Here is a 56,438-nt window from a genome sequence, read left to right on the forward strand (position 1 = left end):
CCTGGCCTCCTATAACGCGGGCAGCGGCAACGTGCGCAAGTACGGCGGAATACCGCCGTTCAGCCAAACGCAAAACTACATCCGCAAGGTCACGGATTTGTACTATGGGTTTATGGGTCTGAAGTAGCGGAAGCGAAGAGCGCGAGGCGAGAGGCGAGGGGCGAAAAGCGATGGATGACCGGGGGGCATCGGGGCGTCTTGACCCTGCAACCCGACAACCTGAGCACCTGAGCACGTGAGCACCTGAAAACCTTCGCCTCTCGCTTCTCGCCTCTCGCCCTTCGCCCTTCGCCCCCCCTCCCCGCTGAACCTCTCCCACCCCAATTCCGTCTCTCTCCATACGCGCACTTTCCACGGCGCGGGTTCAGGAATTCTGTGGAACGCCGATCATATGCATCACGGAGCCGAATTCGCGCTTTGACTGCCGCTATGCCACAATTGGGAAGCTTGATGTCTTTGAGGAAACTGTTGCCCGCCCTAATCTTGGCGCTCGTCTGCCCGGCCTTCGGCCAAGACGGCGCGAAGGTGAAAGTGCTGGGCAAGCTGGGCCAATCGGTGAAAACGACGTCGATCTATGCGACGACGAACACCCGGTCGCGCGTCTATTACCGGCTCAAGCCCTACCAGTATCTGGTCCTGCAGTCCACTTCGTCGGCAAACTGGTTCAAAGTGCTCCTGCAAAACGGGCGGTTTGGCTACGTCCACTCGGCGGCCGTCGCGAGGCTCCCCTATGAGGTGACCTGCGACGTGAGCGCGGCCCCACGCGCGGGCAACGATCTGGCTTCACGGGGCGGCACCTTGCGCGCCACGGGCACGACTGGAGCTCAGGTGGCGGGCCTGAGCCAGGCCTACATCGGCGTGCCCTACAAGTGGGGTGGAAACAGCACCAGCAGCGGCATCGATTGTTCGGCGTTTGTGAAGATGCTCTATGGGCAGGTGGGCGTCGGCCTGCCGCGGACGGCGGCGGAGCAGGCGCTGGTCGGCAAACCGATCACGCGGCTCGAAGACCTTCAGGCCGGCGACCGGCTGTATTTTTGGAGCGCGAGCCGGGGCAAGATCGGCCATACCGGCGTGTACATGGGCAACGGCTATTTCACGCACTCCTCATCGAGCAGCGGCGGCGTGACCACCAGCTACCTCGGCGCCCCCGAATGGCGCAACAAGCTGGTCGCAGCGAGAAGGTAGTTCTCTCGCTTGTCATTCGTTTTTGTTTGCGCATAGGGATTTTCGTCAAGGCGCAAAGACGCCACGCCACACGATGATAGGTGCAGCCCGTCGCAGCCCGTAGCCGCAGGCTTTAGCCTGCGGCCGCGTGGCGCCAGATCAGAGCCTAACCGGAACCCCGTCCTGCGCTGCAGACCGCCACATCGCTTCCGTGATCGTGATGACGCGTTGGCCGTTCTCGAACGTCGCCTCCACGGGCTCGCCCTTCAGGATCGCGTACACAAAATTCCGGTCCGGGTGGCTGCCGCCGGGCATCGACTCCGCGACCCAGCGCGAGCCGTCGTCCTCAATGACCGTCAGTTTGCCATCGCGAATCAGGAAGCCCGCCTTCTCGCAGTAGATCGTCCAATCCTCGTGCCAGGCCGGAAAATCGCCAAGCACCGAGATCGAACCGAACGCCCCGCCCTTGAACCGAATCGCAACCGTCGAATCGATGTCCACAGGCGCCCCGCGATTATCGCAAAAGGCTGAAACCGACTCGGGCTCCAATCCTGTAGCCCACATCAAGACGTCGACGACGTGGCTGCCGGAGTCGTTGAGCTGGCCTCCGCCAGAGAGCTCAGGAACCTGTCGCCAGGTGCCCTTGGTCAGCCGCTTCCACTGCTGGCCGAGCACGGCGTTGACGAACAAGAGCTTGCCGTATTTGCCGCCCTGAAGCGAATCGCGCAGGCGGCGGAAGACCGGGCTGTAGTGCCGCTGGTAGGCCAGAAGGCCGACCTTGCCGGATTTGTTCCGGGCGGCGATCACTTCGGCGGCTTCGGCGGCGACCGTCACGAGCGGCTTGTCGCAAAGCACGTGGAGTCCCGCGGCGAAGGAGTCCAGCATCTGCTGCTTGTGCTGGGTGTGGGGGGTGTTGATTTCGACGGCATCCAGGCCGCCGGCCGCGATCATGTCGCGATAGTCCTTGAAGACGGGAACGTTGGCAAGGTGTGGAAAGCGCGCCCGGCAGGCTGCGATTTGGCCTTCGTCCGGATCGTTGAGCGCCACGATCTCGGCCTCGGGGACTTCGGAAAGCTGGTTCATATGGGCGCGGGCCATGCCGCCGCACCCGATCATGCCGATTCGAACGTTGCTCATCGGATTCTAGTTCGCCGCAAAGCGGCTAAATCCTGCACCCGACTACACCGTCTCACCGACTCACATTTTCACCGTCTCATCCGTCAACAGCCCGACCCCCTCATCCCCGTTCACTGCGTTCACGGACCCTCTCCCACGAGGGGAGAGGGGGTTCGACATTCCTCTTCACCGACTCACCGAATCATCCGGCAGCCCTCTCATTCCTAGGGGCCAGGCATGGATGCCTGCGCTCCGTTCCTCTGTCCCTTTGTCCCCCTCGTCCCTCCTTCCCTCTGTCCCTCGGATCAGGTCACAGGTATAAACCTCCCGTGCGCTTGATCGAAGCTCTGCAATCCCCCTACCTGCTCGGAGACGGAGCGTGCGGCACGGCTCTGGCGGCGCGGGGCTACACGCACTATCCCTGCGACTTCGCCAACCTTGAGGCGCCAGACCTTGTGCTCGATGTTCACAAGCAGTATCTGGAGGCCGGTTCCCAGGTCATCGAGACCAATACTTTCTCTGCCAATCCGTTCCGGTTTATGGGGCAATCGGTGGACTTTCGCCAGGTCAACCTGGAAGGCGCACGCATCGCACGGAAGGCTGCCGGAGAGGAGAGCCTTGTACTCGGCGCGGTGGGCCCCGCCGGTAAGCCGATCGAGCCGATTGGGGGAATCCCCAGAACCGAGTTCTATGAGGCCATCCGGGAGCAGGCTGAAGCCCTGGCCGAGGGCGGCGTCGACGGGTTCCTGCTCGAGACCTTCCTCGACATCGAGGAGCTCAAACTGGCTTTCGCCGCTGTGCGCGCGGTCTGCGACTTGCCCATTTTGGTCAGCAAGGCCTACATCGAGGACGGAGAAGCGCTCTCCGCGGGACTTCCTACTCGCTGCGCCGAAGACCTGGCCAAGCTGGGACCCGTCGCCATCGGCGCGAACTGCATCGTCGGGCCACAGCGCATGCTCGACCTGGTGCGGATGATCGCCGACGGCAGCGACCTTCCCGTCATCGCCTATCCCACGCCTGGCATGCCGCAGCTCATCCGCGGCAAGGTGGCCTATGACGCCTCGCCGGAGTACTTCGCCAAGGCATCGGTCAGGCTGATCGAAGAAGGCGCAAAGCTTGTGGGCGGCTGCTGCGGCACCACGCCGGACCACATCGCGGAGTTGGGAAGGCAATTGGGAAGGGCTTCATTCAAGGTGAAAGCGCGCCGCCCAGGGCAGATCAAGTCCGAAGATCGCGCCCCGGTGCCCACAACCGACAGAACGCCCCTTCATCAGAAGCTCAAAGCAAACCAGTTCGTGACGACCGTCGAAATGGACGTGCCTCGAGGCCTGAACTACGACAAATTCCTCGCCAACATCCGCGCCGCCAAAGAGATCGGCGTCGACCTGATCAACATCTCGGACGGCGCCAGGGCGCGCCTTCGCATGAACCCAATGGCGGTCTGCCACCGCATTCAGAATGAGGTCGGCATGGAAGCGGTGATGCACTTTGCCTGCCGCGACCGGAACCTCCTCGCCATCCAAGCCGACCTGCTCGGCTGTCACGCGCTTGGGGTGCGAAACATCCTCTGCGTGACCGGCGACCCCGCCAACATCGGCGACTATCCCAGCGCGACCAGCGTGTTCGACGTGGACTCGATCGGACTCGTGCGGATTCTGTCGCGCCTGAACGAAGGGCTCGACCTCGCAGGCTACACCGTAGGGCTCAAGACCGGGTTTACGATTGCCGTCGCCTACAATCCCGTCTCGCTCGAACCGGAACTGGAGTCCGACCGGCTCAAAGGCAAGGCCGACGCCGGGGCGGAACTGATCTACACGCAACCGATCTTCGACGTCGAGCATGCCGAGATTGCGGTCGAGGCTGGGAGGCGGTACGGGCTGCCGGTCTTTCTGGGCGTGATGCCTCTGCGGAGTTCCAAGCATGCGGAATTCATGCACAACGAGGTGCCCGGCGTCGAAGTGCCCGATTGGCTTCGCCAAAAGCTGGCCGACGCCCAGGATGAGCATTCGGCGCTGGAGACTGGGATTGCCGAAGCCCAGAAGCTGGCGGCGTATGCGAAGAAACATGCGGCGGGCCTTTATGTCATGCCTCCGGCGAACAACATGGAGGCCGTTCGACGTCTGATGGAAGCATTGGACTGAGCACCATGCCACCTCGCAACCCCCGCAAGGACGCCCGAGCCATCTCCCGCCGCAGGTTGATTCGCACCGTGGTTCTAGGAGGCATCGGTGTGACGGCCCTGGCGCAGGGGACCGAGGTGGGCCGCCTAAAGGTGGAGCGCCAGGCCCTGCGCCTGCCCAAATGGAAAGCCGACGGCCTGAAGGTGGCGCTGCTCACCGATCTGCACGTGAACGACAAGCAGGAGACCGAGCGGGCGATTGAGGCGGTGGGGATTGCGGGCGTCGAGAAGCCCGATGTGATACTGTTCGGCGGCGACTTCCTGAACACACCCGGCGAAGAGGCGTTGCGCAATGTTCGGCGCGTCCTCGATGCGGCGGACGATACCGGCTGCCGCGCTTTCGCGGTGTTGGGGAACCACGATTATTGGGTCCCCACCACTCCAGAGCTCATCGAGCAGTTTCGGGGTCGACGGACGCGCCTGCTCAGGAATGAGCTGGTGGGTTTCGGCGATGCAACCATCTGGGGGATCGATGACGGCATTGCGGGGAGAGACCGCCACATGCTCGATCATCGGCATCGCGACGATCCTTCGATTTTGGCGCTGTTTCATGAGCCAGACTTCGTCAGCCGGGTTCACTCGAACGTCGGTATCATGTTGGCTGGACACTCGCATGGGGGTCAGATGTGCCTGCCGTTCGGCGTTCCGCTCCACACACCGCGAGGCGCGAGAACCTATATCGCGGGCTTCTACGCCGATGCACCGGTACCGCTCTATGTGAGCCGCGGGATCGGAACCGTAGGTCCGAAATTGCGGCTCTTCTGCCCTCCAGAGGTTTCGATCTTGACTTTGAACAGCGAGGACCGAGCGTGAAACTGGGCAAGCTGCTCCTCGGCGCGGCCGCCGCGAGCGCGGGCATCTTGGTGTATGGCGCTCTTGTGGAGTCCTGGAGGCTCAAGGCCGAACGGCGTCGCTTGCGGTTGAGGGGGTGGCCGGCCTCGCTGGATGGGTTTCGGATTGCGGTGTTGGCGGACCTGCATCTGCGCGACCAATACTCGGTCGAGCTTGCGCGACAAGCCGTGCGGATGGCGCTGGATGAGAATCCCGATATGGTTGTGCTGCCCGGCGACATTGTGGGCTATTGGAAAGTGCAGAGCCCGGAGCTTGTCGGCGCAGCGCTGGAGGACCTTCTGCTGATGGAAGGCAACGTGGTGGCATGCCCGGGCAACCATGAGTATTGGCTCGGCGAGCCGGACTTGCTCACTCCAATTCTGGAAACATTGAATATTAAGCTTCTTCGGAATGAAGCCTGGCATCACGCGGGCATCACGTGGGTTGGCGTCGACTCGGCGAACATGGCGTGCGACGATGCCCCTTTGGCGATGGCGCGCGCCGAAGACCTTGGTGAACATCCGAAGGTCGTGCTCTGGCACGAGCCGGACGTCGTCACCCGGCTGCCGGAGGGCGCTGCGGTGATGATCAGCGGGCACAGTCACGGCGGGCAGTTTCGCGCGCCCTGGGGCTGGCCACCGATGACAACTCTGAACGGCAAGGAGTATCTGGAGGGGTATTTCCCAGACGCTCCGACGCCACTGTACGTAAGCCGGGGTGTGGGCACGACGGGGCCGCCCTCAAGGCTCTTCTGCCCACCCGAGGTGTCGCTTCTCACGATTCTGAGCGCGGACTCCTAAGAGACTGCCGAAGGAGTGTCTTCGCAGCTCGGGGATGGCCCTGCCTCAAGGTCCGGCCTAGGGCACACGACGTTTTCAGAAGCACTATTCGGTGCCCTTTTGGCGTAACAAGACTTGCACGCACGCTCAACGGAGAGCGACCCTTTCGCCTCGAACCATGAAGCCCTTACAGATTGATCCGGCCTTCCTGCATGAACTGGTAGATGCACGACGCCGTTGCCAGATTTCTTGCAGGATCCGCACCGACGGCGAAGAGCTTGTACGCGAGCTGCTCGCCCTGCTTTTTCCGCCTTTTGCCGATCACGTTGAGGGTGACCTGTTCGATCCTGCGGCTCAGTTGCAATCTCTGCACAAGCGCCTGACCGGGCTGATCGTCGCCGCGCTTCCGCAAATCGATGATCCAGCCGTTCTGTCGGCCGGAGTCTTCGAAGACTTGCCAGGTGTCCGCGCCAGCTTGATGGAAGACGCTCAATACATCTTCGAATCCGATCCTGCGGCGGAGTCGATCGAAGAAGTCGTGATGGCCTATCCAGGATTTTTCGCGCTGGCCATCTACCGGATCGCTCATCTCATTGCTCTTCGCGGCGTGCCGCTCATTCCGAGGCTGCTGACCGAGTTTGCTCACGCCAAGACCGGCATCGACATTCATCCCGAAGCTGAGATCGGCGTGCCTTGCATGATCGACCACGGCACGGGAATCGTCATCGGCCAAACGGCCGAGATCGGCCGCCACGTCAAGATCTATCAAGGTGTGACACTCGGCGCGATGTCGGTTAGCAAGCGCCTCGCAAACACCAAGCGTCACCCAACCATCGAGGATGATGTCGTCCTCTATGCCGGCGCAACGATCCTCGGCGGTGACACGGTGGTCGGGTGCGGCTCGGTGATCGGCGGCAACAGTTGGCTCACCGAAAGCGTTCCTCCCGACAGCGTCGTAACACACCTGTCCCAGAGAACGCAGCCTCCCGCATCCCAGCTTTCCACAGGCTCGAGCCTGCAGTCCCAAGGTTCTCTATGAAAGCCCAATCCATTCTTGACACCATCGGCAACACGCCACACCTTCGCATTCAGCGCCTGTTTGGTCCCGACTATGAGGTTTGGGCCAAGCTGGAACGCGCCAACCCGGGCGGCAGCATCAAAGACCGCATCGCGCTCGCCATGGTCGAAGACGCGGAGAAAAGCGGCGCGCTGAAGCCTGGCGGCGTGATCGTCGAGCCCACATCCGGAAACACGGGCATCGGCCTTGCCATGGTCGCGGCGGTCAAGGGCTATCGCCTGTTCCTCGTTATGCCTGAGTCGATGTCGGTCGAAAGGCGAGGGATCATGGCCGCGTATGGCGCGGAGTTGGTGCTCACACCCAAAGAGCTGGGCATGAAGGGCTCGATCGCCAAGGCCACCGAGATCCTCGAAGCTACGCCGTGCTCTTGGATGCCGCAGCAGTTCGAGAACCCGGCCAACGTGGAGGTTCACCGCCGGACCACCGCGCAGGAGATCGTGAGCGACTTTCCTGATGGACTGGACGTGCTGATCACCGGGGTTGGCACGGGGGGCCATATCACCGGTGTGGGCCAAGTGTTGAAGGCGAGGTGGCCGAATTTCAAGGTGTTTGCGGTCGAGCCCGAGAAGTCGCAGGTGATCGCCGGTGGAACTCATTCGCCGCACAAGATTCAGGGGATTGGGGCGGGTTTCTTGCCCGGCGTCCTGGATACCGGCGTGCTCGACGGCACGATCCCGGTTACCGAGGAAGAGTCGTTCGCCATGGCCCAGCGCGCCGCCAAGGAAGAGGGCCTCTTGGTCGGGATCTCCTCTGGGGCTTCCTTCGCGGCGGTCGCCAAGAAGCTGCCGGAGCTGCCCGCGGGCTCGCGGGTGCTGGCGTTCACCTACGACACGGGAGAGCGGTATTTGTCGACCGAGGGGCTGTTCCGGGCGAAGACCGAGGAATAGGGCAGCGCGCAAGTTCCGAATCGCAGCTCACGGGCCGAGCGTTCATAATAGGGATCGCCGCGCCCCGGTAGCTCAGCGGATAGAGCAACTGCCTTCTAAGCAGTAGGTCACGCGTTCGAGTCGCGTCCGGGGTGCCAGAAGCTTCTGGTTCAAGCAACCGTCCGGCGCGTTTGCTTTTCGGATTGTTCGAATTGCCCTCTCTGATCGCCCTGAAGCTTCAGCTTCTATACTATTCGCAGCCATGACTTTGCTCGCTGCCATTCCGCTCCTCGTCGCGATCGCGACATCGCAAACCACGCAAGGAGGGCAGACCTCGGGTGGCAGCCTGAGGCTAGAGCAAGCCGCCTACGACGTCCAGTCGTACGACATCACGATCAAAGTTGATTCCGCAAACAAGACGATCAGAGGTGCCACCGTCATGCTCGCCAAGACCGTCATCCCGACGGCCAGCATATTGCTCGACCTGGATGAGCCCTACACCGTATCCAAGGTCACCGACGGCACGCGCCCCTTGCGCTTCGATCGGCTGAAGGGCATGATCCGAGTTCACTTTCCGCTCTCGAAGCAGCCGGGCGACCCCATTCGGGTGGAAACGACTTACGGCGGCGTGCCGCACGTGGCACGCAACGCGCCTTGGGATGGCGGCATCATGTGGGCGAAGACACCCGGCGGAGCGGATTGGATCTCGGTCGCGCTCCAGGGAGCGGGCGCCGACCTTCTCTTCCCCTGCAAGGACCATCCCTCCGACCGCGCGAACCACGCCACGATGCGGCTGACCGTCCCCGACCCGCTGATTGCGGTGGGGCCGGGCGTGCTTGAGAAGACCGCCCGGAACGCGGACAAGACCTCGACCTATACGTGGGTCATGCCGCTGCCGATCAACAACTACTCGCTGGTGTTCAACGCGGCGCCTTACGAACTGGTCAAGGACACCCAGAAGTCGGTTGCGGGGCAGATGATCCCGATCCACTTCTATGTGCTCCCGGAAGACAAGTCCAACGCCCCGAAGCTCATCGCCGAACAGAAGAAGTACCTCGCGTTCATGGAGAAGTACTGTGGCCCGTTCCCCTTCCGAACCGTGAAGTGCGGCATCGTCGAGACGCCGCATCTCGGCATGGAGCACTCGACCGCGACGGCTTACGGAAACAAGTTTCGACTCAATCCCGACGGGCTGGATTGGCTCCTGCTCCACGAATTCGGCCACGAGTGGTGGGCCAACCTGGTCTCGAACGCGGACTGGCGGGATATGTGGATTCACGAGGGTTTCCAAAGCTTCATGGACACCTTCTACATCGAACAGCTCCGTGGCAAGGAAGCCTACTTCCGGGCGATGAAGAACCGCAGACGCAACGTGCTGAACGCGGCGCCGGTCGCGCCTCGGGAAGAAACCAACAGCGAAGCGTATGGCGGTGACATCTACGACAAGGGCGCGCTCGTGCTCCACGCGCTGCGGTATCTCATCGGCGATCAGGCGTTCCTACGCTCGATTCGCCGTATGGCTTATCCCACGCCCGAGTCAGAAACTTGGGCCGATGGCCGCGCCCTCCGACTGGTGACGACCGACGACTTCGTGAACATCGCCTCGGCAGAGGCAAAGCAGGACTTGCGGTGGTTCTTCGAGGTGTATGTTCGCCGGGCCAAGTTGCCAACGCTAAAGTCTGAGGCCGCGAACGGCGTCCTGCGGCTCGAGTGGGTGACTCCGGACGGGCTGCCTTTCCCGATGCCGATCGACGTGTCCGCCAACGGGAAGACAACGCGGGTCCCGATGGCCGGTGGCAAGGGCTCGCTGAACTATTCGGGAGCCGACCCCATCATTGACCCGAACGGTTGGGTGCTCAAACAGTAGGGTCCTGAGCCTTACGCGAGCCGACGCTTCAGGATCGTCACCGTCCGGTCGATATCAGCCTCAGAATTGAGCAGGTGGCAGGAGACCCGTAGACCACCATGCTTTGGCAGAGCTTTGATCACGAGATTCTCCTTCTCCAGGAGTTCGCCAATCAGCTTTCTTGGGTCAAACTTGTTGTCAATCTTGAAGGCCAGCAGGGGCGACGCCATGGGCCCATTGCGTGGGCTGAGCAGCTTCACCGGCAGCGATTGCATGCGATCATAGGCGTAGGCATGGAGCGCGAGGTTGTGCCGCTCGATCTTCTGCACTCCGATGCGGTTCACGTAGTCAATGGCCGCACCCAAGCCCTGGAAGCCCATGTGGTTCATCAACCCCGTCGTGTCGTTTTGTGCCTTGGTGTCGGTCAGGCGGGTCAGGAGCTCAAGCCGGGGCGCGGCGGCCCGACTCACATACATGAAGCCGGTGCCCTTCGGCCCGAGAAGCCACTTGTGGCCGGGCGCTGCATAGGCGTCGCATCCGATTCTCGCGATATCCACCGCGATGCTGCCGACCGCTTGAGCGCCATCAATGATGGAAATCACGCCTCGGCGGCGGGCCAAATCGCACAGTTCTGCGGCGGGTAGGCGCAGGCCGTTCGTATACAGCACGTGTGAGAACGAGATCGCCCGGGTCTTCGGCTTGATCGCCCTCGCGAACCGGTCTACGATCGCCTGCGGGTCGCGCTCGTCGAGCCCGATCGGGATGTCCTGCACCTCGACGCCCCGGGAGCGCGCGTGGAACTTCCAGCAGTCGTGGCCGCCCTCGTGCTCCTGGTCGGTGCTGAGAATGTGGTCGCCAGGTTGCAGGTTCAGCGCGAACGACAGACGGTTCATCGCGTCCGACGTGCAACCCGTGAAGACGAGGTCCTCTTTGTCGCAGTTGAGAAGGCCTCCGATCTTCTGGCGGACCTCCTCGAGGTGTTCGGCGCCTCTTGCGTAGGATTCCACAACCGGCGAACGCTCGATCCGGTGCCAGGTCGCCACCATTCGATCGAGCACCGCCTTCGGGCTAGGTCCGACGGAGGCCGTGTTCAGGTAGGTCATGTTCGCCGGAAAGGCGAAGTCGCTGCGAGGCACCAGCCCAGCGCTGCGTTTGCCCAGACCCGCGCGATCTTCGTCTTGTTGTGCGTGATCCTCGGTTAGGAGGGCACGATCCTCGGATCGGGATACTCGACCCGCAGACGCAGGCGCGATCCCGGCGACTCCTGCCGCTGCGGCCGAGGCAAGCACATCCCGGCGCGAAGGATTGGATTCCGGCAACATCGCGCCATTCTACACAAACGCGGTGGGAGGGTCTTGGTGCCGTCTTGCTCCCACCGCTCCGATCGACCCGAACGCATCATAGAGTCTCGACATGCTCGATAACGTGATGGCATATACTTGATGCTGAGGTTCCGATGGCAGGCATTAGGGAAACTTGGGATCGAGCTACCGGCAAGAGGCTGGAAGATCAACTGAAGCAGTACACCGACGAGACAGATGAGCTGTTGTCGGCATTTGCAGGTAGGGTGCGCGCCATAGAAGCGGCCCTTGCCGGATTGGCAGAAACGCAGAAAAGGACGCGTCGAGAACTTGCGGCTCTCTCCAGCGCCGCCTCGAATGCATACCTAAACTCTGAACTGTCGTACAAGAATGCGCTGTTCTCAGGCCAAGCGCGGGACGAGGCGACTAGGGTCGCCGTGTCGTGTTTGAAGGCAGAACGAAGGTCTCGAATGGCAATCATTGTCGCCATCCTGAGTCTGGGCGCATGCACTCTGATGGCCGCCAACCTCCTCTCCAGATGAATACCTTCCTTCGGCAATTCGTACATGAATCAGGTGCGACTGGACCCAGGGGCGTTGGAGCCTCGCAGTTACGAGGCGAACTGAGCAAGCGGGTCCCTGCACATGTCTGGCTCGAAGGGGCAGTCCTGAGCAGCGACCTCGCCGTACACGACATCCTGGATGGCGCAATCGTCGAGCAAAGTGTGCCCCACGAAATCAAGGCGGCATTCGCACTTCAATATCCGCGTGTGGCTTCCCAGCACCACTTCGTCGATTGGGTCCGAACGCTCCATGATCCCGAGCAGTTGCAGGGCGCGATTTCGGGCGTGAAAGGCAAGCTGTTTGAGATGCGGTTTGTCGACTACTTGAACGATGGCCACCTTCCGGCAGGTCAAGTGGCCTCGCTCGCACGCGTCGCGACCCAGCCGGGCTACGACATCTTGGTGCACGACTCGCACGGCCACTTAGTAGACCTACTGAGCGCCAAGGCTTCCAAGACAAGCCATCTTGTGAACGTGGCGATTGATCACTACCCAGACATTGATGTCGTTGCCACGTCTGAGGCGGTTTCGCATGTTGCCCACCATAATGCCGACCTCGTGGAGTTTGGTTCAAACGCTGCACTCTCACACGAGGTGGGTGAAGCCGTTGCGCACGCCCAAGATCACATACTGCCGGACCTGCCGTATTTGACAGCGTTTTTGTTGCTGGGATTCGCCACCTGGGAACTCAGGAAGGGCAGTGACCCCTCGCAAGTTCTCGGCCGGTACAAGTCCCGTGCGATCGATTCAGGAATAACTTGGGGCATCGTTGAACTCGCATCCTGGGCTACGGACACGCACTTGGTTGGACTCTCGATTCCTATTCGTGCAATGGTGCATCGATTTCGCGCGTCGAAGAGAATCGACGAATGGATGGAGTTCGTTCACGAGCGTCGTTCGTCAATGAAAGCCATCGTTTGTCAGCGACAGCTTTCTCTACCTTGTTAGCCAGCGGCCATTCTGATCCCGGAGGCGCTCACGGCACTGCGATCTTGGTAGGTCCCCAATCCCTACACATGCTCTGTAAGTCATGTAGTCGCCAAGGTCAAAGGTGGCCCGGTAATAACGGCCCGACCCACGCCAAGAAACGTCCCATAGTCTGCGAGCGCGGTAACCTCGGAACCAGGCTGTGCCGTCCTCAAAACTAATGGCGCGCAAAAGATCTGTGTCCATCTGCACTGTTCTACGTTCCTGACCCAGCTCGCTCTACGACTGAGGCTATTACCTTAGCAAAACCCCGTTCCAAGCCCACCCGAGCAGCAAATGCACCCAACCCTCGTACTCAATCGGCAGTTCGCACGTGTCCTTTGGGCAGAAGCTGTGGAAGGACGCACATCATCCTCTCACCTCACCCCCTCACCACCTTCATCCCCAACCACTTCTCCAGCGCTGAATAGATCTGCTCCTGCTGGTCCGGGGAGGCCAGGCGCACGCTCGCGTTGTGCCAAGCGCCCTTGACCACGACCTTCACCGCGTTCGTGCGCCCGATCAGGTGCATCTGCGTCGCCGACCAAGCATCGGTTTCTCCATAGATAAAGATAATGTTGTGGGCCTCATATTGGAGCGTTCGATAGACAAAAGCCAACGGTTTGGGGTCGTAGACGATCTTGTCCTTGGTCCCCGGGGGGCATAGGTCCATGTTCGTCGGGTTCGGGTTCGCCTTCAGGTAGGGCTTGAAGTCGCTGATGTCGTAGTTGTAGTAGCCGACCTCGGTGAACGCCTGGTACTGAAACGCCTCGAACTGCTTGATGCCGGCGTCCGAGTAGTAGTACATCGCGTTGACCCGCCTGTAGGCGTCGACGAGGGCCTGGGCGGGGGCGTCGGGCAGTGGGATCGAGTCGGCGCGCACGTTCGAGCCGTACTGCCAGAAGGCGTAGGGAAACTCCAACACGCCGTACTCGTAGGCCTTCGCCACGCCCATCGAATACGCCTTGGGGTCGGCCTTGAGCAGCGCCAGCACCTCGTCCTCCCGCTTGAGCAGGGCGATCTGGAAGTCCTTGATCCGCTTGCGCGTCGCCTCGTCACCGACCTTGTCCATCCACTCGTTGATGCGCGGGTCCTCAGCGTTCAGGTTGATCGGCGCGACGTAAGCGACCACCGCGTCCACGTCGTTCGGGTAATAGCACTTGAAATAGAGCGCCGTTTGGCCGCTCTTGCTGGCGCCGGTGCTGACCCATTTGCCCGTATAGAGCTTCTTGAACGAGCGAACAATCTCGTGCAGGTCGTCCGAGGCGTTCTTGATGGTGAGGTGCTCCCAGACGCAGGGGCTCGGGATCGACCGCCCGAAGTAGCGGTGCTCGACCGTAATCAGGTTCGGCGTGCCGAGCATTCGGCGCAGCTCGCCGCCGACGGGCCGATTCGCGGAGTACCCCTCCGTGCCAAGTACGACGGGGTTCTCAAATCCCGTATGTTGGAGAAACACGTGCTGCTCAAACTTGGGTTTGCCTGGCGCCACCACTTCGGGCAGGCTATGGTTCACTGGCTGTTCGAAGGTGATGTCGAGCCATTGGTTGTTGGCTTGGCCGGCGATCTTGACCTCTTTCACATGGGGCAGGGCTTTGACCTTCGCCGCAAGCTCATCGATCGTTTGGGCCGACGAAAGCGCGGCCAAGAGCGTTAGTGCGGAGGCGAGGGCGAGTCGCAGACGACGGTACATGATGGGGTGAGTCTACTTGTGAATGGGTGACGAAGGGCGGGTTCGCACCACGGGATTACGGTGATCCGGCCCAGCCCTATACCAGTCCGCCGGTACACTCCGCGCATGATCACCGGACTGCTGCTCAGCCTTGCCCTGATGCCCCAAGAGACCTCGAACTTGACGTTGTCTCGGGGCTGCGGCGTGCCTGGGCTCAGCACGCGGTATTGGGCCGTGGAGGACACGGTGCTCTCTTCCAGAGCCCCCAATCGAAACCTGGGCGGAGCGCTCTTCTTGGAGCCGGATGACCGCGCAAACCTCCTGATCCGGTTTGGCGATCTGAACCGAGCCATCGGCCATCGGAAAGTGCGCTCGGCTTCACTTCGACTGACGTTGGGAGGCACGGGAATGCCGATCTTGCGGCGGGTCTCCAGGGTGCTGGCGTCTTGGGGAGAGGGCCCGATCGTGACCTCCGTGGCGATCTTTCAGCCTGCGGCGGCCGAGAAGTCGGAAGCGGAGGCTTTTGGCTCCGCGACTTGGTCCATGCGCCATCTTGGGGTGCCAGGGGCGAAATGGCAGATGGGTGGAGCTGCAGGAAGGTCGGACGCCTCTCCCATCGCCGACGCGAAGCTCTCGCCAGGCGGTAGCGGCCAGGTGCTCATCGAGGGGCTCGGCGAGGCAATCCAGTACCAACTCGATCGTCCCGCCGAGAACTTCGGGTTCCTTCTGGAATTCGACGGCCCGACGCAGTTCTTTTCCAGCCAGTCCAATTCCGATCGCCCGGCCCTCGAACTGGTTCTTGAGAATGCCCCGAGAAAGCTGGGGCCCGACCTGAGCGTTCAACTGATCACCCAGTCACCCTCGTATGAGCGGTTCGCCAAACCGGAGAGCGCCACCGCCCAACAGGACGGGGTCAGCGTGGATGTGCCGCGCTCCATCGCGAATTTGGCGGCGCAGCACTGGCCCAAAGATGATGAGCCAGTCACCTACACCGCCACGATCCGAAACATCGGCTCGGCGCCGGTCTCGCGGTTCTCGGTGCGCTGGTCAGCGCTCGGCGTCCCGGGCTCTGAATCGGAAACGCAGAAGAGCCTCGCGCCCGGAGAGGCAACGGCCGTCACGCTCACGAGGCCCTACCGAATGGCGCCGTTTGACCACCGTGTGAGGACGGTTGCCTGCCAAGTTTCCACCCCCGATGACGTCGACCTTGGCAACAATTGCCTGACGATCCCTGAGAACGGGCTCAGCCTGGGGTTCGTGGTGGCCGAGAGCTTTGCGAAGTCCTTTGGCGGTCCCGATGCGCCGATGGGTTTGGCTTGCGTGGAGGACTGGGTCCAGGCGCATGCGCAGTTCCTGAATGAGTCCGCGTTTCCCCAGAGCCGCTTTTCGTTTGCGCGTACGGGAATCAGGGAGGCTGTCCGTGTGCAGGAAATTGAGATCGTCTCCGACTCCCAGTTTGACTCGGCCCATTTGGCCATGCGGAACAACCTGAAGCTCGATGGCGCCATTGGAATCGGCCCTGCGGATCGGGTCGATGCCCGCGACGTGGACCGAGCAGTGCTCAAAAGGATCGGCGCTTCGGTGGGGCTGGTTCCCGATCTGACGGCGTTTCCCAACAGCGGCGTCACCCCTGGATGGCTTGCGGCGATGGGGCCGGACGGGCCGCTCGTTCGGGGAACGAAGGACCTTTATCCCGGGCTGATGGGCTACGGCGACACCCGCAACGAGGCGCTGCTCTCCGACAAGTTGGTGTTGCCCTACGACCCGGTCCAAGATCCCCTGATCGCCTTCGTGACGATGGAGGTAACGGACCTTTTTTGCGCCACTGACGCCGCAGCTTTGAATGCCATGCTTGGCCAGCGAAGGGGTGAGGGATCGACCTGGCTCCACAAGGCGCCCAGCCTGATGTTCATCTCATCGCGGAGCCTCTCCGATGAACCGGTGGCTCCGGCAAAGCTCGACTTCTTCCAGTTGGCCGGGGGCAAGGTGTCTGACCAGACTCCCGCTTTTTCAACTCAGGTGGATGCCAGCGGCCTCGCCCTCCTTCCCAAGCGCGCTACCGGCCTTGCGGAGGGCGCCAAGTCTCCGGGTGGGCAGTCGCTGAGCGCGTCTCCCTTTGGCAGGATTGCGCTCGACGGGGGCAATGCGATGTTTCTGGTGCGCGCCACCAAGGACGGCAGCGTCGGGTACGGGATTCTCAAGCTCTGGCAGGTGCTGGATTGCGTGTCCAGAAATCCCGTCGCGCCGGTGGTACTGCCGATCCGGTTCGACATGGGCACCCAGGCGGCCGACCTTGGGGTCGAGCTTGCTAAAGGAAAGATCATCACCGATTCCGGCGGATCGTTGCCTGCCAGACTTTCCGCGGCGCTCGATGGGGATCCCTCGACCTCCACGCAGCTTACGGGCAAGAAGGACGCCTGGATTGAGATCGACCTGGGGCGGGACCGCCTGATCGCGGAGATTGGCATCACGGCTAGGGGAGACTTCTGGAGGTCGTTCGAGATCTCCGGCTATGCCACTGGCCAGACGCCTTCGGAGGGCGAGGTCTTTGCACGAGAGCTGGACTTTCGCTGGAGCTCCGAGAATAGAGGGATGGGTGGGGGTTCAGGAGTTCAAACCGTCCCATATCGGTTCAAGACTCGTCGGGCCCGGTATCTTAGGATCAGGTGCCAGAAAGAAACGGAATTGTGTGCCCTCTATGAAGTCCGCGTCCATCCGCCGAAAGCTCCGTAGTTACTTATAGATGAGTCCGCGCGCAAAGGTCAAAGCAGTCGTGATGGCGGGGGGCGAGGGCTCCCGGCTTCGGCCCGTCACGGCGCAGCGCCCCAAACCCCTGGCGCCGGTCGGCAATCGGCCGATCATGGAGCACATTCTGGGGCTCCTGAGCCGGCATGGGATCACCGAAGTCGTCTCGACGCTGCACTACTTGGCCGACGAGGTTCAGAACTACTTCGGAGACGGGTCCGAGTTCGACGTGCGGATGACCTACGCCATCGAGGACACGCCCCTGGGCACGGCGGGCAGCGTGAATATGGCGCGCGAGCGGCTGAAAGACGGTTCGTTCGTGATCGTGTCCGGGGACTGTTTGACCGATTGCGATCTGACCAAAGCCATAGAATTCCACCGAACCAAGGGAAGCGTGGCGACGCTGGTACTGGCGCGCGTCCCGAATCCTCTGGAATTTGGCGTCGTGATCACCGACGACGAGGGCCGCGTGGTTCGGTTCCTTGAGAAGCCGGGCTGGTCGGAGGTGTTCAGCGACACGGTGAACACGGGCATGTACATCCTGGAGCCCGAGGTGTTCGAGCTCATGGAGCCTGGGAAGATCTACGACTGGAGCAGGGACATTTTCCCAGAGCTGCTTCAGGCGGGCAAGCCCATGTTCGGGTTCATCATGGAGGGTTACTGGGCGGACTTGGGGTCGCTCACACAGTATCGCGAGGCTCAGCGCCACCTTCTTGCGCGAGAGGTGGACCTTCCCGTGCCCGGCAACGAGGTGACGCCGGGCGTGTTCCTCGGGCCCGGATGCATGATCGATGAAACCGCACAGCTCATTCCGCCGCTGGCCCTGGGAGCGAACTGCAAAATCCGGGCGGGCGCGGTGATCGGGCCCCACACGGTGATCGGCGACAACGCCCTGGTGGAGGAGGGCGCGACCATCGAGCGCTCCGTGATCTGGGACAGCGCCTATGTGGGCCCAAACGTGGGAATCCACTCGGCGATCTGCTGTTCCCGGGTGACGATCAAGAAGGACGCGACCGTCGGCGAGGACGCGGTCGTTGGCGACCGCTGCCTGCTCGACGTCGGCGCCTCGATCCGGCCGAAGGTCAAGCTTTGGCCCGACAAGATCATCGAGCGCGGGGCGACGGTAACGATGTCGCTGGTCTGGGGCCACCAGTGGCGCGTCAGCCTGTTCCGGGACCTGGGCGTCGCCGGCATCAGCAACATTGAGATCACGCCGGACCTCGCAGTGCGGCTGGGCGCGGCGTATGGCTCAAGCCTCCCGCCCTCCAGCCGTGTCGTCACGGCCCGGGACAGCACGCGCAGCTCGCGCATGATCAAGCGCGCCATGATTGCGGCGTTCTTGGGTGTGGGCTGCGATGTCTCGGACATGCGTTCGGCGGCGGCGCCGATCGTGCGACATCACACGAAGGCAATGGGGGCGGCGGGGGCGGCGTATGTGCGCAAGCTGCCGGGGAATACCCGCGTGACGCTCATCGAGCTTTTCGACAGCCGCGGGGCCTACCTCTCGCGAAATATGGAGCGAAAGGTAGAGAACGCCCATTTCCGAGAGGACTTCAAGCGCACCGACCCCGAGGACCTGGGGGTGATTGACTACACGAGCAGGGCCATCGAGGGCTATCAGGAGGACTTCTTCCGGCTGCTCGATATGCCGGAGCCGCAGCGCGCGATGCGCGTGGTCTGCGATTACGGCTATAGCCCTGTGGCGTCGCTCTACCCGGCGATGCTGGCGCGGATGGGCATTGAATCGGTCAGCCTGAACGCCTTCAACGACGCCAAGTTGGCACCCCGGCATCGAGAGGATGTGGAGCGCCACGTAGAGCACCTGAGGCGCATCGTCGACTCGCTGAACTACCACCTGGGGGTGCTCTTCACCGAGGAGGGCGAGCGCCTCACGGTGGTGGACGACCGGGGACGGGTGCTAGAGGGAAACAAGCTTTTGGCGGCTATGGGGATGCTGCAATCCAAGGCAGAGCCCAACAGCTCGATCGCGCTGAGCGTGGCCGCACCGGACCGTTTGGTGAGGCTCTTGGAGGGGTCCGGGTCTCAGGTGATTCGCACCAAGGCGGACGTCCGCTCGCTGATGAGCGCGGCGCTCGATGCGGGTGTTTCGTTTGCAGGGGATGACCGCGGCGGGTTCATCCACCCGGCGCTGCATCCCGGCTACGACGCCATGTTTGGGTTCGCGAGACTGGTCGGATTGCTCAAAAAGACTGGTCTGCGACTAGGCGAAGTGATCGACGAGGTGCCCGCTTTCATGATGGGCTACGCCCAGGTGAAGTGCCCGTGGGAGGCCAAGGGATCGGTGATGCGCAGCCTGACGGAGTTCAGCCGTGAGAAGGAGCGCGTGGATACGCTGGACGGCATCAAGATCTACGACGGAGAGAGCTGGGTGCTGGTGCTGCCGGACGCGGTGGAGCCGCTGTTCCACGTGTTTGCCGAGAGCCCGGAGCAGACGCAGACGGATGCGTATTTGGACGACTATGTGCGGCGGATTGAGGCGATTCGGGCGGCGAGCTTGGCCTGACCCTCATTCAGCACCCTGAGCTTGATCCGAAAGCTGCCGATGGGATACGGTAGAGCGCATAGCCACACCCGCGCCGATCACCTTGCCCGCTGAGCGAGATGTCCGCTTCTCCCCGTGTGGGAGGGGCCGGTGAACGAAGTGCACCGGGTGAGAGGTTCCGATGAGCTTGGGAACTGCGGCTGAGACGGACGATCATCGTTGGCCAACGTTAACCGGACCCATTATGAAGTGCTAGGCGTTCCAAAGAACGCCTCTCAAGGCGACATTAAGTCGGCCTACCGCAAGCTTGCGCTCAAGTATCACCCGGACCGGGCGCCCGGGGAAGGCGAGAAGTTCCTGGAAGCGTCCTCAGCCTACGAGGTGCTGAGCGACACCGCACGGCGACAGGACTACGATCGTCTGCTCAATCTTGAGGCTCAAGGGGTGGCGCAGGGCAGAGCTTCAAGGCGTCCGACCTCGCGCCCATCGCCCAGGCCTGATCCGCCGCGCCGCGCGGCCCCGCCCAAGGCCGCGCCGAAGGGGCCCGGCAAGCCGACTCCCTCCGAGGTGGCGCAGCTCAAGACTCTCTTTGAAAAGCGTCGGTTTCGCGAGGCTGAGACGCTTGCCCAGAGCATCCTCGACCGCGACCCCAGGCAGGCCGTGGCCTATGGTGTGCTCGGCGAGATCGTCCGACAGCGCGGCGACCTGAGGAAGGCGGCCAAGCTCTTTGCGCTGGCGGTCCAGATGGACACGGGAAACCCCTACTATCTGCGGCGCTACGAAGAGGTCTTCAAGATGGCGCAGATGGGCATCGGCAAGCCCGAAGAACGGCAGGCAAAGCCCCGCGCGACCATCGCACCGTTTGTGGGATTCCTGGTTCTGGCTGCCGCATCGGCTTATGTCGTGCTGAGCAAGGAGCCGGCGGTGTTCCCGGAGATTGCGCTGATCTCAACCTGGACGCTGGGCCTGATGGTGATGCTCCTCATTTCGGGGGTGGCGATCGGGGCGGCCATGAGCCTCGGCAACATGGTGGACAGCCTGGAATCCGCCACGCCCTATGGCTCAAGCCGGGCTGCTCCCGCGGTGGGGCTGCTCTTCGTGGCGGTGGTCAACTTCTGGCTGGCGGCGGTGCTGTTCGCTCAGTCGTGCCTGGTGAACAAGTCGTTCGATTACTCCACGGGGAGGATGCTCGGCGCCGTAGGGTTCGCGGCGGCTTCGCTCTCGGCGGCTTCGATGCTGTCGCCCGTCGCCATCGATCCTCTGCAGACCCTGCTTTGGGGTGGGAACCTGGCCTACCTGGGGGCGATCATCGGCTGGGTGGGGGCCGATTCGCTAAGGGAAGCGCGCTGAGGGAGTTGCCGCTCAAGAGGTACCCTCCTACCTCGAATGACGGCGCGTGAACTGAGAGAGAAGTACCTAGCGTTTTTTGAGTCGAAGGGCCACCAGGTCTACCCTTCGGCCTCCTTGGTGCCGTATGACGCCACCGGGCGGCTCGACGAGTCGCTGATGTTCACCGGCGCCGGCATGGTGCAGTTCAAGCCGTTCTTTCGTGGTGTGGCGCAGCCACCCAGCAAGTGCCTGACCGACGTGCAGAAGTGCCTCAGGACGACCGACATCGAAGAGGTCGGCGACCCGACGCACCTGACCTTCTTCGAGATGCTCGGCAACTTCAGCTTTGGCGACTACTTCAAGAAGGACGCCATTGCCTATAGCTGGGAGTTCTTGACGTCGCCGCAGTGGCTAGGTTTGGATCCTAAGCGGCTTTCGTTCACCGTGTTTGAGGAGGACGACGAGGCCTATGGCTTCTGGGCGGAGCACCTGAGGGCGGCGGGCATCGACCCCGAGACGCGGATATTCCGGCTGGGAGAGGAAACCAACTACTGGCCCGCGGGCGCCTTTTCCAAGGGACCTCCTGGCCCCTGCGGCCCGAATTCGGAGATGTTCTACTGGACTCCGAACGACGAGGACCCGCCCTCGACATCCTCATCAGGAATCACCTCTCCCCTCGCGGGAGAGGTCGGTGAGCGCAGCGAACCGGGTGAGGAGGGATCGACAATGACGGAACCGCCACCCACAACCCCCTCCTCCTCTCGCTCCGCTCCAAGAGGAGGGGGCTATTCCCGAGAGGATTATCTCCGCGACGAGAAGGCCGGCAAGTGGCTGGAGATCTGGAACGACGTGTTCATCCAGTACGAATGGAAGGGCCGGCTGAAGAATCCGGAGCGGCCCTCGGACGGATGGGTGAAGGAGGGAATGGACCCGCTGCCGTTCCAATCGGTAGACACGGGCATGGGCCTTGAGCGCACGATCACTGTCCTGAACGGCACGAAGTCGGTGTATGACAACGACCTCTTTGAGCCGGTGTTTAGGGCGATCAGGTCCGAGGTTCGAGGTCCGAGGTCTGGCGCCGGAACGGAGCGAGACGTCTCGGGACTTGCTTCTGCCGAGCGCATCATCGCCGACCACCTGCGGGCGGCGTGCTTCTGCATCGCCGACGGCATCCTGCCCTCGAATACGGGCCGCGGGTATGTGCTGCGGCGGCTGATCCGGCGGGCGGTGCTGAAGGGGCAGCGGGTGCTGGGGATCGAAGAGCCGTTCCTGCACAATGTGTATGAGGGTGTGGCGGAGGCGCTGGGCGGGCATTACACGGAGCTGGCCGAACGGCGCGAGATGATCGTCGAGACGCTGAGGAATGAGGAGGGGCTGTTTAGGAGAACACTGAAGGAAGGCTTTGGGGTCTTTCTCGAGACCCTGACTGACCATGTAATTCCAGAGATCGCAAAGCGCTTGCACGAAGAAACTGGGACGCGGCATGTGCTTTTCAACCCTCTTGAGCAAGCCGTTTTTCAAACGCAATCCCTCAAGCCGTGGACACTGCAGCTTCATTCAATGGTAGCGTTTCCGGGCCGCTTCGCCTTCCAGCTCTATGACACCTACGGTTTTCCCCTCGAAGTCACCCAAGAGCTCTGCCAAGAAGCCGGGATTGAGGTGGACCTCGAAGGCTTTGAGGCCGCCATGAAAGAGGCGCAGGAGCGCTCGAAGGCCGCGCACTCGGGCGACACGGTGTATGGCGGCGTGACGGTACGCATCGACCTGTACGCGCTTCACGATCACTTGGAAGTGTCGGACGGGTCAGACCCGTCAGACAAGTCCGACGTGACAGACAGAACAGGGAAAGCCATAGGCCCAACACCCACCCTCTTCACCGGCTACCAGGAGACCACCACCCAGGCCAGGATTGTGGGCGCTCTGCCTTTCGTCGATGAGGAACCGACGCCTGGTGCTCGGCTGGTCATCGCCCTCGACCGCACTCCGTTCTATGCCGAATCCGGGGGCCAGGTCTCCGACACCGGGACCATCGAGGGGAGCACTTTCAAGCTCAAAGTGGTGGACCTCATCAAACAGGACGGCGTGATCGTCCACCTCGTCGAGGTGCTTGAGGGCCAGGACTTCGACCTCTCCGGAAAGACCCCCGAGGAAGCCAAGGGCTACCTTCAGGGACTCCTATATGGTCAGCCCGTGATCGCCCGCGTGGACGCCCCACGACGACGCGACATCGCCCGGAACCACACCGCGACCCACCTGCTCCACGCGGCGCTTCGCAGCGTTCTCGGCAAGCATGTGACCCAGGCGGGGTCGCTGGTCAGTCCCGAGCACCTTCGGTTCGACTTCACCCACGGCAAGGCGATGACGGCGGAGGAGCTGGCCCTTGTCGAGCGGATGGTGAACGACCAGATCCTTCAGGCCGACGCGGTAAACATCCACATGGACGTGCCCATCGCGGAAGCCAAGGCGAAGGGCGCTATGGCGCTGTTCGGGGAAAAGTACGGCGACAAGGTGCGCGTCGTGGAGATCTCGGGGAGTCTCCCTCCCCCTGCCCCTCCCTCATTTTCGCAAAGCGAAAACAAGGGAGTGGCGGGCGCCATCGCGCGGCTACAAGAGCAGCTCCGAGAAGAGAAGAAGCGCGTGGAGCGCCTGCGCGCTCAAGGGACGGACAGCCAGCAGGCCGCGACGCTCGACGTGAAAGGCGTCGAATTGGCCATTCAAAAACTGGATGACGGCGACATGAAGGAAGCGACGGCGGTGGCTGACCGATTGGCCGACGCGCAACCCAACCGCGTTGTTGTAGTGGCGTTGGCGGCAGATGGCAAGGTGAGTCTGGCCGTCAAGGTCGGCGCAGAGGCCCAGGCCAAGGGCGCGCACGCGGGCAACCTGGTGCGCGAGTTGGCGAAGCGGGTGGGCGGCGGAGGGGGCGGACGTCCGGACTTCGCGACCGCCGGCGGGAAGGACGTGGCGGCCCTCGAGGGGGCACTGAGGGATGCGTCAGGGCTGTTGGCGGCTCAGCTCTAGCATTCTGCCTACTTGATGGTGGCGCTTGGCGGTGGCGCAAGTTGAAGCTTGCTCGCCCTGAAAAGGCGGGCTGAAGCGCACCCTCCATCCGGATCGATCTAGGGGACGCCCGGTCTCAGACCAGTCGGCGACCGGTTCGCCGCTTATTCTTCGGCGTCGTCGATCGCCAGGTCTTCGTCTTCCAGGACCTCATCGAGCCCGCCCGTGGGCGTGGCTGCAGCCGGAGTCGTCGGCTCAAGGGAAATGAAGGCGATGTTTTTGGTCTTGCGGTCCGGGCAGTTGTTGCAGACGAACTCCGCCTTCACCCCCTGTAGCCACGAAGGCACTTTGTCCATCACCCTGCCGCACGAACATTTGACCATATTATTAAGACTCCACTTCTTCGAGATACTCGTTGTAATGCTGAACCGTTTGCTTGTGGCTCAGCCAGCCGTTGACGAACATGACCACGGCGCTGCCCAGGTAGATGAGGACCAGACCGCCCTCACGCTTCTGGCCCGGATCGCGAACGGCGTTCTCGCCGACGGCTAGGCCGTACGCTGCCACCAGCACCAGGATGCCCGTGATCCAAAAGTAGGTGTTCTTCCACCAGACGGGCTTGGGGGGCGGCTTCTCGCTCATCGGCGCGTGATTGTACCCGGGCGCCGGGAGAGGAGGAGGATGGAAGGGTTGAGGGAAGGGGGTGTGGATGAAGAGATGAGGAGATGAAGGGATGAGGGGCGGTGCGTTCTCCGGCCCCCTGGTCCCTCTGTCCTTCGGTTCCTCGGTCCTGCGCGGGCACGGAACCCGCGGCTACGGGATTCCCGTCCCTCCGCACCTATACTCGGATATCCAGAAGCTGCCCTACGCCTTCCGACCGGTTGGACTGGGCCTCGGCTTCCTTCCTCTGGGCTTCCATCAATCGGCGGAGGAGCTGCGCCTGGGGAGATTCGACAGCGTCGGACTTGGGCGTCGTCGCGGGCTGCGCGCCGCCGATATTCAGGTGTGGGTTGGTGGAGCCGGTGCTTCCGACGTTCATCGATATTCGTATCGGAAGGAACCGCGATTTCCTCAGTTTTGCAGCTCAAACGCGAGCACTCGGACAATGCCGGAGAGGTCTCTGGTCGCCTCGACGAGCCGCCAGCCCGCCTCTTGAAAGAGGCCTTGAACTCTCAGTTCCTGGCCAACCCCGATCTCGACGATCAGCCGGCCACGGGAGTTCAAATGGTCCGGCGCCTCGGCCGCCATCCGCGCGTACACCTCGACACCCGTGGGCCCGGCGAAAAGGGCCTCTCTTGGCTCGTGCAGGCCGACCTCTGGCATCAAAGACTCCCCGTGGGCGACATAGGGCGGGTTGGAGACGATGAGGTCGAATTTCAGCCTCTCGAACCTCCCGAAGAGGTCGGATTGGACGAACTGCACGCTGCCCGTTCCGAGTCGCTTCGCGTTTTGCTGAGCGATCGCGAGCGCCTCTTGAGAGATGTCGGCTGCCCAGACCTTCCAGTCGGGCCGTTCGAGCTGGAGGGTGATCGCGATGCAGCCGCTGCCCGTGCCGATGTCCAGAACCCGGATTTCGTGCGCTTCGGAAGTCAACCGCAGGCATGCTTCGACGAGTACCTCGGTCTCCTGGCGCGGGATCAGGACGGCGGGCGAGACCTCAAAATCACGCCCAAAGAACTCGCGAAACCCGATGATGTAGGCGAGCGGCTCGCGTCTTTCACGCCTGCCCAAGAGGCTGTCGAGAGCTTCCGCTTCAAGCGAAGTTTCAGGGTGGGCGAGCACCCAAGAGCGGTTTTTGCCCAGAGCGTGCGCGGCCAGGAGTTGGGCCTCGAATCGCGCCGATTCGATACCGCTCGCCGCGAGGCGGCGCTCGGCCTCGCTCAGCCACTCCTGGAGGGTCATGGTGCGATTGTGGCAAAGTAGGAGGGTGTCCGGTTTCGACCCTGTAGCGCCGTTCTACGATGAGCTGATGCGCGTCGTGCCGTATGGCATGTGGGCCGACTACTACAAGCTCCTCCTCGCGCGGCAGGACGTTTATCCCGAGCATCTGCTCGAGGTCTGCTGCGGGACGGGCAAGGTCGCCGAGGAACTGGTGAAGGAGGGCTTTCAGGTCAGCGGGTTTGACCTCAGCGCTCCGATGGTGGATGAAGCGCGGCGCAAGGCGGCCTCGAAAGGTCTTGACATCCGCTATGAGGTGATGGACGCTGCGACCTTCGACATGGGGCGGACCTACGACGCGGCGTTCTCGTTTTTCGATAGCCTGAACTACATCACTGACCCGTTCGCGTTCGCCAAGGCGATCAAGCGGGTTGGCGCGCACCTGCCGAGCGGGGCCTCGTTCATCTTCGACCTGAATACCGCCTACGCTTTTGAAGAGCGGATGTTCGACCAGCGCCAAATGCACCCCGCTGCAAAGCTGCGCTACCAGTGGAGGGGCGACTGGGACCCCGAGACCCGGCTGATCCACGTGACGATGAAGTTTTGGCGAAAGGGGGAGGAGTTGGAGATCGTGCACGTGCAGCGGGCGCATTCCGACGAGGAGGTCCGGGGGTCTTTGGAGGCGGCAGGATTCGGGTCGGTCGAGGTGTTTCACAGCTACACGCTGGACCGGCCGAGGAAGAACAGCGATCGGGTTCATTACGCGGCGGTGAAGCGGTAGAGGTTAGGGAGGGGGCCAGCCGGGAGATAATGGGGTGAAGAGAGGATAGGGGGCCGAGCGAGATGCGGGCTGAAGCCCGCTCGCCCTGAAAAGGCGGGGTGAACCCCGCCCTTCATCCACACCGCCAACCGCTATCCGCTCACGACCCCCGCCCACTATCTCCTGCGCGAGCTGTAGCCCGCTCTCCGTTTCCCCTTCTCCCCGGTTCTCCTACTCCCCGACTCTCCCTCTCCCCGCCTACCGGATCTCCCCAATCAGATCGCCGTCGGCTTGGACCTCGCCGCTCAAGACGCAGTGCCGAATAGCGCCGGAAATCCGCACGCTGGCCCCTGGGAGCACCGTCGTGTCCTCGATCAGGGAGCTTTGAACGGTGGCCCCTGCCCCTACCACCACATCCTTCCCAATCGTGCTCTCAACCTGCGCGAAGGCGTCGATCAAGTGCCCGCCCTGGGTGATCGAGCGAGATGTCTCCAGAAATGAATCCAGCGTGCCCGTGTCGAACCAGTGCCCCTCGTTCTTTCCGGCCAGCACGGTCTTGCCCCGATCGATGAGCATCTGGATCGCGTCGGTGATCTCGTATTCCCCCCGCGCGCTCGGCTTCAGGTCGGGAAGCACCTCCCAGATGTCGGGCCGGAAGAAGTAGAGGCCCGCCATCGCGTAGTTCGATTCCGGCTCCTGCGGCTTCTCCACGAGCTTGACGATGCGCTCGCCGTCGAGGTTGGCCACACCGAATCGGCGTGGGTCCTCGACCCACTGCACCAAGTTCAGGTTCGCTGCGCCGCTGTCGAGAAACCTGGCGGCATGTCCGGCAAGGCTTTTGTCATACACCGCGTCGCCCAGATACATCGTGAACGGCTCCTCCCCGCAAAACTCACGGGCAAATCCGAGCGCGTGCGCCAGCCCTTTAGCCTCCACCTGCCGCACATACTCCAATCGAAGCCCAAACGCCCGCCCCGAACCCAGCGCGGCCCTGAGCTGCGGCTCGTTCTCGCCGACGACGATGGCCGCCTCTTCAACCCCCATTTCGCGAAGGCGGTCGAATGCATAGGCGAGCGTGATGCGGTTGCAGATCGGGAGCAGAGGCTTCGCCACGCTGAGGGTTGCCGGATAGAGCCGCGTTCCTTTTCCGGCGGCAAGTACGACGGCTTTCATGAGCCTAAAGGATATCCCAGGCGCCCCTGCTCTCGGGCGGAGCGCCCTGTTGCGCTAAGGCTTATCCGACCAAAAAGTCGCAATTTCCGATCGGCCCCCCAAGGTTCGCCCAAAGGAGGGCTAAAATGGCCCTATGCCCCGCGCCATGGATGGCCTTCGGGTTGGTCTCGTTACTCTGCTTGCTTGGATAGCGGCCGGGTGCGGCTCGTCTCCTCCCCCTCCCTATCCCCAGTGGTCTCCCGCGCCTTCGGCCGAGGGTGCGACCGGGCGCTTCGCCGAGTACCAGCGCGCGGCCGAAGAAGCGGAGAGAGCCGCAGGCAAGCTCGGCGGCAGAGTCAACTTCACACCCGGAATGAAGCGCGAGCTGCGAAACCGTCTGGCGCCGTCGATGGCGCGGGTCACTCAGACGGCATCGGACGGTTCCTTCGGGTTTGTCGCACGAGGCCCCTTTGAGTCGGCACCCCACCAGAAAGGTTGGTGGCTGCTCGGGCAGGCTTTCTCCTGGCGAATCGAGGCGGCCGTTGCTCGCGAAGACTATGAACGGGCGGTACAGGACGCCCTGGCGGCAACCCGATTCGGTTTTTCGCTCTCAGCGGGATCGGCTACCGACGCCGGCCTGGGCTTCACCATTGTCGACCGGGCCCGGCGGGCCCTCGCGCCGGCGCTTCCCCGAATGGGCGCCGGGCAACTGCAGTCTCTGGCAGCCGGTCTGGGCGCGATTCTGGAGCAGCGGCCCTCGATGGCTGCGACGGCGGCCAACGAACGGCTGAACATGCTTGCGGCGGTGCAGACGGTTCAGGACCTCTATCGCGATCAAAACCTGAAGGCGTTGACACGCTCGCTCGGGCCCGACGTCTCCGACGCCGTCACCTATCTGGAGCAGCTTCGGCCGAAGGACGCCTCGAAGCGGCCCGCTTACTTTGAGGGGTTCGCCGCCGAGGCGGAGCAGGTTAGCGCCTGGAACGCCAAAATCGCCCCCCTCGACGCCGCCGCGCGCAAGGAGCAGGGGGATCCGCCTTTGGGAGAGCACCGGCCTTGGAGGCGGCTTGCGCGGCACTTTTTCGGCGCGATGAAGCCTCTCTTCTCCATGCGGGATGCCACGCTGGCACGTACAAGGATGCTCGCGCTGGAGGCCCTCATCCACAAGTCACTGAAGGTGACGGGCACCGCGCCGAAGGACCTCAGTGGATTCCCCGAGTCGATCGTCGAGGACCCTTACACCGGGCGCACCCTGGCTTACCGTGCAGAGGGCGCCGACTACCGGCTGTATTCGGTGGGAGAAGACCTGAAGGACGACGGCGGCGAAACCAACGACACGTATTCCTCGCCGGACCTCAGGGTCGAGGCGGACTGAACCCAAATAGGCCGAAGCCCGCCTCTCGAAGCAGGCTGCGTCACAGTGTGTCTGAATTGCCTCCGCCTCTTCCGAGGCGGAGGCTTTGAGCCCGGTGATGCGCTGTTGAAGCCTCCACCTCGGAAGAGGCGGAGGCATCCAGGCCCGCTACCGTCACGAACGCTGAGTCAGCTTCGAATCCGAGGGGCGGGCAACGCTTTTCCCTTGCGGGGCGCTATTTCCTTAGCGAGATGAGCACCGTTCGTTCGATGCCGTCTCCCATATCCACCCGGAGCCGCCAAGTGCCTTTGGAAAGGTGGCGCGTGCCCAGATTAAAGATGTACTTGCCGTCGTCGTAGCGGAAGGTATTGCCGTCGTCCTCGCATGAGGTGGAATCGGCTTCTTCCTCAGTCCCGACGATGCCGTCAATAACCTTGGCGACGTAGAGGTGCGCCTCAAGGTCCGTGATCCCCGCGCTCGCGCCAGTCAAACGGAACTTCACTGGAATCGTTCGCCCAAGCTTGAAGACCGACGTGCCGTCCATGTTGATGGGCTGAAGGAAACCGGACCACGAGTAGCCCGCTTTGACCCACATCAGGGCCTCATACCTGCCCAACACCGAGTTGTATCCGGTTCCGGAAACGTAGGTGTTGGGGCCGTCATGCCAGATGCCCGTCGCGGTGGACCAGGTGTAGTCCGCGGACAGGAAGCTGCCGAGGTTCGTGTACGACGCGGCTGTTCCCGACCAGAGCGCCGCAGACTGAACGCCGCCGATCACGGCATAGCCCACCTGCTGGCCCGCATCCACGGCTGAAGCAGAGGAATAATCGGCGCCGGCCGGATTGAGGTCGACCCAGGACGCGGCAGATCCGGACCAGAGGCCCGCATGCGGCACGCCAGAGAAGGAGCCAAAGCCGACCTGCTGTGCGCCGTCGGTCCCAAAGGCCTGCGAGAAATCCGACCCGGCTGGGCTCAAGTCGACCCATGAGGCTGCGCTGCCTGTCCAAAGGCTAGCGCCAAGGAACCCGGCGAACTCGGAGAAGCCGACCTGTTGGCCGCCGCCTGCGCCAAGCGCGTAGGACATCTCGGTCGGCAGTCCAGGGTTCAGATCGACCCAGGACGCAGCCGTGCCGCTCCAAAAACTCGCGTGGGCAACACCTCCAGCGTCGGCGACTCCGGCTTGGGTCGATCCGTCCGCCGCCAAGGCTTGAGACCAGGCTGAGGCGAACGGGTGCAGGTCCATCCAGGAGGCCGCTGTGCCACCCCAGAAGCTGGCATGCTCGGATCCGGCGACTTCGGCGGAGCCGACCTGCATGCCTGCGTTCACGCCAAGAACAGCGGAATAGAGGGAGCCCGCAGGATTGAGGTCCACCCAACTAGCCGCAGAACCGTTCCAGAGGCTGGCGTGGGGATAGCCGGCGAAGGCCGCGTACCCTCCCTGCTGTCCTGAGTTCGTGGCCAGCGCCTCCGAGAAATCTGCCGAGGCTGGGTGCAGGTTCACCACCGTCCATTGAGCTTGCGCGCGTCCGGCCAGACACGCTGCGGCCACCGCAAGCGGCGCCAAGATGAGCTTCTGAGTAAGTCGCATTGGTCTCTTTCCCTCCAGGTTGTGCGGCCCACATGCCAGGTACCAGGCACTCCTTGCAGGGCGCAGCAACCCTTTTATTCTTGCCCAGGTTCACCGCAATCCTTACGGGGAAGCCACTTCCTGGTATTTCTGCTATGGTTTCTACTCAGGAAGCACCCAGGGCTCCCGCTGCGGCTGGCGGCGTGTGGGCCTGGTGGCGCGTGGGGCGCCTGGAACTCTGGACAGGGCATCGATTCTTGAGCGCACCAGGCGTTCCCGGAAGTCGTTGAAGGAGCAGATCGCCCGAACGCCCATCACGTTGGCGACCGTGATCGCGCCTCCCCAATCGGCGGGGTTCAGCTTGTCGTCGAGGCAGCGGTCGGCCTCAGCGTCGTATCGGGCGCAGTCTTTGCACAGCACGGGTAGGCTCCTCAGAATGGTGACTGGCGATGGAGGGTAGGCAGGACAAGGGCCAACGGCGGGCGGCAGCCGCGCTGGCGGCTGCCCTTCTGGTTGCTTCAGCCTGGGCGTCTCCCATACAGACCTCCACGATTTCGTTTCGCAAGGGGACCTTCACCGTGCGCACGCCGATCGGATCCACGTCGGTTCCCATCGCGGAATCGAAACGCCAGGCTACCCAACCCACCTCGACGAATGTCAACCGTATCCTCTTTCGAAAGGACGACGCCTATGCGGTATGGGATAGCCGCGGGCTGAGCATCCGGAAGGGAAAACAGGCGCTGACGACTCGTCTGCAGGGCCTCAGCGTGACGCCAAAGCTCTTCACGACCGACGAGATTCTGGCCAACCGGGCTTGTTTCGCACTTGGTCTGAGGTCGCCGTTCGCCAGCAAGATCTCCGGCGCAAAGAGGGTCGGCGCGGCCGTGACCTTGTTGGCCCGGTGGGAAGACTTCTCCGGCGCGCCGTGGCTCGAGGCCCTGATCGAGGTGGACCTTGCCGAGCCGAAACCGCACGTGCAGCTTCTTGGGGCGTTTGAGGGGCTATCCGTGGGTCCCGAGGGCGAACGTCTGCGGCTCGACGGGACGATGTTGGCGGCGCTGACGCGGCGAGCCGACGGATCCTGGGGAAAGGCTACGTGGGACCCCAGGCTAGCCAGATTCGACTTTCAAGCGATGGGGGAGAACTTGGCCGACTTTGCCTTTCTCGGGCCCCAATCCGGCTACGCGTACGAGCGGACCGGATACGGTTCGACGCTGCTGTCCCGGTTCCACTTTCCAACCGCCGCCAAGCGTACGTTGATGGAGTCGCGTGGTGAGATCAAGCTGCTCGACCCCAAGGAGCCTTGGCTTGCCCTGGCGCGTGAGGAGAACGGCTTATGGCTGCACAATCTTGATTCAGGTTCCAAAGTGCTATTGCCTTCGGGCGGCCTGGTCCGGCGCACAAGCCTCGGGCTCTTTGTGGCCTCGCCGCTGCCGAAGCCGGAATCGGCGGCGCTTTACTCACTGGACCGGTTCGAGCGTGTGGCGCTGTGGTCTCCGGACATCCAAAAGCAGCAAGACGCCGCCGCCCGCAAAGGCAAGCACACGCCCTCGAAGCGCAAGCGAAAGAGGCACTAGCCTCCTTTCGCCAAGGAACCGCCCAGCGCCTCGACTGCACCTGACACGTCCTCGATCGCAAGCGTGATCTCGTCGAAGAGCTCCTGAAACTCGTCCTTTGCCGACCCCTCCGCCGCTAGCCGCAGGCTGTCCGCGATTTCCTGGGCCTCGTCGAGGTCGCGCCTGGCGTTGCTGGCGAGCTCGATCATCGCCTTGACCTGGTTCTCATAGTTTTTCAGGTTCTCTCTCACGGACTGGACCGATTCCGGCATGTCGTCGTAGTCCGAAACGCTAGCCCCGGCGCTGTCCAGAAAATCCACAAGGTCGTCGAGTGCGGCGCGCAGATCGGTTTTGTTCGGCGCGCGATCCCGAAGCTTCAGCGCGTGCTCATAGGCCCCTTGAATGGTCTCGGAGGCGGCGCCAAGCTGAAAGTCCCCGCTCCTCAGCTTCTCATAGACCGCTGTCTCGCGCGTGACCTCCCCGCCCTTGCCCTGGCGTTCGAGCTTGCCGCCATCTTTGGGACCCTGCGCGCACCCGAGCAGGCCAAGCACCGCCAACAGACCTAGCCCCCATGCTCTCACGATGCTGGATGCTACCCCGCTTGACACGGCGGCATCCCAGATGGCGACAATGCATCTATGCTTTCTCTCGCAACGCTTTCTGCCGGCGCCGCTTTGGCGCTTGGGGTTCCCCAGCAGCCGGGGGCGGCGGCCCAACAAAAGGAAGCCCCAAACCCGCTCACCCTCGCCATCGGCCGGCCCGGACAATTGGTGGTGAAACCGGGCGAGATCATGGACACACGCTCCAGTCGCTCAGCCACGATCGCCGACATCGTGAAGGCGGCGGAGGGCAAGAGGTTTGTTTATCTGGGTGAAAGCCATACCAACGCCCAGCACCACCAGATGCAGGCCGATGTCATCGTCGCGCTGGCGAAGTCGGGACGCCAGGTGATCGTCGGCTTCGAGCAGTTCACCCGGCCCGTCCAGCTTCAGCTCAACCCATGGACCCTGGGCTGGTGGAGCGAGGAGCAATTCATCAAGAACGCCGACTGGAAGGGGCAGTGGGGCTATGACTACGCGTTCTATCGCCCGATCTTCGAGGCTACCAAGCAGTACCGCCTGCCGATGGTGGCGCTGAATGTGCCGCGAGACTGGGTGCGCGCCGTGGGCCGTGGCGGACCGAACGGGCTTCCCGCGGATGCCAAAAGCCAAGTGCCTGAACTCGACGTGACGAACAAGGACCACCGCGAGGTGTTCTTCGCCATGATCGGCGGCCACCCGCCCGGAAGCAGCACCCAAATGGACAACATGTACTCCGCGCAGGTGCTCTGGGACACCGCGATGGCCGATTCGGCGCTGAAGTACCTGGCCCAGCATCCCACGACCTCGAACACGGTGTTCGTGGTGATTGCGGGCTCCGGGCACGTGATGTACGAGCAGGCGATCAACTACCGGATCTTCAAGCGCACGGGCGAGAAAGGCGTGACGGTGGTGATGGTCGGCGGCAAGGAGCCGGTCACCGTCTCCCGGGGAATCGGCGATTTTGTGTTCTGCGGAGGGAGTGAGTAGGGATAAGTTGCCGGATCGTGCCGATTTAGGCCATAATAGACCCTTGTCGGAGGAATCCTAAGGTTTGGTCTACGTTCACGTTCAATCCAACGAGTCGATCGACGCGGCGCTGAAGCGCTTCAACCTCAAGCTTCAGCAGAGTGGCGTGCTTCGCGATTTGAAGGAGCATTCGCACTTCGAGAAGCCCAGCGAGAAGAAGCGCCGCATGCGCCGTCGCCGCGTTTCCCGGCAGTAGACTCCCTCCAGTCGGATCGCCTTGTGCCGACGATTGAGAGCAATGGAACCGGAAAAAGCCGAGCCTCCCTCCTCGTGCCGGCTTTTGTCATCCCAAGATGTTGGACGCCCCGCGTGGTGGGCGGCCCCCCGAATTGGCTACGCATGCGCATTCCGGTTTGGCGCGCACCCCGGCGAGTGATCGCCCACGCGCCCCCTTCCTATGGAACCCCCCAGTAGCCCTTCGATAGACGTGTTGAACCGATCCGGCCTTGAGCCTCCCCTCGAAGCCCTGCTCGCCGGGGCGCGCACGGCCTTGAGCCTCCACGGGATGAGCCTAGGCGAGCTCTGCATCGTCCTTACAACGGATGAGGAGATCCGCGACTTGAACGCCAAGCACCGAGGCATCGATGAGGCCACCGACGTGCTCACCTTTCCCCCAAGCGAGCCCGCCAGGCTGGCAGGCGCCCTGGGTGACCTGGTGATCGCCGTGCCCTTCGCTGGCCGGCAGGCAGAGCACAGGGGGGTTGCCCTCGACGTCGAACTCGGCTATCTCGCCATCCACGGTGCGCTGCACCTGGCGGGCTTCGATGATGAGTCCGATGTCGATCGGAGGGCAATGCAACTGGAGATGGCGCGCATCGCGGGATTGGCGGGGCTGCCGCAAGACCCCGATTGGACGACCCTCACGGTCTCGGAGGCCATGGCGTGAGCCTCGAACAGAAAAAGAGCGCTCTCGAGCCGCTCCGCGTGGCCATGCGCGGCCTGATTTACACCTTTCGCACTCAGCGCCACATGCGCATCCACATCTACGTGGTGCTGACGGTCACACTGCTTGGCCTCTTTTTGGGTCTGCGCCTGAACCAGTTGATGGTGCTTCTGTTCGTCATTTCGCTGGTGCTTGTCGCCGAGATGTTCAACAGCGCGATCGAGGCGACCGTGGACCTCGTTCAGCCGCAATACGACCCCAAAGCAAAGTTCGCCAAGGACATCTCCGCGGGCGCGGTGCTCATCACGACCCTGATCGCCATCGTCATCGGCACGCTGATGCTGCTTGAAGAGCGCCGCTGGGAAAGGCTGAAGATGATCTTCAGCTCACCTGAAGGCTTTGGCACGACGGTGACCGTGCGCGCAATCCTCGGCATCTTCCTCACGGTGATTTGTGTGGTTATCGGCAAGGGCCTCGGCAAGCGGGGCCAGGTGCTCAAGGGTGGCCTGGTCAGCGGGCATACCGCACTGGGCTTCTTTGGCGCGGTGACGGTCATCTTTGTGGCGGACAACGCGCTGGTCTCGGCGCTGGCCATTTTCCTCGCGCTACTCATCGCGCAGAGCCGGTGGGAGGCCAAGATCCACTCGATGTTCGAGATCACCCTTGGCGCAGCGGTGGGCACGATCCTCGCCCTCATTCTCTACGGGCTCATCCCCAAGTGACGTGATGAAAGAGCCTAGACCGCCCAAAGACGTCGCGCGCAATCGCACTCAGAGGCCATCCCCCATGAGGCTGCTCCCCATGGCGGCGGCAGTTGCCGTCGCGGTCCTCTGGATCTCTGAGGGACCCAACTCTTCCGGCGCCGTGCAGGCTGCGGCGCCGCCCTGGCCCGCGACTCCCGGCGCGCTGGGCGCGGCTCTCATCGGCATCGCGGCCCTGATGCTCCTCAATGCGATCCTCATTGCAGCCGAAGCCGCCCTGGAACTCCTCAGGCCGGGGCACGTTCGGCACATCCGCGAGACCAACGAGCGGCGCGCCGACCGGCTTCAAGCCCTGATCGACGCGCGGGCCAGGCATCTGGCGGCCTGCTCTCTTGGCAGCCACATCATCCGGCTCGTGATCGCGTTCATCACCTTCTGCTGCGTCGCTCCGTGGGTTCAAGCATGGGGCATCGAGCGCTTCGGATGGGCCGACGACGCGGCCTCCTTCTTTTGGTCGTTCACCCTCGCCATGGCCCCGATCGGGTTCATCCATCTCATCTTTGGCGAGCTGCTGCCCAAGAGCTACGCGGTGCTCCACCCACACCGTCTGGCATCGGTCCTGAGCACGCCGATCGTTCTGGCCTCGGCTCTGCTTTCTCCCTTCGCGATGGCGCTGACCGCCATTGCCGGGCTGATCACTTCTAGATTTGGCGGCAAGGCCAGCTTCAGCATCCCCAACCAGGCCGAGGAGGAGATCCTCAACCTGGTCGAGGAGGCTCAAGAACAGGGCGAGATCGAATCTGAGGAGCGTGAGCTGCTGCGCTCCGTTTTCGATTTCACCGACACCGTCGCGCGCGAAGTGATGACGCCCCGCGTGGACTTGGACGCGCTGCCCGTGAGGACCGACCCGATGGAGGTAGTGCGCCTGATCCAGGAATCGGGGCACTCGCGCATCCCCCTCTTCGAGGAGACCGACGACCAGATCGTCGGCATCATCCACGCCAAGGACCTCCTGCTGGCGATGCTCGGCGGCAAGGCCCCCAATCTGCGATCGCTGATGCGCCCGGCACTGTTCGTCCCTGAAAACAAGAACCTGTATGACCTGATCACCGAGATGCGCCAGCAGCGCACCCAGCTCGCCATCGTCCAGGACGAATTCGGCGGCACCGCCGGCATCGTGACGGTGGAGGACATCGTCGAGGAGCTTGTCGGCGAAATCGTGGACGAATACGACGTAGAGGAACCCGAAATTCAGCCTTGCAGCGAGGGCGGCTGGCTGATCGACGGCAAAACGCATGTCGATGACGTTTCCGAAACGATCGGCGTCGAGCTCTCAAGCGATGAGTTCGACACCTTGGGCGGGTATGTTTTCGGCCTGTTTGGCAGGCAGCCTCAGCTTGGAGAGGAGATCGAGGAAGCTGGAGTGCGGTTCCTGGTGGACCAGACCGATGGGCGGCGGATTTCGCGGCTCAAAGTGCAGCTTGCGTCTCTCGGTGAGGACAGTGGCGCGATGGCCGAAGAAGCCATGTAGCGCTTCGGCTCGTATACCGCGCAATCAAAGGCTCGCATTGCCAAGCCCAGCGGGCCGAATGGTGAAAGCAAAGGGCAACGCCCTGGAGCTTGGGAGCCAAACCCACCTTCTCTATCACCAACAGGCCCAAGGGAATACACTGGGCCCGAAGGGCCGCACTAGCGGGACTCTGGGAGGCAACCACCGCCGTGGCAACACTGGACCATGTACGGGCAATCGCAAAAAAGCTCACCGGAACCGAAGTCTCCGAGGGGGAGCGGTTCGGGCTCTCGGTGCCGGTCAAGGGGAAGCTCAAAGGCTACGTCTGGGCCTGGATGGAGCGTGCGGACCCGAAGAAGCCCAAGGTCGCAAACAACGCTGTGCTGGCGATCGTGGTGCCGAACCTGACCGCCAAGGAACTGGTCATCGCAGCGAGCCCGGAAAAGTTCGTCGACGATCCGCACTACAACGGTTTTCCGGCGGTGCTTGCGCGCATTGAAGCGTTTGAGCCTGAGGAGCTCGAAGACCTGATCCTGGAAGCCTGGAAGGCAAGAGCGCCTAAGAAACAGCGAAGGGAGTTGGAGTAAGTTGACCACGCTGTCTTTGCGCCTGATCTGCCTCAACGCCTGAAGAGACGAACTGCCAATGCGATACAGCGATCTGACCCGTTTGCCTACCCCGAACATCCCGGCGGACCTGGTGCCGCATCCTCGTTACGAAGTTGGAATGAAGAAAGGCAAGCAGGACATACCACCCGATGCATGGGGCCACTGGAGATACAACTCCAGCAAGGTCTTTCCCCAAAGCGCGATTCGTGCAAACCCCGAGAAGCAAAGAGGCTACGCTGTCGACGTCGGCTATTACGTTGACTGCTTGCAGGGCTGTCGTGTCTGCGGCCGCCCGTTCGTCTTCTTCGCCGAAGAGCAGCGCTACCTGTATGAGGTCCTTGGGCTTCCGGTGGACCGATGGTGCCTGCGATGTGTCGAGTGTCGAAAGGCTTACAAGCATGTCCAGGGGAGGTTTCAGCGGTACTCGCGGCTCGTGGCGATGGAGAAGCTCAGTGACAAGGATCTGGCCACGCTCGCGCTGGACACGCTATTCCTCTGGGAGCAGGGTCTGATTCAGAACCGAGATACCCTCAATCGGGTGAAGAACCAAGCGCTGAAGCGCATACCGAACCGTCGGATTGCGAAGGAAATAGTGGAAGCGGCCAATCGAGCAAAAGCTCTTGAGTGAGACCCGGCCACGTGGGTTGTGACGTTCGTTCCCAGATACTCAGGCGCTCTCAGGAAGTTTCATCCGTGATGCAAAGGTCTCTCCGTTCAAAGACAGCCAGGAGGCTGCGAGCGCGCTGCCAGCCATAATCGCACCATGGCGTCGAAGTGGGCCATGCGGTTTATGTGGACGGTCTTGGCGGCCACCGGCATGTTCGCAGCGTTTGTCGTTGGAGATTATCGCGGGCGGAGCATCCAGATTCAAAAGGAGGCGCGCCGCGACGTGGATCGGCTTTACAGGTATTTGCGAAACGGAGACATCGAGGGTGCGTACCGGGATGGGCTGCTGCACTCCGAGTCCAAGGAGTCCGCCTCGGAAGTGCAGGCAAAGTGGGGGAAAGCCCTTGAATCTCATGTAGATTGGCAGCGTGTCGGGCCGTTTGGCCTGCCGGTGTTCTTCAGCCTTTCCGTGAAACGGGAGAAGGGGCTTACCACGGAGTTCGTCACGCGCCATTGGGCAGGTGGACCGGCGCTGGATCTTGGAGCCGAGGTCAGAGAGGATAAGTGAAGCAGGTTGGCCCTGCTTACCGGATAAGCTCCCGTTTACCGAAGGAAATCAACCGTGACCCGACGAACCCTTATCCAGACTGCAGCTTCGGCAACCGGCATCGCCAAAGTCCTCCCGGCCCTGGCAGTTGATTGTCCCGACCCTCGACTTTCGACCTTCGACCTTCCGTCCCCGACCCTCGTCCCCCAACCCTCCCCCCTCGACGGCCGCCGGATCCTCACCTTCAACTCCGTCATCCGCGTCAACCAAATCGAGGTCACGCGGACCCAGAACGAGGGCTTCGACGAATACGACCGCCACACCCCCGAGAACATCATGGCCCTGCGCGAGGCCTTCGCCGAGGGCTGGCCGGGCGCGGCGATGACCTGGGCGCTGAGTTGGCGCGCCCTGCACGATCAGCGCCCTAACTACGTCGCCGCCAGGAGGCTGGTCCGCCAGTTCCACGACGAGTACGGCGACGACGTCACCTTCATCCCCGGCGCCTACTTCGCGAACATGTACAACACGCGCGAGCAGGTGAACCGCGACATCCACGAGGCGCTGGCCAAGCTGCCCGAGTTCATGGGCAAGGGCTACCGGCCCAAGAGCCTGCTTGCCGGGTTCCTTGCGGCGGAGAACCAGAAATACCTGGCCGAGCAGGAGGGCATTCACGTCTGCCAGGGCAACATTTGGAGCCAATTCGGCATCGACAATGGCGACGGGGACGGGGCTCCGAGCTACCCCTTTTATCCCTCGACCGAGCACTTTTGCAAGCCGGCGCAGAGCAAGAAGGACCTCATCGACTGCGTCAACCTCGACGGCTGGACCGTGGATTTCCTCTCCGCCCGGCGGCTGGGCCTGGGAGAGTACACCGTGGACGGTAAAAAGAAGGGCTACAACAGCCGCTTCGGCGTCGGTCCGATCGAGACCATCGGCTGGTATGGGCCGGACAAGGGCCTCGAGGCGATGCTCGCCTGCACGGGCGTGCACTTCGACACCGGTTTCAAGCTGAACCAGTGGGCGTGGGTGACCAACTGCTGGGAAGTCTCGCTGGTGCCGCAAGTGAAGAACCTGAAGGTGCTCACGAAGTGGCTGCGGGGGATCCGCGAGCGCTGGCCGAACGCGGAATGCCTGACGCAAGGCGACTTCGGTGCAGCGTGGCGGAAGCAGTACAAGGACAACTCTGGCCTCGACTATCGCTTCATGGAACGAGGGTCTGGCCTTGGCTGCAGCGACGCGAACCTGGAGATCAAGTGGTATATGAACCCCACCTTCCGGTTGGCGCTGTTGAGGGATTGGAAGGAGGGTTTGTCGGTAGCCGCGGGTTCCGTGCCTGCGTCCGGTGCGCTTGGACCCTGGCGCGTCATCGACTTTACGCGCTACGACATCCCTGCCCACGAACCCAAAGACCTCGGCCGCAACTGGAGCCTGATGGGCGAGATCAACCAGAAACAAACCCGACCACAGGATAAGCCGCGTTTGTTGGAGGAGCTCTCGACGCAAGATCGGGAGTTGATAAGGAAGGTGGTGGGGGATTCGCTGAGGATTAGCCTGATCAATGGTCAGTCGTCGCGCTGTCGATCATCGCGATGAAGTCGACAAAGGTCGTGTGCTCCTCGATCAGCCGGGCAGCAAGGTCGTCGTCCACTTTGAACCCAAGCTGACTCTCGATCGCCAGCAGAATCTCCACCTCGTTGAGATCGCCGTACCTGAGCACGAACATCAGCTCGACCGGATCGAGCGGGTGAAAGGTGCTCCCCTTGGGATAGGCGTGGTCGACGACAATCGCCTCGATCTTGCGCCGAATCGCCACATCGTAGGGGTAAGGAGACCAGGTGGACTCGGGCACGGGACCGCGATCAATCGCTTGCTCGACCAACGCCTTCTCGACCTTGACTTGCTGAGCGTATCCGGCAATCCACCCAACGATCGGGATCTTGAAGAACCACCTAGATCGTTGATCGGGGCCTGGCGGATCGTGCAGCAAGGGGAAAGACTCGACCAAGGGTTGTATCGAAGTTTACGCGATCGGATCGCACTCCCAAGAGCGAAGCCTTAACACTTGCGGTTGCGAAATCAGACCACCCCCGCCCCTACTCCCTCTCATTTCCCCAGAGTTTGCCGCCGCCGCGGGATTTGCGCCAGGCGTCGCGCCAGCGGTGCACGTCGACCGTTGAAATCTCCGGCATCGGCTTGCGGTCCTCTACGCTCGGTAGCGGCGGGAACGGTTTGGAGGGCAGCGTCTGGTACCAGTACGCCACGCTGGCAAGCTCCATGCTCAGCACGTTTCCGTGGCCGTGCTCGATGCTCGCGCGCAGCGACTTGCTGAACCGGATCGGGTCTTCGATATGGAAGCGGTACACGTGCGTGCGGCCGAGCCACCCAAAGAGCGGGCTGTCGTTGTGCCGGCCGGGCGCGCGCGCCGTGCCGAAATAGGGGTGCAGATAGTGCTCGTCTGGACTCCACGACTGGTTGAAATAGTCCTCCGTGCCGGTGCCGTGGGCGCTGCCGGGCCAGGGCTCGCCGTCCACCAGGAACATGTCGTCGCCTTCGCCGTACCAGATGGGAGTGGGGCAGTGGATGTAGTAGTTGACCCCGACGAAGTGGCCCTTTCCCTCGGGATCGCAAAACCGAAAATTGGACTCATCGGTCGGGTTTTTGGGGGGCTTGCCGAAGATGCCCCATTCATTCTCGATGTCGCCCTGCTCGGATTCGGGCCAGGTCACGGCCTGGTTGTATTGGGCGTGGAAACGTCCCATGTTGTTCGGGTGGTTGGGGTCGGACGTGTCGGACCCGTCGGGTAGGTCGGATTCGTAGGTTTCATAGTCCACGTAATAGTAGAAGCAGCCCACGTCCTCGGGTCCCTGGTTCTCCACCTCGATGCGCGCGCCGTTGCCAAAGGGCATCGGGAAGTAGCAGACCAGCGCGTTGCCCTCCTTTGGCGCGGCGGCCAGCGGCAGGCTGACGAAGTTATATTTCATCCCCCAGCCCTGGCCGAAAAAATCCCCTATCGGCGATTCGACGCTGGGGTGCTCTTGGCCATCCCAGAAGCACCGGAAGACCAGGTTCTTGCGTACGAGCGGGTCGTTCGAGGCGATCGTGATCCAGATGTGCTTGACGATGCCCGCGCCCTGCATCTCGGCCATCGTGAACGTCGAGCCTTTGGGGATCGGCACGTAGTCGCCGTTTCCGCCGGTGCGATCGTAGCTGGAGATGCGCTTGGAGCGGGCGTCGACGAGTTTGGCGAGGTTGGAAAGGGGGCCTTGGCTCATGGCTGGTTTGAGATTCGCCGCGAGGGGCTCCCGTCCTGCCAGTTACCTTGAGGTTTGTCTCAAGGGGCTGCTCGGTCGAGCGAGCGGTCGTTTCCGGCGGAGCCAGCGGCAGCGAAATTGACTGAAACGACAGATACAATTGCACGTTTGACCCCGAGGCCGGGCATCATTGTTTATGCCTTTGGCCATCGCCGCAAGTGGGGTGCGGCTGTCCTCAATAGTCCTTGCCATGAATACGCTCAAACTCGTCCTGCTCGTCGGTTCCGCCTTGATTGCCTTCGGTGCGATTGCGCAACAGTCTCAGCGCAACCAGAACCTCAAGGCGCCCGAACTCGTGGGCTCCACTTGGATCAATGCCGCAGCCGACAAGGCGCCGACCCTGGCCTCGCGCAAAGGCAAGGTCACCGTCGTGCACTTTTGGACCTTCGCCTGCTCAAACTGCAAGGCCAACCTTCCGGCTTATGGCCGCATCTATGCGAAGTTCAAAGCGCAAGGCGTCGAGGTCATCGGGGTGCACACACCCGAGCTTGAGATTGAGAAGAGCACCGCCAACGTGAAGGACGCGGTTGCCAAATACGGCATCAAGTACCCCGTGCTTGTCGACACCGACGCCCGCAACTGGAACAATTGGCGCCAGCAGATGTGGCCGACGGTCTTTGTGATCGACGCCGACGGCTACGCGACATTCCGGTGGGAAGGCGAGCTGGCATGGCGCGGCGCCAACGGCGAACAGCAACTAGATCGTGCCATCAAAGCGGCGCTGAACGTCAAGCGCTGAACGCGTCTCGATTGCCCTAGGTCGCCCTTACAGGGCTCGTTTGGTTGGGCTGCCGATTCCAGGGCTCCGCCCTTCGCTGAGTTAGGTTGGCCCTTTGGGCCAAGCGGGAAGTTTGGGTGGAGGGGTGGGTGGCGACCCGTCCAGGGGTGTCGCTGCGCTCAACCCCTGGCTACTCTCTTCTGACCCCGTTGGGGTCACCTCTAACAACACAGGTCCAGCAACCCACAGTCACGCCCACACACACATCCACCACAGGGTCACGCAAGACGTCAGCCGATGACCCATCACCGACTCACTCCTCTCACCGACTCACCCGTTCTCCGTCTCTCCTCACCACCGTTTCACCCACTCTCCCTCTCCCCGTCTCCCACTCGAAGTCGCCAACGCAGAACCTACTCCACGTAGGCGCCCTCTTCGGGCTTCTGCTTGAGAAATGCCTCGATGAAGGGGTCCAGGTCGCCGTCCATCACGCCGATGATGTTCCCGGTCTCGCACCCCGTGCGGTGGTCCTTGACGAGCGTATAGGGCTGCATCACATAGCTTCGGATCTGGCGACCCCACTCGGCGGGGCCGATCTCGCCCTTGATCTCCTTCATCTTCTGCGCGGACTGGGCGCGCTCGTATTCCTGGAGCCTGGAGAGCAGCACGCTCATCGCTGCAGAGCGGTTCTTATGCTGGCTGCGCTCGCTCTGTGCGAACACGGTGATGCCCGTGGGGATATGGGTGATGCGCACGGCGCTCTCGGTCTTGTTGACGTGCTGGCCGCCCGCACCCCCCGCGCGCAGGGTCTCCTGCTTCAGGTCGTCCGGATTGATGGCGACTTCGCCCTCTTCCACCTGCGGCAGAACCTCGATGCGCGCGAAGCTGGTGTGCCGCCGCGCGGCGGCATCGTAGGGCGAGATGCGCACCAAACGATGCACCCCGTTCTCCGACTTCAGGTACCCATAGGCGTAATCGCCCGTCACCGAAAAGGAGATGTTTCGGTAGCCGGTCACGTCGCCCGGGGTCTCGCTGAGAAGTTCCAGCTTGTACTTGTGCGTCTCGGCCCAGCGTTCAAGCATCCGGTAGATCATGGATGCCCAGTCGCATGCCTCGGTTCCACCTGCGCCGGCGCTGATCTCCACGATGGCGTTGCGTGCGTCGTGCTCCCCGGAGAGGAGGGTCTTCAGCTCGTAGGCATCTAGATCCTTCAGGAACTGGCGCGCCATGTCGTCGGCCTCCTTCTCGAATTCGGGAGAGGGATCGGCCGCGATCATCTCGTAAAGCTCGGCGATGTCGCGCTCGGTCTTGGCGAACTCCTTGTAGGGGTTCAGCAAGTTGCGAAGCCGGGAGAGCTTTCGCTGGGTCTTGTTGGCGATCGCCGGATCATTCCAGAAGTCCGGCTGGGTGGTTATTTCCTCGAGTTCCTTGACGTCGTGTTCCAGTTGAGGGACGTCAAAGATGCACCGCGATAGCGTCCAGGCGCCGCTTGGCGTTGGACAGCGCTTCATGCTGTTCGGGGGAGAGCATGCCGGGGAGGATACCTTTTGGGGAAGGTGCTAGAGGGAAAGGGAGAGAGGGAGAAACGGAGAAACGGGGAAACGGGGAAGGGGGAAACGGAGAAACGGGGAAGGGGGAAAGGGAGAAACGGAGAAACGGGGAAGGGGCGACACGGGGAAAAGGGGATGACCAGAGGAGAGTGTGTTATCATCATGTGTTATGGCAAGATCGTGGCCAGAGGGCTTCTGGGTATCGAAGTTTCGCTTGAAGGACGGGCGTACGCGAGCAGTGCTGGGATGGAAGGACCCAACTGGCAGGCCACAAAGAAAGGAGTTTTCGGCGAACGATCCCGACGAACTGGATGGGCGTATCGAGGCTTACATCGCCTCATTGTCCATACCGGAGTCCGTTCTTGAATATGCACCTGACACCCCCAGTTCTTTTGGAGCGAGAGAGCGGCAATCGGATTATGTGGCGACACACCGGGACCTAAGGGTCTATCAGCGCGCTATCGAGCTTTCTCAGGAAGTTAGGAAGGTCGTCGGTTCGTTTCCGGCCGATGAGCGATTCAGCCTCTCGGATCAGTTCCTTCGTTCCTCCCGATCGGTGTGTGCCAATCTCGCGGAGGCTTGGCGTAAGCGGCGATATCGGGCTGCCTTTGTCAGCAAGTTGTCGGACGTGGAAGGCGAATGCGCGGAAACCCAAGTTTGGGCCGAGATCGCATGGCTTAACCACTATTGCTCTGAAGAGCAGTTCAGAGCATTGTTCGTTGGCTACGAGGAGTTGATCCGCTCTGTCGTGAACATGATCTCCCACTCAGACAAGTGGACGACTTTGCCAAAACCGCGATAGCTTCAGTGCTCACCCACTCACCGTCTCACCTTTTCTCCCACTCACCGTTTCTCCGTCTCCTCAATGCCTGCCGTCCATCGAGTTGGCAAAGCCCACGGCAGACTTCAGGTAGCTGGTGGTGGCGGTCTTGCCGCGTCGGCCGGATTCGAATTCGTTCATCGCAAGCGTACGCCAGTCGGAAAGGAAGCCGACGATGCGGCTCTCCACCTGCTGGATGCGCTCAACCGCCGTTCGGTTCTTGGCGGAAAGAGAGAGACGTCGGAGTTCGGCGATGATCGCGTCCCTCTCGGCCAGGAGCGCCGATGACTCCGGAAACTGCTCGTTGCGTAGAGCCTCTTCGAGGGTCAGGGTGACCAAGAGCAGGCGTTCCACCGCCGCGGTGGCGGCGCGATCGTCGGCCTCAGGCGGCAAGCCGCTCAATTTGCTGCTCCTCGCCGAATTTCAGCGATGCCTGAAGGTGCGACCAACTCTCTCTCAGGTCGCTCATCACGCGGATGCTGCGCTCGATCGCGGCGACGTCGTCGGACATGTTGGCCTTGACCAACTCATCCACAACGTAGCTGTAGAGGGAGAACAGGTTCTTCGCCACTTCGCCGCCGGCCTTCATGTCCAGGCAGCTCATGAGCTCCAAGACGATGCGCTGGGCCTTCTGCAGGCTCGCGTTCTGCTTTTCGAGATCGCGCTTGGCCATGGCGTGCCTTCCGGCCTCCATAAAGCGCAGCGCGCCGTCATACATCATCACGATCAGTTGAAGAGGCGAGGCGCCGGTCACGGCGCTCTTTTGGTACTCGTGTGTGAACCTTGCGTGAGCCAAGTTTTCGATCTCCCCCGGAAGGCAGTCAAGACAGGCTTGATTATTGGCGGCGGCAATTGGATTTGCAGGGAGAGGAGTTCAATCGAAGCCAAACGGGACAACGGCCATATCAGGAACCGGATTGTTCCTTCCCGTCGATCGCGTATTCCGAGGGCTTCATGAAGACCGCGATCACGATCAAGGTCAGCAACACCCACGCCACAGGGATCATCCAGCCCCAACTCGCCGGATAGTCGGGCTGCGGGGCGTCCGGCACGCCGACGAACGCCATCACCTGCTGAATCCGTAGATACAGGAACACGCCCGAGCACACCGACCCGGCCAAGAACCCCGCTGCAGCCGGGAGGCCATAGATCCGGGTCGTCACCGCACCCATGATTGTCGCGGGCGCCAGCCCGATCGCAAGGCAAAGCTCCAGGGTCTTAAGCACAAAGGTGTCTTGGAACAGGAAGAACGGCCAGACCACCAGCGCCCAGTTCACGAGCGACACCACGACGAAGCTCGAACAGCCAAACAGCATGACCGTGTCCAGGTCGTGCCCGCGCTTGACCGGTTTTTCCAGCTTTTCGTCCGTGCCCGAAGTGTGCATGCCGCTCCAGGTCCATCTTACTTGAGGCGTTCGCCCGCTTCTGAGGGAACAGGGATTTGGGCTCAGAACGAAAGCACGCAAGGATGGGGTCACAAGCACTGGGCCGCATCCCTGCGGCCACTGGCTCCGTAAAATCCTGCAACACTGGCATGAATGCAAAGCACCGATGGAGGAAGCGATTGATCTGGATGCTCGCCATTGTCTGCGTGTACCTTCTGGCCTGCTTTGGTCTCGCCTATCGTTACGTTCACCCCTCCAGAACGCTTTCGACAAAGCCTCCTAACGCCGAATCGCTCTCCATACCTGGCCCCGTTGCTGACATCCCGATCTACTGCACGTCCGGGCTTGCTGCAGGCCGGCCCAAGAGCCAGGTTGTTTACATCCTGGTTCATGGTTACGGTGGGAATCGTGATAGTTGGGCGCAGACCCTTGAAGACCTTGAGGCCAAGGGGTTCGAGGTCGTCGCTCCGGAGATGCCCGGTCACGGCTCGAATCCGGACGGGACCGTGGGGTTTGGGCTGAAAGAGGCGCGATGCGTGGTTGCGACGGCCCGGTGGGTGCGGTCGCGGTTCGCCTCCGAACTGTCCGAAGAAGGCCAGATAGCCGAGTCGAAGGGGCCGAGTGAAGGGATGAAGAGATTAAGGGATGAGGGGCAAGGGACCCCCTCACCGACTCACCCTATCACCGACTCACCGACTCACCCTCTCTCCCATTCCCCGACTCCCCGTTTCCCCGTTTCCCCGTCTCATCCCGGCGCCCCCTCATCTCCCAAAGAGCCCCGCATAGTCCTCGTAGGGGTCTCGATGGGCGGCGCGGCGTGCTGGATCGCCTCGGGTCTTGAGCCTGATTGGTTTCAGGCGGTCGTCACCGAGGGCGCCTTTGCCCGCCTCGACTGGGCCTCGGACCGCTGGTTCGCCATGCTGCTTCCTGCCGGGCATGTGATCCTGCGGCCCGTCCGGTGGTTCGCGGAAGCGATGTCCGGCGTTAGGACGTCGTCGATCGCTCCCGTCACCGATGCGGCGAAATGGAGGGGCCGTCCAGCGCTAATAATCCAGTGCGAGTTCGACTCCTTGATCGAAGCGCGGCACGCCGAAGCCCTGGCGCAGGCCACCGCAGCGCCGGTGTGGACCGTTCCTGCGACGGGCCATGCGCAGGGCTATTCGGCCGCACCTCAGGACTACCTGAAGCGCTTGATTGCCCTCGGCGAGGGGGTTTCGCCCAATCTCGAATCCGGCCCATAGGCCCGGTTCCATCGAGCGAGTACGGGAACCTCTGGTATCCTTCCTGTGTTTTGCGGTTTGAGGGAATTCAAGAGCCCCTCGAACGAGCAAGCCCGGCTTGCCCGAAACACACTCAACTTGGAGGTTGAAACAACAAATGAAGAAGTTCATGGCCCTGCTGTTTGCAGGCATTCTGTTCGGCGGCATTCTTGCCGGCTGCGGTGGCGGCGACACGGCACCTGAAGGCGGCGCTGGCGCGGGCGAAACCCCGAAGGCCGGTGAAGGCGCTACGGGCGGCGATGCTGCCGGTGGCGGCGAAGCTCCCAAGACCGACGCTCCTGCCGATGGCGGCGCGGCTGGCGAAGCTCCCAAGACCGAGGCTCCTGCGGGCGACGCCGGTGCGACTCCTCCGGCTGGCGATGCCAAGGCCGGCGAAGCGAAGTAATCCGAACCCTCGGATGACGACAGGCCCCGACGCCAATGGCGCCGGGGCTTTTTTGTGGACAGAGGGACTGAGGGACGGGGAGTGGGGAGGTGAAGGGATGAGGGAATTAGGGGGGTGTGGGAATTGAGGCGTTGGAGCATCGCGTATTGCCCATCGCGCATCGCGGTCTCGCCCCTCACCCGGTTCGCTGCGCTTACCGACCTCTCCCCCTCGGGGGCGAGGAGATATGCCCTTCGCGTATCGTCCATCGCGCATCGCGGTCTCGCCCTTCGCCTGTCGCGCTTCGCCAGGTACCCTCTCGTCCATGATCGATCCGCGCGTCACCAAGCTGGCGAAGCTGCTGGCCACCCATTCCACGGACCTTTCCGCGAGGGACTCCGTGCTGATCCATGCCTTCGACATTCCAAGCGAGGCGTTGGCGGAGATGGTCCGCGTGGCGCAGGAAACGGGCGCGAAGGTGGCTGTTCGAATCGAGGACAACCGGGTCAAACGCCAGCTCATGCTGGGCATGACCGAACCCAACGCCTCGCTCATCGCGGACATCGAGAAGCACGAGATGGAGCAAATGACCGCCTACATCTCCATGCGCGGCGCGGCGAACTCGATGGAAATGGGGGACGTTCCGAGCGACACGACGGCCATGTGGAGCCGCGTCTACGCCACGCCCGTGGTTTTCGAAACGAGAGTCCCCAAGACCAAATGGGTCGCGCTTCGGTGGCCCAACGGCGGCATGGCGCAGCAGGCCGGACTCTCCACACAGGCTTTTGAGGACTTCTATTTCGACGTCTGTACGCTCGACTACAAGAAGATGGAGCGCGCCTGTGAACCCCTCAAGGAGCTGATGGACAAGACAGACCACGTCAAGATCGTGGGTCCAGGCACGGACTTTGAGTTCTCGATCAAAGGCATCGGCTCTGTGCCCTGCGTTGGCCATCGGAACATCCCGGACGGCGAGTGCTTCTCCTGCCCGACCCCCGATTCGGCCAACGGCGTCGTTCAATACAACACCTCCTCGCTCTATCAAGGAAGCGTCTTCAAAGACGTTCGCTATGTGGTCAAGAACGGCAAGATCGTCGAGGCCACGGCGGGACCCATGACCGATAAGCTCAACCAGATCCTCGACACCGATGAGGGGGCGCGCCGTTTTGGCGAGTGGTCGCTGGGCTTCAACCCTTACGTGTTACACCCCATGCTGGACACGCTCTTCGACGAAAAGATCGCGGGCTCGTTCCACCTGACTCCCGGCAACTCCTATCCCCCTCCCGGCGGAAACGGCAATAAGTCGGCGATACACTGGGACAAGGTGGTCATTCAGCGGTCCGAGTACGGCGGCGGCGAAATCTGGTTCGACGGCAGACTCGTCCGCAAGGACGGCCTGTTCGTGTTGCCGGAGCTGGAGGGCCTGAACCCCAAAAACTTGGGATAGGCCCAACGTTTTCGTCTGGCGCACGTAATAAGTTCCAACACGATGGAATGGCTTCAGCAGTTGCTCGATTATGCGCTCCACTTGGACCGCCACCTTCTGGAGGCGATCCAGCAGTACGGGCCGTGGGTCTACGGCATCCTGTTCCTGATCGTCTTCTGCGAGACGGGGCTGGTGATTACGCCATTCCTGCCTGGTGATACATTACTCTTCGCTGCCGGAATCCTCGCCAATTCAAAAGGAGATGGGCTCAACTTCTGGCTACTTTGGGTCGTGTTCATTGGGGCAGCTCTCGCCGGGGACAACGTCAACTATCAGCTGGGAAGGCTCATAGGCAAGAAGCTCTTCAACAACGAAAAGTCCAAAATATTCAAGAAATCCAATTTGGATCAGACACATGCTTTCTTCGAAAAGCACGGCGGGAAGACCATCATCCTCGCCCGCTTCGTGCCTATTGTGCGGACCTTCGCGCCGTTCGTCGCCGGCATGGGCGCGATGACCTACATGCGGTTCTTGGGTTACAGCATCTTCGCCGCGTTTCTTTGGGTTGCCGTCTGTATGGGCGCGGGATACCTCTTCGGCGGCATCGAGGCGGTCCGCGAGAACTTCGCTTTGGCCGTTCTCGGGCTTGTGGGTTTTTCGCTGATCCCCTACGCCATCGAGTTCATCAAGTGGCGGGCGCGCAAAAAGCAGAACAGGGCCGCGTCCTCCAATCCAATCGTTGAGGCCGCACCTCCGGTGGGAGAGTAGAGGGACGAAGGGACCCTTGGACAAAGGGATTTCCAACCTACCAACCTTCGAGCCTGCCAACTTACGAACTGCACCGTCTCCCGGCCTCAGGCAGGAATTCTGCGCCTCTGCCTGGTACTGATTAGCATGATCGCGAAGGTTCACACAGCCGCCGTCGTCGGCATCGATGCGGCGCACGTGGTGGCCGAAATCGACCTTCGCGGGGCCCAAGACGCAAAGTTCATCATCGTCGGCCTCCCCGATCAGGCGGTCAAGGAGAGCCAGTTTCGGGTTCGCGCCGCCATCAAGAACAGCGACCTGGACTTTCCGGGACTGTTGGCCGTGGTCAACTTGGCGCCAGGCGACGTGCGCAAAGAAGGCACCGGCATGGACCTTCCCATCGCCATCTCGCTTCTCGCCGCGACGGAGCAGGTACCCAAGTCGGAACTCGAGGACACCCTGGTCCTCGGCGAGCTTGGGCTGGATGGCGTCGTCCGCCACGTGGACGGGGCCGTGAACTGTGCGCTGATGGCGGCGGAAATGGGCTTCAAGCGAATGATCGTCCCGGTGGATTGTGCTGCCGAAGCTGCGGTCGCGCCGGGCATCGAAGTGTTTGGCGTCAAGTCCCTTCTCGACGCGGTCCACCTGCTGAACGGGAGCCTTGAGTTCCGCCCCACCCGGTTCGAGATGCTCGATCCGAGCAACTCGCCCGCTTACGCGGTGGACTTTTCCGACGTGAAGGGTCAGAAGCACGCCACGCGTGCGCTAGAGATCGCCGCCGCGGGTGGCCACAACATGCTGATGGTGGGCCCTCCGGGCTCGGGCAAGACCATGCTGGCGCGACGCCTGCCCACGATCCTCCCTCCTCTCACCCTTGAGGAGAGCATCGAATGTACGCGGGTTTACAGCGCCTCGGGCCAAAAGGGCGGCAAGAGCGGCCTGATCTGGGAGCGCCCGTTCCGCTCACCGCACCATTCCGCAAGCTATGCGTCGCTGGTGGGGGGCGGCAAGTTTCCCAAACCTGGGGAGGTGAGCCTAGCCCACAAGGGCGTTCTGTTCCTAGATGAAATGCCCGAGTTCGACCGTTCCGTGCTCGAAGCGCTCCGAGAGCCGTTGGAGGACGGCAAGGTCACGGTCTCACGCGTCCAGGCGACACTGACCTTTCCAGCGGAGTGCATTCTGATCGGCGCGATGAACCCCTGCCCGTGCGGGTTCAAGGGCTTGCCAGAGCAGAAGTGCATCAGCAGCCCGGCGACGTGCTCAAGGTATTCCGGGCGCATCAGTGGTCCATTGCTGGACCGCATTGACTTGCATATCGAAGTGCCGCGCCTGAAGCCGGATGAACTGGTCGAGATGCCCGCCGGAGAGAAGAGCGAGGCGATCCGGGCAAGGGTCATGGCGGCCAGGGAGCGCCAGCACAACCGGCTCGGCAAGCCCAGATTGAACGCCCAGATGACGCCGCGTGAGCTTCAGGAGGATCTGCCGCTCGATGACGCCTGCAAACAGTTCCTGCGCAATGTGATGTCGCGGATGAACCTCTCGGCGCGGGTGTATGATCGGATCCTCAAGGTCGGGCGCACGATCGCCGACCTGGCCGGAGACCCCGACCTAACGGTCAACCACCTGGCCGAAGCGGTGCAATATCGGGAGCGGATAGAGCTATAGCTTCCTGAACACCAGAGCCACGTTGTGGCCGCCAAACCCGAAGGAGTTAGAGAGGGCGACGTCGCAGTCGGCTTTTCGGGCCTTGTTGGGAATATAGTCCAGGTCGCACTCGGGGTCCGGTGTCTCGAGATTGATGGTCGGGGGAAGAACCCCATCGCGCATCGCCAAGATGCAGATCAGCGCCTCGATCGCCCCGGCAGCGCCGAGCGTGTGGCCGATCATGGACTTTGTGCTGGAAACCGGGACCTTCAGCGCATGCTCTCCGAAAACGCGCTTGATCGCCGCCGTTTCAAGCTTGTCGTTGAGCTGCGTCGAGGTTCCGTGCGCGTTGATGTAACCCACTTCTTCCGGCTTGACCCCTGCGCGGTTCAGCGCCATCTGCATGGCCCGGGTGGCGCCGCTGCCTTCAGGATCGGGCGCGGTGATGTGGTAGGCATCGCCGCTCATGCCGTAACCGACAACCTCGGCATAGATTTTTGCGCCGCGGGCTTTGGCGTGGTCGTAATCCTCCATCACAAAGACTGCCGCGCCCTCACCCATGACGAACCCATCCCGGTTCAGGTCGAAGGGCCGCGAAGCGTGCTCAGGATCGTCGTTCCGGGTGCTCATCGCTCTCGCCGAGCAGAATCCCGCCAGACCGATCGCGTTGATCGGCGACTCGCTGCCTCCTGCGAGCATGGCGATCGCGTCGCCCCTCTTGATGATGTGGTAAGCGTCGCCAAGGGCGTTCGCGCCCGTCGAACAGGCCGTCACCACACAATGGTTTGGACCCTTAAGGCCGTGTTTGATCGACACGTAGCCACTCGCCATGTCGGGGATCATGTAAGGCACCAAGAACGGCGATACGCGGTCCGGAGACGGGTTGTCCGGCCCGTCCTTGTAAAGCCGCTTCACTTGCTCGTCCATAAAGGTCAAGCCGCCTATACCTGAACCGATCAGGACGCCAACGTGGTTCGCCATGTCGCCGGAAGTATCCAGCGACGAGTCTTCGAGCGCCATGGTGGCGGCGCCCACAGAGAAGGCGATGAAGCGGTCGACACGCCGCGCCTCCTTGGGTTCGAGCCAACGCTCTGCCTCGAAGCCCTTGACCTCGGCGGCGATGTGCGTAGCGAACGGCTCGGGATCCAGCAGCGTGATCCGGCCGATCGCGTTTTCACCGGCGACGAGTCTGGGCCAGAAGATTTCGACGCCGACGCCCAGCGGCGTGATGGCGCCGACACCCGTGACGACGACCCGCCCGCTCGGACGGGGAGTTTCGGTCATACGCCCTTTTTCTTGCAGATGTACTCGATGGCGTCGCCAACAGTACGGATCGCGTTGACCTCGTCATCGGGGATGTCCACTCCGAATTCCTCTTCGAGGGCCATCACCAGTTCGACCGTATCCAGCGAGTCCGCTCCCAAGTCCTCCTGGAACGAAGCGCTCTCAACCACTTCCTCTTCCTTGCAGCCGAGCTTTTCGACAACGACCTTTTTCACACGTCCAACGATTTCTTGCTTGTCCATAGTTGCAGACGCCTTTCGGCGCACCTTTCTTGGATTCGCCCTAAAGACGCATGTCTTCGAGCTTCGCTCATTATGGTCAAGATGCCCGCTTCGGGGCACGGTCTTGTGGCCCAAAACCGCGACTCGTGGAAAAAAGCTCAGGCGTCCAGCTTGTGTCTTTCGATCTTCACATGGGGCAGAAGTTTCTCGATCACGCCCCGCCTTCCAATCTCCGCGCCAGAGGTTGTGGCGGTGGCTGCGCCCGCAGCCATCCCCCATGCGAACGATTCCACCAGGCTGCGGCCCGACTCGATAGCCCAGAGAACCGCCGCGACCATGGAGTCGCCGCTGCCAATGGTGCTTCGCGCTTTGATCTGGGGCGGGTAGCCGTCGAACGCTCCTTCCGAACACACCATGGATGCGCCGCCCGCGCCTCGCGAGATGATGGCGATGGCGACGCCGGAATCGTAGAGCGTCTTCGCCGCATCGAGACACTGAAGCTTAGTGCGAACCGGGGTCTGCAGCAGCCGCTCAGCCTCGTGGGCGTTGGGTTTGACTAAGTCTGGACTCGCCTCAAGGCCCAGTTTGAGGGGTTCGCCATCCGCATCGAGCGCGACCCTCGCGCCCGCTGATTTGAAGAGCTTGCAGAGAGTGGCAAATGCGTCGGCGGAGATGCCCGGGGGGATGGAGCCGCCAATTGTGCCCCACTTGGCCTGGATCGCCGCATCCTTGCAGACCGCCAGCAGAGCGTCCCATTCTTGTTCGTAGAGGATCGGGCCGCGCTCGTTGAAGGTGGTCGGCGGCACGCTGCCGTCATCGGCCTCGATGTTGATATTAATACGCGTTTCGCCAGGAACATCAACGAACCCGTGCGGCACGCCCTCGCGGTCGAGCACCGTGCGCACGAAGCCACCGGGGCCTCCGCCGAGGAACCCGGTGGCCCAAGTCTTGGCGCCCATCTCCTTGGCGACGCGGGCCAGGTTCACGCCTTTGCCGCCCGCGTCGGTCTCGGTCCTGAGCACGCGATTAGTGTCGCCCAACTTGAGTTGGTCGACAAAGAGTGTTCGGTCAACGCTTGGATTGAGCGTGACGGTAACGATCATCGGTTCGCGCCCTCGAACAGGAAACGGGAGATTACCGAAAGGGACGGGTTCAGTCGCTTGTTCCGTTCCCGCAAATAGGTCTGAATGCAGGATAGGGGATAAAGGGACGAAGGGACGGAGGGACGCAAGGGAGCGGAAAGATTAGGGGATGATGGGACGTGGGGGTGGGAAGGGTGAGAGACTTTGGGAGCGAAGCACCGGCGAACCGGTAGAGGGGATCTGCGCGCTTAACTTGGCGCCGAACCCCGGATTGATGCAAGATCCTCGATCCCTTCACGATCCAGGATCCCCGAGAGCTCGCGCAGGATTCGGACCGCCGTGTCGGGCCCCCCATAAACCCATCCCGTATAAACCTGGCAAAGGTGGGCGCCCGAGCAGACCCGTTCATAGGCATCCTTGCCCGAACCGATGCCGCCGACCCCGATCAAGATCATCTCCCGTTCACACGAAGAGAACAGGTGTCTCATAAAGTCGTTCGCTAACCTAGTAATTGGTTTTCCGGAGAGCCCTCCCTCGAGTTGGGGATCGCGCCGGAGGACGTCGCGTCGGAGCGTCGTGTTGGTGGCGATCAGTCCCGTGAGATTGGCTTCGTGTGCGACCTCGATGACCTGATCCAAAGCTGAATGCTCGAGGTCCGGCGCGACTTTGACGAAGAGCGGCCGCGTGGCATCCACCTCTTTCATAGAGGATAGGATATCTAGCAAGGGCCCCTTTTCTTGGAGGGCTCGAAGTCCTGGCGTGTTCGGTGAGGAGACGTTCACTACGAAGTAGTCGCCGAGGGTGTGGAGCCGTTTGAAGCTGCGCTGATAATCCCTGGGAGCGTCTTTGAGTTCCGTGATCTTGCTCTTTCCCAGGTTGATGCCAATGGGAATGGCAGGTTGGGAGGCGCTCAAACGCTGGGCCATCGCCTGGGCGCCCTGGTTGTTGAACCCCATGCGGTTGATCAGCGCTTCCTCTTCTGGAATCCGGAATAGGCGGGGCCCGGGATTGCCTGGCTGCTGTAGATAAGTCACCGTGCCGAGCTCGGCGAAGCCGAACCCGAAATCCTCCCAACGGTCCGCGGCGACGGCGTTCTTGTCGAAGCCGGCCGCCAATCCGATCGGGTTTGAGAAGTGGACGCCGAACAAGGTCTGTGCGAGCCTGGGGTCCTCGTGTTTGCGAGAGCGAAACGCGCCGCTGGCGATCAGCGCCAGACCAGCCTCATGAGCAAACTCCGGATCGCACCGAAAGGCGAGCGGCTTGAGGAGCGATCCGTAAAGGTCCATGGTCCAAGGGGATTATGGCGGGAGGAGTGGGGGGGAAGGGGAGAAAGGGTGAGAGGGGAGAAACGGTGAGTGGGAGAGGTGGCAAGCGACCTCTACGATTTCTGCGGATCACTGCGTCTCTGCGAGAAAGCACGATGCGCCTCTGCGTGATAGCATCCAAAGGAACCGAAACTTCCGCCCATGGAAGTACATTGGCAGAGATGACTCCGATTCTTGCTTTGCTCCTGCTGGCTGTGGCAAAACCGGCCGGCTACAGTCTCGATTTCCGGCTATCCGCCTTTCACGAGCTCTATTTCGCCGCGCGGTCAGGGGATACGGGCCTTCCCGAATCCGTAAGGAATGCCGGATTGGCGGTCAGCCCAGACGGGCGCGGGCTGTTCTCCGGCATGGCCGTCGATGGCGTCGCCTCCAACGCGACCTCGCCCGAGGACTTCCACAAGCGCTGCGACTCCCTTCCCGAGACGCTCACCATTGCGGGCAGGGAGCTTAAGCCCCGTGAGGCTGCCAAGAACCTCGCGAACGCCCTCATTACCCTGAGCCCCAAAGACCGCCAGATGCCCTATGAGGCCGCGATCCAGTCGCTCACTGAAGCCAAAGAACGGCTGGAAAGGACCTTCAAGGAGCATCCCGATTTGCTCGAATTCACCCGCGCCTCGC

At 62.2% G+C, this 56,438-nt stretch carries 54 protein-coding genes and 1 tRNA gene (2 of these 55 cut by a window edge); 34 read left to right on the forward strand and 21 right to left on the reverse strand.

Annotated elements, in window-relative coordinates; translation table 11 throughout:
- Both HZC36_09230 and HZC36_09235 read left to right on the forward strand, forming a co-directional pair.
- Positions 1-127: the end of a lytic transglycosylase domain-containing protein gene (locus tag HZC36_09230; GenBank protein MBI5707155.1), read on the forward strand. The gene continues 641 nt to the left of window position 1, outside the view; only the last 127 of its 768 coding nucleotides appear in the window; its start codon lies beyond the left edge, outside the window; it ends in the stop codon at positions 125-127.
- Positions 128-450: 323 nt separating this feature from the next.
- On the forward strand, positions 451-1,185 hold the full coding sequence (locus HZC36_09235; protein MBI5707156.1) for a C40 family peptidase: 735 nt from the start codon (positions 451-453) through the stop codon (positions 1,183-1,185).
- A 138-nt stretch (positions 1,186-1,323) separates the two neighbouring features.
- On the opposite strand, the gene HZC36_09240 is transcribed toward HZC36_09235, so the two are convergent.
- Positions 1,324-2,301, reverse strand: coding sequence for a Gfo/Idh/MocA family oxidoreductase (locus tag HZC36_09240; protein MBI5707157.1), 978 nt, complete (start codon positions 2,299-2,301; stop codon positions 1,324-1,326).
- A 308-nt stretch (positions 2,302-2,609) separates the two neighbouring features.
- Between HZC36_09240 and HZC36_09245 the strand changes: the two genes are divergently transcribed.
- The 7 genes from HZC36_09245 (at position 2,610) to HZC36_09275 (ending at position 9,880) form a co-directional block, all read left to right on the forward strand.
- Positions 2,610-4,421 carry a bifunctional homocysteine S-methyltransferase/methylenetetrahydrofolate reductase gene (locus HZC36_09245; protein ID MBI5707158.1) on the forward strand — a complete coding sequence of 604 codons (1,812 nt, stop codon included), beginning with the start codon at positions 2,610-2,612 and terminating at the stop codon, positions 4,419-4,421.
- Between the two features lie 5 nt (positions 4,422-4,426).
- A complete protein-coding gene (locus HZC36_09250; GenBank protein ID MBI5707159.1) occupies positions 4,427-5,272 on the forward strand; it encodes a metallophosphoesterase in 846 nt (281 codons plus the stop codon).
- A complete protein-coding gene (locus HZC36_09255; protein ID MBI5707160.1) occupies positions 5,269-6,090 on the forward strand; it encodes a metallophosphoesterase in 822 nt (273 codons plus the stop codon). The genes HZC36_09250 and HZC36_09255 overlap by 4 nt, the downstream gene beginning before the upstream one ends.
- 157 nt (positions 6,091-6,247) lie before the next feature.
- The gene (locus HZC36_09260; GenBank protein ID MBI5707161.1) at positions 6,248-7,108 is read left to right on the forward strand and encodes a serine acetyltransferase; all 861 of its coding nucleotides are present in this window, start codon (positions 6,248-6,250) and stop codon (positions 7,106-7,108) included.
- The gene (gene cysK / locus HZC36_09265; GenBank protein ID MBI5707162.1) at positions 7,105-8,034 is read left to right on the forward strand and encodes a cysteine synthase A; all 930 of its coding nucleotides are present in this window, start codon (positions 7,105-7,107) and stop codon (positions 8,032-8,034) included. The genes HZC36_09260 and cysK overlap by 4 nt, the downstream gene beginning before the upstream one ends.
- 61 nt (positions 8,035-8,095) lie before the next feature.
- Positions 8,096-8,171, forward strand: a tRNA-Arg gene (locus HZC36_09270).
- A gap of 104 nt (positions 8,172-8,275) precedes the next feature.
- Positions 8,276-9,880 carry a M1 family metallopeptidase gene (locus HZC36_09275; protein ID MBI5707163.1) on the forward strand — a complete coding sequence of 535 codons (1,605 nt, stop codon included), beginning with the start codon at positions 8,276-8,278 and terminating at the stop codon, positions 9,878-9,880.
- An 11-nt stretch (positions 9,881-9,891) separates the two neighbouring features.
- Here HZC36_09275 and HZC36_09280 read toward each other — a convergent pair whose 3' ends face one another.
- Positions 9,892-11,181, reverse strand: a complete 1,290-nt coding sequence (locus tag HZC36_09280) for an aminotransferase class V-fold PLP-dependent enzyme (GenBank protein ID MBI5707164.1) — start codon at positions 11,179-11,181, stop codon at positions 9,892-9,894.
- Positions 11,182-11,698: 517 nt separating this feature from the next.
- Here HZC36_09280 and HZC36_09285 point away from each other — a divergent pair.
- Positions 11,699-12,670 (forward strand): hypothetical protein, encoded by a 972-nt coding sequence (locus HZC36_09285; protein ID MBI5707165.1) that lies wholly within the window; start codon positions 11,699-11,701, stop codon positions 12,668-12,670.
- Between the two features lie 400 nt (positions 12,671-13,070).
- Here HZC36_09285 and HZC36_09290 read toward each other — a convergent pair whose 3' ends face one another.
- Entirely contained in the window at positions 13,071-14,378 is a 1,308-nt protein-coding gene (locus HZC36_09290) for a hypothetical protein (protein MBI5707166.1), read from the reverse strand.
- A 105-nt stretch (positions 14,379-14,483) separates the two neighbouring features.
- Between HZC36_09290 and HZC36_09295 the strand changes: the two genes are divergently transcribed.
- The 4 genes from HZC36_09295 to HZC36_09310 all read left to right on the forward strand — a co-directional run bounded on the left by HZC36_09295 (position 14,484) and on the right by HZC36_09310 (position 23,955).
- Entirely contained in the window at positions 14,484-17,090 is a 2,607-nt protein-coding gene (locus HZC36_09295) for a discoidin domain-containing protein (protein MBI5707167.1), read from the forward strand.
- Positions 17,091-17,100: 10 nt separating this feature from the next.
- The gene (locus tag HZC36_09300; protein MBI5707168.1) at positions 17,101-19,626 is read left to right on the forward strand and encodes an NTP transferase domain-containing protein; all 2,526 of its coding nucleotides are present in this window, start codon (positions 17,101-17,103) and stop codon (positions 19,624-19,626) included.
- Positions 19,627-19,824: 198 nt separating this feature from the next.
- Complete coding sequence (locus HZC36_09305) at positions 19,825-20,955, forward strand: DnaJ domain-containing protein (protein ID MBI5707169.1); 1,131 nt, start codon at positions 19,825-19,827, stop codon at positions 20,953-20,955.
- A 36-nt stretch (positions 20,956-20,991) separates the two neighbouring features.
- Positions 20,992-23,955 (forward strand): alanine--tRNA ligase, encoded by a 2,964-nt coding sequence (locus HZC36_09310; GenBank protein ID MBI5707170.1) that lies wholly within the window; start codon positions 20,992-20,994, stop codon positions 23,953-23,955.
- A 143-nt stretch (positions 23,956-24,098) separates the two neighbouring features.
- On the opposite strand, the gene HZC36_09315 is transcribed toward HZC36_09310, so the two are convergent.
- The 4 genes from HZC36_09315 to prmC form a co-directional block, all read right to left on the reverse strand.
- Positions 24,099-24,317, reverse strand: coding sequence for a hypothetical protein (locus HZC36_09315; GenBank protein MBI5707171.1), 219 nt, complete (start codon positions 24,315-24,317; stop codon positions 24,099-24,101).
- A 4-nt stretch (positions 24,318-24,321) separates the two neighbouring features.
- A complete protein-coding gene (locus tag HZC36_09320; protein MBI5707172.1) occupies positions 24,322-24,576 on the reverse strand; it encodes a hypothetical protein in 255 nt (84 codons plus the stop codon).
- 196 nt (positions 24,577-24,772) lie between these two features.
- Positions 24,773-24,973, reverse strand: a complete 201-nt coding sequence (locus HZC36_09325; protein ID MBI5707173.1) for a hypothetical protein — start codon at positions 24,971-24,973, stop codon at positions 24,773-24,775.
- 32 nt (positions 24,974-25,005) lie between these two features.
- Positions 25,006-25,836 (reverse strand): peptide chain release factor N(5)-glutamine methyltransferase, encoded by an 831-nt coding sequence (gene prmC / locus HZC36_09330; protein ID MBI5707174.1) that lies wholly within the window; start codon positions 25,834-25,836, stop codon positions 25,006-25,008.
- 25 nt (positions 25,837-25,861) lie between these two features.
- Here prmC and HZC36_09335 point away from each other — a divergent pair, with 25 nt between their 5' ends.
- Positions 25,862-26,593 carry a class I SAM-dependent methyltransferase gene (locus tag HZC36_09335; GenBank protein MBI5707175.1) on the forward strand — a complete coding sequence of 244 codons (732 nt, stop codon included), beginning with the start codon at positions 25,862-25,864 and terminating at the stop codon, positions 26,591-26,593.
- Between the two features lie 237 nt (positions 26,594-26,830).
- Here the strand turns inward: HZC36_09335 and HZC36_09340 are convergent, their stop codons facing one another.
- Complete coding sequence (locus HZC36_09340; protein ID MBI5707176.1) at positions 26,831-27,745, reverse strand: NTP transferase domain-containing protein; 915 nt, start codon at positions 27,743-27,745, stop codon at positions 26,831-26,833.
- Positions 27,746-27,878: 133 nt separating this feature from the next.
- On the opposite strand from HZC36_09340, the gene HZC36_09345 reads away from it, so the two are divergent.
- A complete protein-coding gene (locus HZC36_09345; protein ID MBI5707177.1) occupies positions 27,879-29,099 on the forward strand; it encodes a hypothetical protein in 1,221 nt (406 codons plus the stop codon).
- Positions 29,100-29,313: 214 nt separating this feature from the next.
- Here the strand turns inward: HZC36_09345 and HZC36_09350 are convergent, their stop codons facing one another.
- Both HZC36_09350 and HZC36_09355 read right to left on the reverse strand, forming a co-directional pair.
- Positions 29,314-30,666 carry a PxKF domain-containing protein gene (locus HZC36_09350; protein ID MBI5707178.1) on the reverse strand — a complete coding sequence of 451 codons (1,353 nt, stop codon included), beginning with the start codon at positions 30,664-30,666 and terminating at the stop codon, positions 29,314-29,316.
- 141 nt (positions 30,667-30,807) lie between these two features.
- Positions 30,808-31,065 carry a hypothetical protein gene (locus HZC36_09355; protein MBI5707179.1) on the reverse strand — a complete coding sequence of 86 codons (258 nt, stop codon included), beginning with the start codon at positions 31,063-31,065 and terminating at the stop codon, positions 30,808-30,810.
- A 29-nt stretch (positions 31,066-31,094) separates the two neighbouring features.
- Between HZC36_09355 and HZC36_09360 the strand changes: the two genes are divergently transcribed.
- Positions 31,095-32,222 carry a hypothetical protein gene (locus HZC36_09360; protein ID MBI5707180.1) on the forward strand — a complete coding sequence of 376 codons (1,128 nt, stop codon included), beginning with the start codon at positions 31,095-31,097 and terminating at the stop codon, positions 32,220-32,222.
- On the opposite strand, the gene HZC36_09365 is transcribed toward HZC36_09360, so the two are convergent.
- Entirely contained in the window at positions 32,219-32,782 is a 564-nt protein-coding gene (locus HZC36_09365) for a cell division protein SepF (protein ID MBI5707181.1), read from the reverse strand. The genes HZC36_09360 and HZC36_09365 overlap by 4 nt on opposite strands.
- Positions 32,783-32,839: 57 nt before the next feature.
- Here HZC36_09365 and HZC36_09370 point away from each other — a divergent pair, with 57 nt between their 5' ends.
- From HZC36_09370 to HZC36_09410, 9 genes are all read left to right on the forward strand, one after another.
- On the forward strand, positions 32,840-33,769 hold the full coding sequence (locus HZC36_09370) for a ChaN family lipoprotein (GenBank protein MBI5707182.1): 930 nt from the start codon (positions 32,840-32,842) through the stop codon (positions 33,767-33,769).
- 64 nt (positions 33,770-33,833) lie between these two features.
- Positions 33,834-34,004: a 30S ribosomal protein S21 gene (gene rpsU, locus HZC36_09375; protein ID MBI5707183.1), complete on the forward strand. Its 171-nt coding sequence runs from the start codon at positions 33,834-33,836 to the stop codon at positions 34,002-34,004.
- Positions 34,005-34,235: 231 nt separating this feature from the next.
- Positions 34,236-34,694 carry an rRNA maturation RNase YbeY gene (gene ybeY, locus HZC36_09380; protein MBI5707184.1) on the forward strand — a complete coding sequence of 153 codons (459 nt, stop codon included), beginning with the start codon at positions 34,236-34,238 and terminating at the stop codon, positions 34,692-34,694.
- On the forward strand, positions 34,691-35,413 hold the full coding sequence (locus tag HZC36_09385) for a diacylglycerol kinase (protein ID MBI5707185.1): 723 nt from the start codon (positions 34,691-34,693) through the stop codon (positions 35,411-35,413). Before ybeY ends, HZC36_09385 begins: the two co-directional genes overlap by 4 nt.
- 64 nt (positions 35,414-35,477) lie before the next feature.
- A complete protein-coding gene (locus HZC36_09390; GenBank protein MBI5707186.1) occupies positions 35,478-36,923 on the forward strand; it encodes an HlyC/CorC family transporter in 1,446 nt (481 codons plus the stop codon).
- 188 nt (positions 36,924-37,111) lie between these two features.
- Positions 37,112-37,489, forward strand: coding sequence for a hypothetical protein (locus tag HZC36_09395; GenBank protein ID MBI5707187.1), 378 nt, complete (start codon positions 37,112-37,114; stop codon positions 37,487-37,489).
- 58 nt (positions 37,490-37,547) lie between these two features.
- Positions 37,548-38,138, forward strand: coding sequence for a zinc-ribbon domain containing protein (locus HZC36_09400; protein ID MBI5707188.1), 591 nt, complete (start codon positions 37,548-37,550; stop codon positions 38,136-38,138).
- Positions 38,139-38,273: 135 nt separating this feature from the next.
- Entirely contained in the window at positions 38,274-38,684 is a 411-nt protein-coding gene (locus tag HZC36_09405; protein MBI5707189.1) for a hypothetical protein, read from the forward strand.
- Between the two features lie 54 nt (positions 38,685-38,738).
- On the forward strand, positions 38,739-40,256 hold the full coding sequence (locus HZC36_09410; protein MBI5707190.1) for a DUF3863 domain-containing protein: 1,518 nt from the start codon (positions 38,739-38,741) through the stop codon (positions 40,254-40,256).
- Here HZC36_09410 and HZC36_09415 read toward each other — a convergent pair.
- Both HZC36_09415 and HZC36_09420 read right to left on the reverse strand, forming a co-directional pair.
- Positions 40,219-40,668 (reverse strand): hypothetical protein, encoded by a 450-nt coding sequence (locus HZC36_09415; GenBank protein ID MBI5707191.1) that lies wholly within the window; start codon positions 40,666-40,668, stop codon positions 40,219-40,221. The genes HZC36_09410 and HZC36_09415 overlap by 38 nt on opposite strands.
- Before the next feature lie 88 nt (positions 40,669-40,756).
- Positions 40,757-41,935 carry a DUF2961 domain-containing protein gene (locus HZC36_09420; GenBank protein ID MBI5707192.1) on the reverse strand — a complete coding sequence of 393 codons (1,179 nt, stop codon included), beginning with the start codon at positions 41,933-41,935 and terminating at the stop codon, positions 40,757-40,759.
- A gap of 229 nt (positions 41,936-42,164) precedes the next feature.
- Here HZC36_09420 and HZC36_09425 point away from each other — a divergent pair, with 229 nt between their 5' ends.
- Positions 42,165-42,713 carry a redoxin domain-containing protein gene (locus tag HZC36_09425; GenBank protein ID MBI5707193.1) on the forward strand — a complete coding sequence of 183 codons (549 nt, stop codon included), beginning with the start codon at positions 42,165-42,167 and terminating at the stop codon, positions 42,711-42,713.
- A 392-nt stretch (positions 42,714-43,105) separates the two neighbouring features.
- On the opposite strand, the gene prfB is transcribed toward HZC36_09425, so the two are convergent.
- Positions 43,106-44,222 (reverse strand): peptide chain release factor 2 gene (gene prfB, locus HZC36_09430; GenBank protein MBI5707194.1). Its coding sequence is split into 2 segments (ribosomal slippage): positions 43,106-44,149 and positions 44,151-44,222, totalling 1,116 coding nucleotides; the frame shifts between segments, so codons are not numbered across the junction.
- Between the two features lie 189 nt (positions 44,223-44,411).
- Between prfB and HZC36_09435 the strand changes: the two genes are divergently transcribed.
- Complete coding sequence (locus tag HZC36_09435; GenBank protein MBI5707195.1) at positions 44,412-45,044, forward strand: four helix bundle protein; 633 nt, start codon at positions 44,412-44,414, stop codon at positions 45,042-45,044.
- 60 nt (positions 45,045-45,104) lie between these two features.
- On the opposite strand, the gene fliT is transcribed toward HZC36_09435, so the two are convergent.
- The 3 genes from fliT to HZC36_09450 form a co-directional block, all read right to left on the reverse strand.
- Positions 45,105-45,464: a flagellar protein FliT gene (gene fliT, locus HZC36_09440; protein ID MBI5707196.1), complete on the reverse strand. Its 360-nt coding sequence runs from the start codon at positions 45,462-45,464 to the stop codon at positions 45,105-45,107.
- Entirely contained in the window at positions 45,445-45,858 is a 414-nt protein-coding gene (gene fliS, locus HZC36_09445; GenBank protein ID MBI5707197.1) for a flagellar export chaperone FliS, read from the reverse strand. The genes fliT and fliS overlap by 20 nt, the downstream gene beginning before the upstream one ends.
- A gap of 109 nt (positions 45,859-45,967) precedes the next feature.
- On the reverse strand, positions 45,968-46,447 hold the full coding sequence (locus HZC36_09450) for a hypothetical protein (GenBank protein ID MBI5707198.1): 480 nt from the start codon (positions 46,445-46,447) through the stop codon (positions 45,968-45,970).
- A gap of 149 nt (positions 46,448-46,596) precedes the next feature.
- Between HZC36_09450 and HZC36_09455 the strand changes: the two genes are divergently transcribed.
- From HZC36_09455 to HZC36_09475, 5 genes are all read left to right on the forward strand, one after another.
- Entirely contained in the window at positions 46,597-47,688 is a 1,092-nt protein-coding gene (locus HZC36_09455; protein ID MBI5707199.1) for an alpha/beta fold hydrolase, read from the forward strand.
- A gap of 136 nt (positions 47,689-47,824) precedes the next feature.
- Entirely contained in the window at positions 47,825-48,112 is a 288-nt protein-coding gene (locus HZC36_09460; GenBank protein MBI5707200.1) for a hypothetical protein, read from the forward strand.
- A 304-nt stretch (positions 48,113-48,416) separates the two neighbouring features.
- The gene (locus HZC36_09465; GenBank protein ID MBI5707201.1) at positions 48,417-49,538 is read left to right on the forward strand and encodes an aminopeptidase; all 1,122 of its coding nucleotides are present in this window, start codon (positions 48,417-48,419) and stop codon (positions 49,536-49,538) included.
- A gap of 42 nt (positions 49,539-49,580) precedes the next feature.
- Complete coding sequence (locus HZC36_09470; GenBank protein MBI5707202.1) at positions 49,581-50,285, forward strand: DedA family protein; 705 nt, start codon at positions 49,581-49,583, stop codon at positions 50,283-50,285.
- A 126-nt stretch (positions 50,286-50,411) separates the two neighbouring features.
- Positions 50,412-51,929, forward strand: a complete 1,518-nt coding sequence (locus tag HZC36_09475) for a YifB family Mg chelatase-like AAA ATPase (protein MBI5707203.1) — start codon at positions 50,412-50,414, stop codon at positions 51,927-51,929.
- On the opposite strand, the gene fabF is transcribed toward HZC36_09475, so the two are convergent.
- The 4 genes from fabF to HZC36_09495 form a co-directional block, all read right to left on the reverse strand.
- Positions 51,924-53,192, reverse strand: coding sequence for a beta-ketoacyl-ACP synthase II (gene fabF / locus HZC36_09480; GenBank protein ID MBI5707204.1), 1,269 nt, complete (start codon positions 53,190-53,192; stop codon positions 51,924-51,926). The two genes, HZC36_09475 and fabF, sit on opposite strands and share 6 nt — an antisense overlap.
- Entirely contained in the window at positions 53,189-53,434 is a 246-nt protein-coding gene (locus HZC36_09485; GenBank protein MBI5707205.1) for an acyl carrier protein, read from the reverse strand. The genes fabF and HZC36_09485 overlap by 4 nt, the downstream gene beginning before the upstream one ends.
- A gap of 137 nt (positions 53,435-53,571) precedes the next feature.
- The gene (gene pfkB, locus HZC36_09490; GenBank protein MBI5707206.1) at positions 53,572-54,516 is read right to left on the reverse strand and encodes a 1-phosphofructokinase; all 945 of its coding nucleotides are present in this window, start codon (positions 54,514-54,516) and stop codon (positions 53,572-53,574) included.
- 227 nt (positions 54,517-54,743) lie between these two features.
- A complete protein-coding gene (locus tag HZC36_09495) occupies positions 54,744-55,781 on the reverse strand; it encodes a quinone-dependent dihydroorotate dehydrogenase (GenBank protein MBI5707207.1) in 1,038 nt (345 codons plus the stop codon).
- 200 nt (positions 55,782-55,981) lie between these two features.
- Here HZC36_09495 and HZC36_09500 point away from each other — a divergent pair, with 200 nt between their 5' ends.
- A protein-coding gene (locus HZC36_09500; protein MBI5707208.1) for a hypothetical protein crosses the window boundary here: on the forward strand, positions 55,982-56,438 show its 5' end (the start). It continues 476 nt past the right edge of the window; 457 of the gene's 933 nt are visible here — the first part of the coding sequence; the start codon lies at positions 55,982-55,984; its stop codon lies beyond the right edge, outside the window.

It is taken from the genome of Armatimonadota bacterium, from assembly GCA_016223145.1.
Classification (GTDB): Bacteria; Armatimonadota; Fimbriimonadia; order Fimbriimonadales; family Fimbriimonadaceae; genus Nitrosymbiomonas.

Excerpts from the sequence above, each read along its gene's own strand:
- HZC36_09460 (MBI5707200.1), top strand. The coding sequence starts at position 47,825 with ATGAAGAAGTTCATGGCCCTGCTGTTTGCAGGCATTCTGTTCGGCGGC.
- HZC36_09290 (MBI5707166.1), bottom strand. The coding sequence starts at position 14,378 with ATGTACCGTCGTCTGCGACTCGCCCTCGCCTCCGCACTAACGCTCTTG.
- HZC36_09275 (MBI5707163.1), top strand. The coding sequence starts at position 8,276 with ATGACTTTGCTCGCTGCCATTCCGCTCCTCGTCGCGATCGCGACATCG.
- HZC36_09400 (MBI5707188.1), top strand. The coding sequence starts at position 37,548 with ATGCGATACAGCGATCTGACCCGTTTGCCTACCCCGAACATCCCGGCG.
- HZC36_09315 (MBI5707171.1), bottom strand. The coding sequence starts at position 24,317 with ATGGTCAAATGTTCGTGCGGCAGGGTGATGGACAAAGTGCCTTCGTGG.
- HZC36_09300 (MBI5707168.1), top strand. The coding sequence starts at position 17,101 with ATGAGTCCGCGCGCAAAGGTCAAAGCAGTCGTGATGGCGGGGGGCGAG.
- HZC36_09240 (MBI5707157.1), bottom strand. The coding sequence starts at position 2,301 with ATGAGCAACGTTCGAATCGGCATGATCGGGTGCGGCGGCATGGCCCGC.
- HZC36_09455 (MBI5707199.1), top strand. The coding sequence starts at position 46,597 with ATGAATGCAAAGCACCGATGGAGGAAGCGATTGATCTGGATGCTCGCC.
- HZC36_09465 (MBI5707201.1), top strand. The coding sequence starts at position 48,417 with ATGATCGATCCGCGCGTCACCAAGCTGGCGAAGCTGCTGGCCACCCAT.
- prmC (MBI5707174.1), bottom strand. The coding sequence starts at position 25,836 with ATGACCCTCCAGGAGTGGCTGAGCGAGGCCGAGCGCCGCCTCGCGGCG.
- HZC36_09450 (MBI5707198.1), bottom strand. The coding sequence starts at position 46,447 with ATGCACACTTCGGGCACGGACGAAAAGCTGGAAAAACCGGTCAAGCGC.
- HZC36_09325 (MBI5707173.1), bottom strand. The coding sequence starts at position 24,973 with ATGAACGTCGGAAGCACCGGCTCCACCAACCCACACCTGAATATCGGC.
- fabF (MBI5707204.1), bottom strand. The coding sequence starts at position 53,192 with ATGACCGAAACTCCCCGTCCGAGCGGGCGGGTCGTCGTCACGGGTGTC.
- HZC36_09495 (MBI5707207.1), bottom strand. The coding sequence starts at position 55,781 with ATGGACCTTTACGGATCGCTCCTCAAGCCGCTCGCCTTTCGGTGCGAT.
- HZC36_09420 (MBI5707192.1), bottom strand. The coding sequence starts at position 41,935 with ATGAGCCAAGGCCCCCTTTCCAACCTCGCCAAACTCGTCGACGCCCGC.
- HZC36_09435 (MBI5707195.1), top strand. The coding sequence starts at position 44,412 with ATGGCAAGATCGTGGCCAGAGGGCTTCTGGGTATCGAAGTTTCGCTTG.
- HZC36_09405 (MBI5707189.1), top strand. The coding sequence starts at position 38,274 with ATGGCGTCGAAGTGGGCCATGCGGTTTATGTGGACGGTCTTGGCGGCC.
- HZC36_09310 (MBI5707170.1), top strand. The coding sequence starts at position 20,992 with ATGACGGCGCGTGAACTGAGAGAGAAGTACCTAGCGTTTTTTGAGTCG.
- HZC36_09280 (MBI5707164.1), bottom strand. The coding sequence starts at position 11,181 with ATGTTGCCGGAATCCAATCCTTCGCGCCGGGATGTGCTTGCCTCGGCC.
- HZC36_09260 (MBI5707161.1), top strand. The coding sequence starts at position 6,248 with ATGAAGCCCTTACAGATTGATCCGGCCTTCCTGCATGAACTGGTAGAT.
- HZC36_09485 (MBI5707205.1), bottom strand. The coding sequence starts at position 53,434 with ATGGACAAGCAAGAAATCGTTGGACGTGTGAAAAAGGTCGTTGTCGAA.
- HZC36_09285 (MBI5707165.1), top strand. The coding sequence starts at position 11,699 with ATGAATACCTTCCTTCGGCAATTCGTACATGAATCAGGTGCGACTGGA.
- HZC36_09345 (MBI5707177.1), top strand. The coding sequence starts at position 27,879 with ATGCCCCGCGCCATGGATGGCCTTCGGGTTGGTCTCGTTACTCTGCTT.
- HZC36_09425 (MBI5707193.1), top strand. The coding sequence starts at position 42,165 with ATGAATACGCTCAAACTCGTCCTGCTCGTCGGTTCCGCCTTGATTGCC.
- HZC36_09475 (MBI5707203.1), top strand. The coding sequence starts at position 50,412 with ATGATCGCGAAGGTTCACACAGCCGCCGTCGTCGGCATCGATGCGGCG.
- HZC36_09320 (MBI5707172.1), bottom strand. The coding sequence starts at position 24,576 with ATGAGCGAGAAGCCGCCCCCCAAGCCCGTCTGGTGGAAGAACACCTAC.
- HZC36_09250 (MBI5707159.1), top strand. The coding sequence starts at position 4,427 with ATGCCACCTCGCAACCCCCGCAAGGACGCCCGAGCCATCTCCCGCCGC.
- HZC36_09295 (MBI5707167.1), top strand. The coding sequence starts at position 14,484 with ATGATCACCGGACTGCTGCTCAGCCTTGCCCTGATGCCCCAAGAGACC.
- HZC36_09470 (MBI5707202.1), top strand. The coding sequence starts at position 49,581 with ATGGAATGGCTTCAGCAGTTGCTCGATTATGCGCTCCACTTGGACCGC.
- HZC36_09235 (MBI5707156.1), top strand. The coding sequence starts at position 451 with ATGTCTTTGAGGAAACTGTTGCCCGCCCTAATCTTGGCGCTCGTCTGC.
- cysK (MBI5707162.1), top strand. The coding sequence starts at position 7,105 with ATGAAAGCCCAATCCATTCTTGACACCATCGGCAACACGCCACACCTT.
- HZC36_09340 (MBI5707176.1), bottom strand. The coding sequence starts at position 27,745 with ATGAAAGCCGTCGTACTTGCCGCCGGAAAAGGAACGCGGCTCTATCCG.
- HZC36_09390 (MBI5707186.1), top strand. The coding sequence starts at position 35,478 with ATGAGGCTGCTCCCCATGGCGGCGGCAGTTGCCGTCGCGGTCCTCTGG.
- HZC36_09350 (MBI5707178.1), bottom strand. The coding sequence starts at position 30,666 with ATGCGACTTACTCAGAAGCTCATCTTGGCGCCGCTTGCGGTGGCCGCA.
- HZC36_09370 (MBI5707182.1), top strand. The coding sequence starts at position 32,840 with ATGCTTTCTCTCGCAACGCTTTCTGCCGGCGCCGCTTTGGCGCTTGGG.
- pfkB (MBI5707206.1), bottom strand. The coding sequence starts at position 54,516 with ATGATCGTTACCGTCACGCTCAATCCAAGCGTTGACCGAACACTCTTT.
- HZC36_09360 (MBI5707180.1), top strand. The coding sequence starts at position 31,095 with ATGGAGGGTAGGCAGGACAAGGGCCAACGGCGGGCGGCAGCCGCGCTG.